This window comes from Enterobacter sp. KB-221C9 (assembly GCF_041320715.1).
In the GTDB taxonomy this organism is placed as follows: Bacteria; Pseudomonadota; Gammaproteobacteria; order Enterobacterales; family Enterobacteriaceae; genus Enterobacter; species Enterobacter asburiae_D.
In genome coordinates, this window is the sequence record NZ_JBGIWG010000009.1 from 115,344 (window position 1) to 172,613 (window position 57,270).

The 57,270-nt window shown below is 52.2% G+C and carries 58 protein-coding genes, 3 tRNA genes and 2 pseudogenes (2 of these 63 running past the window's edge); 28 read left to right on the top strand and 35 right to left on the bottom strand.

Annotation, left to right across the window (positions count from 1 at the left end; translation table 11 throughout):
• A protein-coding gene (locus AB8846_RS14985; protein WP_063143683.1) for a dicarboxylate/amino acid:cation symporter crosses the window boundary here: on the top strand, positions 1–705 show its 3' portion. It extends 555 nt beyond the left edge of the window; only the last 705 of its 1,260 coding nucleotides appear in the window; its start codon lies beyond the left edge, outside the window; it ends in the stop codon at positions 703–705.
• Positions 706–811: 106 nt separating this feature from the next.
• Here AB8846_RS14985 and cheW read toward each other — a convergent pair whose 3' ends face one another.
• The 6 genes from cheW to flhD all read right to left on the bottom strand — a co-directional run bounded on the left by cheW (position 812) and on the right by flhD (position 6,244).
• A complete protein-coding gene (gene cheW, locus AB8846_RS14990) occupies positions 812–1,315 on the bottom strand; it encodes a chemotaxis protein CheW (protein ID WP_008500420.1) in 504 nt (167 codons plus the stop codon).
• A gap of 19 nt (positions 1,316–1,334) precedes the next feature.
• Positions 1,335–3,371 carry a chemotaxis protein CheA gene (gene cheA / locus AB8846_RS14995; RefSeq protein WP_370733044.1) on the bottom strand — a complete coding sequence of 679 codons (2,037 nt, stop codon included), beginning with the start codon at positions 3,369–3,371 and terminating at the stop codon, positions 1,335–1,337.
• Between the two features lie 4 nt (positions 3,372–3,375).
• The gene (gene motB / locus AB8846_RS15000) at positions 3,376–4,305 is read right to left on the bottom strand and encodes a flagellar motor protein MotB (protein ID WP_029741333.1); all 930 of its coding nucleotides are present in this window, start codon (positions 4,303–4,305) and stop codon (positions 3,376–3,378) included.
• The gene (motA, locus tag AB8846_RS15005; protein WP_008500417.1) at positions 4,302–5,189 is read right to left on the bottom strand and encodes a flagellar motor stator protein MotA; all 888 of its coding nucleotides are present in this window, start codon (positions 5,187–5,189) and stop codon (positions 4,302–4,304) included. Before motA ends, motB begins: the two co-directional genes overlap by 4 nt.
• 123 nt (positions 5,190–5,312) lie before the next feature.
• Positions 5,313–5,891, bottom strand: a complete 579-nt coding sequence (flhC, locus tag AB8846_RS15010; protein ID WP_013096051.1) for a flagellar transcriptional regulator FlhC — start codon at positions 5,889–5,891, stop codon at positions 5,313–5,315.
• 2 nt (positions 5,892–5,893) lie between these two features.
• Positions 5,894–6,244 carry a flagellar transcriptional regulator FlhD gene (gene flhD, locus AB8846_RS15015; protein WP_063143681.1) on the bottom strand — a complete coding sequence of 117 codons (351 nt, stop codon included), beginning with the start codon at positions 6,242–6,244 and terminating at the stop codon, positions 5,894–5,896.
• A gap of 797 nt (positions 6,245–7,041) precedes the next feature.
• Between flhD and uspC the strand changes: the two genes are divergently transcribed.
• Positions 7,042–7,470 carry a universal stress protein UspC gene (gene uspC, locus AB8846_RS15020; RefSeq protein WP_063143680.1) on the top strand — a complete coding sequence of 143 codons (429 nt, stop codon included), beginning with the start codon at positions 7,042–7,044 and terminating at the stop codon, positions 7,468–7,470.
• Positions 7,471–7,485: 15 nt separating this feature from the next.
• Here the strand turns inward: uspC and otsA are convergent, their stop codons facing one another.
• From otsA to araF, 5 genes are all read right to left on the bottom strand, one after another.
• Complete coding sequence (otsA, locus tag AB8846_RS15025; protein WP_370733046.1) at positions 7,486–8,910, bottom strand: alpha,alpha-trehalose-phosphate synthase; 1,425 nt, start codon at positions 8,908–8,910, stop codon at positions 7,486–7,488.
• On the bottom strand, positions 8,885–9,688 hold the full coding sequence (otsB, locus tag AB8846_RS15030) for a trehalose-phosphatase (protein WP_370733047.1): 804 nt from the start codon (positions 9,686–9,688) through the stop codon (positions 8,885–8,887). The genes otsA and otsB overlap by 26 nt, the downstream gene beginning before the upstream one ends.
• Before the next feature lie 176 nt (positions 9,689–9,864).
• Positions 9,865–10,854 (bottom strand): L-arabinose ABC transporter permease AraH, encoded by a 990-nt coding sequence (gene araH / locus AB8846_RS15035; RefSeq protein WP_173651692.1) that lies wholly within the window; start codon positions 10,852–10,854, stop codon positions 9,865–9,867.
• Between the two features lie 11 nt (positions 10,855–10,865).
• Positions 10,866–12,380: an L-arabinose ABC transporter ATP-binding protein AraG gene (gene araG, locus AB8846_RS15040; protein ID WP_370733048.1), complete on the bottom strand. Its 1,515-nt coding sequence runs from the start codon at positions 12,378–12,380 to the stop codon at positions 10,866–10,868.
• Between the two features lie 72 nt (positions 12,381–12,452).
• Entirely contained in the window at positions 12,453–13,442 is a 990-nt protein-coding gene (araF, locus tag AB8846_RS15045; protein WP_063143676.1) for an arabinose ABC transporter substrate-binding protein AraF, read from the bottom strand.
• Between the two features lie 788 nt (positions 13,443–14,230).
• Here araF and AB8846_RS15050 point away from each other — a divergent pair.
• Complete coding sequence (locus tag AB8846_RS15050; RefSeq protein ID WP_063143675.1) at positions 14,231–14,734, top strand: non-heme ferritin-like protein; 504 nt, start codon at positions 14,231–14,233, stop codon at positions 14,732–14,734.
• Positions 14,735–15,209: 475 nt separating this feature from the next.
• Positions 15,210–16,553 (top strand): anaerobic C4-dicarboxylate transporter, encoded by a 1,344-nt coding sequence (locus tag AB8846_RS15055; protein ID WP_370733049.1) that lies wholly within the window; start codon positions 15,210–15,212, stop codon positions 16,551–16,553.
• Between the two features lie 42 nt (positions 16,554–16,595).
• Here the strand turns inward: AB8846_RS15055 and AB8846_RS15060 are convergent, their stop codons facing one another.
• Positions 16,596–16,847, bottom strand: a complete 252-nt coding sequence (locus AB8846_RS15060; protein ID WP_008500405.1) for a DUF2766 family protein — start codon at positions 16,845–16,847, stop codon at positions 16,596–16,598.
• Between the two features lie 110 nt (positions 16,848–16,957).
• A complete protein-coding gene (azuC, locus tag AB8846_RS15065; RefSeq protein ID WP_014884364.1) occupies positions 16,958–17,041 on the bottom strand; it encodes a stress response protein AzuC in 84 nt (27 codons plus the stop codon).
• A gap of 235 nt (positions 17,042–17,276) precedes the next feature.
• Here azuC and yecR point away from each other — a divergent pair, with 235 nt between their 5' ends.
• From yecR to tyrP, 3 genes are all read left to right on the top strand, one after another.
• Positions 17,277–17,615 carry a YecR family lipoprotein gene (yecR, locus tag AB8846_RS15070; protein ID WP_331412013.1) on the top strand — a complete coding sequence of 113 codons (339 nt, stop codon included), beginning with the start codon at positions 17,277–17,279 and terminating at the stop codon, positions 17,613–17,615.
• Positions 17,616–17,819: 204 nt separating this feature from the next.
• Positions 17,820–18,317, top strand: coding sequence for a non-heme ferritin (ftnA, locus tag AB8846_RS15075; protein ID WP_370733050.1), 498 nt, complete (start codon positions 17,820–17,822; stop codon positions 18,315–18,317).
• Positions 18,318–18,624: 307 nt separating this feature from the next.
• A complete protein-coding gene (tyrP, locus tag AB8846_RS15080; RefSeq protein WP_370733051.1) occupies positions 18,625–19,776 on the top strand; it encodes a tyrosine transporter TyrP in 1,152 nt (383 codons plus the stop codon).
• A 33-nt stretch (positions 19,777–19,809) separates the two neighbouring features.
• Here tyrP and AB8846_RS15085 read toward each other — a convergent pair whose 3' ends face one another.
• On the bottom strand, positions 19,810–20,478 hold the full coding sequence (locus AB8846_RS15085) for a YecA family protein (RefSeq protein WP_370733052.1): 669 nt from the start codon (positions 20,476–20,478) through the stop codon (positions 19,810–19,812).
• A 425-nt stretch (positions 20,479–20,903) separates the two neighbouring features.
• On the opposite strand from AB8846_RS15085, the gene AB8846_RS15090 reads away from it, so the two are divergent.
• The 7 genes from AB8846_RS15090 (at position 20,904) to AB8846_RS15120 (ending at position 27,032) form a co-directional block, all read left to right on the top strand.
• On the top strand, positions 20,904–22,025 hold the full coding sequence (locus AB8846_RS15090) for a branched-chain amino acid ABC transporter substrate-binding protein (protein WP_259385817.1): 1,122 nt from the start codon (positions 20,904–20,906) through the stop codon (positions 22,023–22,025).
• A 99-nt stretch (positions 22,026–22,124) separates the two neighbouring features.
• Positions 22,125–23,039: a branched-chain amino acid ABC transporter permease LivH gene (locus AB8846_RS15095; RefSeq protein ID WP_370733053.1), complete on the top strand. Its 915-nt coding sequence runs from the start codon at positions 22,125–22,127 to the stop codon at positions 23,037–23,039.
• A gap of 11 nt (positions 23,040–23,050) precedes the next feature.
• Positions 23,051–24,325, top strand: a complete 1,275-nt coding sequence (livM, locus tag AB8846_RS15100; RefSeq protein WP_370733071.1) for a high-affinity branched-chain amino acid ABC transporter permease LivM — start codon at positions 23,051–23,053, stop codon at positions 24,323–24,325.
• Complete coding sequence (locus AB8846_RS15105) at positions 24,322–25,197, top strand: ATP-binding cassette domain-containing protein (RefSeq protein ID WP_370733054.1); 876 nt, start codon at positions 24,322–24,324, stop codon at positions 25,195–25,197. The genes livM and AB8846_RS15105 overlap by 4 nt, the downstream gene beginning before the upstream one ends.
• Positions 25,194–25,910, top strand: coding sequence for an ABC transporter ATP-binding protein (locus AB8846_RS15110; RefSeq protein WP_059312425.1), 717 nt, complete (start codon positions 25,194–25,196; stop codon positions 25,908–25,910). The genes AB8846_RS15105 and AB8846_RS15110 overlap by 4 nt, the downstream gene beginning before the upstream one ends.
• Before the next feature lie 154 nt (positions 25,911–26,064).
• Entirely contained in the window at positions 26,065–26,556 is a 492-nt protein-coding gene (locus tag AB8846_RS15115; protein ID WP_370733055.1) for an Hcp family type VI secretion system effector, read from the top strand.
• A complete protein-coding gene (locus AB8846_RS15120; protein ID WP_370733056.1) occupies positions 26,553–27,032 on the top strand; it encodes a DUF2778 domain-containing protein in 480 nt (159 codons plus the stop codon). Before AB8846_RS15115 ends, AB8846_RS15120 begins: the two co-directional genes overlap by 4 nt.
• Positions 27,033–27,425: 393 nt before the next feature.
• On the opposite strand, the gene AB8846_RS15125 is transcribed toward AB8846_RS15120, so the two are convergent.
• The 6 genes from AB8846_RS15125 to uvrY all read right to left on the bottom strand — a co-directional run bounded on the left by AB8846_RS15125 (position 27,426) and on the right by uvrY (position 30,962).
• Positions 27,426–27,512 (bottom strand) — tRNA-Leu (locus tag AB8846_RS15125).
• Positions 27,513–27,523: 11 nt separating this feature from the next.
• A tRNA-Cys gene (locus AB8846_RS15130) sits at positions 27,524–27,597 on the bottom strand.
• A gap of 46 nt (positions 27,598–27,643) precedes the next feature.
• Positions 27,644–27,719, bottom strand: a tRNA-Gly gene (locus AB8846_RS15135).
• A gap of 152 nt (positions 27,720–27,871) precedes the next feature.
• Complete coding sequence (gene pgsA / locus AB8846_RS15140; protein ID WP_023312285.1) at positions 27,872–28,420, bottom strand: CDP-diacylglycerol--glycerol-3-phosphate 3-phosphatidyltransferase; 549 nt, start codon at positions 28,418–28,420, stop codon at positions 27,872–27,874.
• Between the two features lie 56 nt (positions 28,421–28,476).
• Positions 28,477–30,309 carry an excinuclease ABC subunit UvrC gene (uvrC, locus tag AB8846_RS15145; protein WP_063143667.1) on the bottom strand — a complete coding sequence of 611 codons (1,833 nt, stop codon included), beginning with the start codon at positions 30,307–30,309 and terminating at the stop codon, positions 28,477–28,479.
• The gene (uvrY, locus tag AB8846_RS15150) at positions 30,306–30,962 is read right to left on the bottom strand and encodes a UvrY/SirA/GacA family response regulator transcription factor (RefSeq protein ID WP_028019574.1); all 657 of its coding nucleotides are present in this window, start codon (positions 30,960–30,962) and stop codon (positions 30,306–30,308) included. The genes uvrC and uvrY overlap by 4 nt, the downstream gene beginning before the upstream one ends.
• 466 nt (positions 30,963–31,428) lie before the next feature.
• On the opposite strand from uvrY, the gene AB8846_RS15155 reads away from it, so the two are divergent.
• Complete coding sequence (locus AB8846_RS15155; protein ID WP_008500345.1) at positions 31,429–31,653, top strand: DUF2594 family protein; 225 nt, start codon at positions 31,429–31,431, stop codon at positions 31,651–31,653.
• 66 nt (positions 31,654–31,719) lie between these two features.
• On the opposite strand, the gene sdiA is transcribed toward AB8846_RS15155, so the two are convergent.
• The 9 genes from sdiA to AB8846_RS15200 form a co-directional block, all read right to left on the bottom strand.
• The gene (gene sdiA, locus AB8846_RS15160; RefSeq protein WP_063143666.1) at positions 31,720–32,442 is read right to left on the bottom strand and encodes a transcriptional regulator SdiA; all 723 of its coding nucleotides are present in this window, start codon (positions 32,440–32,442) and stop codon (positions 31,720–31,722) included.
• 221 nt (positions 32,443–32,663) lie between these two features.
• Positions 32,664–33,416, bottom strand: coding sequence for an L-cystine ABC transporter ATP-binding protein TcyN (tcyN, locus tag AB8846_RS15165; RefSeq protein WP_032658641.1), 753 nt, complete (start codon positions 33,414–33,416; stop codon positions 32,664–32,666).
• Positions 33,413–34,081 (bottom strand): cystine ABC transporter permease, encoded by a 669-nt coding sequence (tcyL, locus tag AB8846_RS15170; protein ID WP_063143665.1) that lies wholly within the window; start codon positions 34,079–34,081, stop codon positions 33,413–33,415. Before tcyL ends, tcyN begins: the two co-directional genes overlap by 4 nt.
• 21 nt (positions 34,082–34,102) lie before the next feature.
• Positions 34,103–35,089 carry a D-cysteine desulfhydrase gene (dcyD, locus tag AB8846_RS15175; protein ID WP_063143664.1) on the bottom strand — a complete coding sequence of 329 codons (987 nt, stop codon included), beginning with the start codon at positions 35,087–35,089 and terminating at the stop codon, positions 34,103–34,105.
• Between the two features lie 106 nt (positions 35,090–35,195).
• Positions 35,196–35,996 (bottom strand): cystine ABC transporter substrate-binding protein, encoded by an 801-nt coding sequence (gene tcyJ, locus AB8846_RS15180; protein WP_023336163.1) that lies wholly within the window; start codon positions 35,994–35,996, stop codon positions 35,196–35,198.
• An 86-nt stretch (positions 35,997–36,082) separates the two neighbouring features.
• Positions 36,083–36,634 (bottom strand): flagella biosynthesis regulatory protein FliZ, encoded by a 552-nt coding sequence (gene fliZ / locus AB8846_RS15185; protein WP_008500339.1) that lies wholly within the window; start codon positions 36,632–36,634, stop codon positions 36,083–36,085.
• Between the two features lie 54 nt (positions 36,635–36,688).
• A complete protein-coding gene (locus tag AB8846_RS15190; protein WP_014170714.1) occupies positions 36,689–37,408 on the bottom strand; it encodes an RNA polymerase sigma factor FliA in 720 nt (239 codons plus the stop codon).
• A 129-nt stretch (positions 37,409–37,537) separates the two neighbouring features.
• Positions 37,538–38,743 carry a flagellin lysine-N-methylase gene (fliB, locus tag AB8846_RS15195; protein ID WP_370733057.1) on the bottom strand — a complete coding sequence of 402 codons (1,206 nt, stop codon included), beginning with the start codon at positions 38,741–38,743 and terminating at the stop codon, positions 37,538–37,540.
• Between the two features lie 62 nt (positions 38,744–38,805).
• A complete protein-coding gene (locus AB8846_RS15200; RefSeq protein WP_032658647.1) occupies positions 38,806–39,630 on the bottom strand; it encodes a flagellin in 825 nt (274 codons plus the stop codon).
• Between the two features lie 402 nt (positions 39,631–40,032).
• Here AB8846_RS15200 and fliD point away from each other — a divergent pair, with 402 nt between their 5' ends.
• Genes fliD through amyA form a run of 4 tightly spaced genes read left to right on the top strand, consistent with a single transcriptional unit; the run spans position 40,033 to position 43,803 of the window.
• Complete coding sequence (gene fliD / locus AB8846_RS15205; protein WP_063143660.1) at positions 40,033–41,457, top strand: flagellar filament capping protein FliD; 1,425 nt, start codon at positions 40,033–40,035, stop codon at positions 41,455–41,457.
• Between the two features lie 21 nt (positions 41,458–41,478).
• Positions 41,479–41,883 (top strand): flagellar export chaperone FliS, encoded by a 405-nt coding sequence (gene fliS / locus AB8846_RS15210; protein ID WP_023312296.1) that lies wholly within the window; start codon positions 41,479–41,481, stop codon positions 41,881–41,883.
• A gap of 6 nt (positions 41,884–41,889) precedes the next feature.
• On the top strand, positions 41,890–42,264 hold the full coding sequence (fliT, locus tag AB8846_RS15215; protein ID WP_045908165.1) for a flagella biosynthesis regulatory protein FliT: 375 nt from the start codon (positions 41,890–41,892) through the stop codon (positions 42,262–42,264).
• Between the two features lie 51 nt (positions 42,265–42,315).
• The gene (gene amyA / locus AB8846_RS15220) at positions 42,316–43,803 is read left to right on the top strand and encodes an alpha-amylase (protein WP_370733072.1); all 1,488 of its coding nucleotides are present in this window, start codon (positions 42,316–42,318) and stop codon (positions 43,801–43,803) included.
• A gap of 93 nt (positions 43,804–43,896) precedes the next feature.
• Here amyA and yedD read toward each other — a convergent pair whose 3' ends face one another.
• The 4 genes and pseudogenes from yedD to AB8846_RS15240 form a co-directional block, all read right to left on the bottom strand.
• The gene (gene yedD / locus AB8846_RS15225) at positions 43,897–44,310 is read right to left on the bottom strand and encodes a lipoprotein YedD (RefSeq protein ID WP_023336171.1); all 414 of its coding nucleotides are present in this window, start codon (positions 44,308–44,310) and stop codon (positions 43,897–43,899) included.
• Between the two features lie 91 nt (positions 44,311–44,401).
• Positions 44,402–44,627: pseudogene (locus tag AB8846_RS15230) on the bottom strand (hypothetical protein).
• Between the two features lie 95 nt (positions 44,628–44,722).
• Positions 44,723–45,913, bottom strand: coding sequence for an acyltransferase family protein (locus AB8846_RS15235; RefSeq protein WP_370733058.1), 1,191 nt, complete (start codon positions 45,911–45,913; stop codon positions 44,723–44,725).
• A 288-nt stretch (positions 45,914–46,201) separates the two neighbouring features.
• Positions 46,202–46,663, bottom strand: a complete 462-nt coding sequence (locus AB8846_RS15240; RefSeq protein WP_370733074.1) for a hypothetical protein — start codon at positions 46,661–46,663, stop codon at positions 46,202–46,204.
• 23 nt (positions 46,664–46,686) lie between these two features.
• Between AB8846_RS15240 and AB8846_RS15245 the strand changes: the two are divergent.
• The 5 genes and pseudogenes from AB8846_RS15245 to AB8846_RS15265 form a co-directional block, all read left to right on the top strand.
• Positions 46,687–46,882, top strand: a pseudogene (locus AB8846_RS15245) (SOS response-associated peptidase); the annotation flags it as partial.
• Between the two features lie 346 nt (positions 46,883–47,228).
• A complete protein-coding gene (locus AB8846_RS15250) occupies positions 47,229–47,408 on the top strand; it encodes a hypothetical protein (protein WP_370733059.1) in 180 nt (59 codons plus the stop codon).
• Between the two features lie 63 nt (positions 47,409–47,471).
• Positions 47,472–47,834, top strand: a complete 363-nt coding sequence (locus AB8846_RS15255) for a GtrA family protein (protein ID WP_370733073.1) — start codon at positions 47,472–47,474, stop codon at positions 47,832–47,834.
• Positions 47,831–48,742, top strand: a complete 912-nt coding sequence (locus AB8846_RS15260) for a glycosyltransferase family 2 protein (protein ID WP_370733060.1) — start codon at positions 47,831–47,833, stop codon at positions 48,740–48,742. The genes AB8846_RS15255 and AB8846_RS15260 overlap by 4 nt, the downstream gene beginning before the upstream one ends.
• 14 nt (positions 48,743–48,756) lie before the next feature.
• Entirely contained in the window at positions 48,757–50,229 is a 1,473-nt protein-coding gene (locus tag AB8846_RS15265) for a hypothetical protein (RefSeq protein ID WP_370733061.1), read from the top strand.
• 137 nt (positions 50,230–50,366) lie between these two features.
• On the opposite strand, the gene AB8846_RS15270 is transcribed toward AB8846_RS15265, so the two are convergent.
• Both AB8846_RS15270 and fliE read right to left on the bottom strand, forming a co-directional pair.
• Positions 50,367–51,338, bottom strand: coding sequence for an acyltransferase (locus AB8846_RS15270; RefSeq protein WP_370733062.1), 972 nt, complete (start codon positions 51,336–51,338; stop codon positions 50,367–50,369).
• A 792-nt stretch (positions 51,339–52,130) separates the two neighbouring features.
• Positions 52,131–52,445, bottom strand: coding sequence for a flagellar hook-basal body complex protein FliE (gene fliE, locus AB8846_RS15275; protein ID WP_008500329.1), 315 nt, complete (start codon positions 52,443–52,445; stop codon positions 52,131–52,133).
• Positions 52,446–52,673: 228 nt separating this feature from the next.
• On the opposite strand from fliE, the gene fliF reads away from it, so the two are divergent.
• The 4 genes in view from fliF to fliI are tightly spaced (each overlapping or abutting the next) and all read left to right on the top strand, a layout consistent with a single transcriptional unit that may run on beyond the window.
• Positions 52,674–54,350, top strand: a complete 1,677-nt coding sequence (gene fliF, locus AB8846_RS15280; protein WP_063143658.1) for a flagellar basal-body MS-ring/collar protein FliF — start codon at positions 52,674–52,676, stop codon at positions 54,348–54,350.
• A complete protein-coding gene (fliG, locus tag AB8846_RS15285) occupies positions 54,343–55,341 on the top strand; it encodes a flagellar motor switch protein FliG (RefSeq protein WP_063143657.1) in 999 nt (332 codons plus the stop codon). The genes fliF and fliG overlap by 8 nt, the downstream gene beginning before the upstream one ends.
• Positions 55,334–56,041, top strand: a complete 708-nt coding sequence (fliH, locus tag AB8846_RS15290) for a flagellar assembly protein FliH (RefSeq protein ID WP_331412001.1) — start codon at positions 55,334–55,336, stop codon at positions 56,039–56,041. The genes fliG and fliH overlap by 8 nt, the downstream gene beginning before the upstream one ends.
• A protein-coding gene (fliI, locus tag AB8846_RS15295; protein WP_370733063.1) for a flagellar protein export ATPase FliI crosses the window boundary here: on the top strand, positions 56,041–57,270 show its 5' portion. It continues 141 nt past the right edge of the window; 1,230 of the gene's 1,371 nt are visible here — the first part of the coding sequence; its start codon is at positions 56,041–56,043; the stop codon falls past the right edge of the window. The genes fliH and fliI overlap by 1 nt, the downstream gene beginning before the upstream one ends.

Consider the following 57,270-nt stretch of genomic DNA (forward strand, 5'->3'; position numbering starts at 1 on the left):
TCCCATATCATGCTGAAGGTCACGGGTTACGTGATGTACGTTGCGCCGCTGGCCATTTTTGCGGCGATCTCCTCCGTCATTGCCACGCAGGGTCTGGGCATTCTGCTGAACTACGCCTCCTTTATTGGCGGCTACTATGTTGCCATTCTTCTCACCTGCATGGTGCTGCTGGCCGTGGGTTACATGGTGCTGAAAAAAGAGGTGTTTCGCCTGGTCAGCATGCTGAAAGATCCGGTCCTGGTGGCGTTTACCACCAGCAGCTCTGAAGCCGCCTATCCTAAAACGCTGGAGCAGCTGGAGCGTTTTGGCTGTTCGCGCAACATCGCCTCTTTCGTTCTGCCGATTGGCTACTCCTTCAACCTGGTAGGTTCGATGGTGTACTGCTCTTTCGCCTCGATGTTTATCGCTCAGGCGTACAACATTCACCTGAGTTTCTCTGAGGTGACGGTGCTGATGCTGACCCTGATGCTGGCCTCCAAAGGGATTGCAGGCGTACCGCGTTCATCCCTGGTGGTGCTGGCAGCGACGATCCCAAGCTTTAACATTCCGGTGGCGGGTATTCTGCTGCTGATGGGGATCGACCACTTCCTGGATATGGGCCGTTCCGCAATTAACGTGCTGGGGAATGGTATTGCGACCGCGATGCTGTCGCAGAATGAAGGTGCGCGGGAAGCTGAAGCTGAGCTGGTCAAGCAGGAAGCGTAACGGTATGAAAAAAGGGTGAGGCCTGATGCCCTCACCCCAGCCCTCTCCCACAGGGAGAGGGAGCAAACACAAAAAACGGCAACCCGGGTTGCCGTTTTGCATTTACCTACGCTACATGACTCGCGGCGATATCCAGTAGCGCCATCTCATCGCTGTTCAGCAGCTTCTCAATGTTCACCAGAATCAGCATACGCTCGCCGAGCGCGCCCAGACCGGTCAGGTATTCGGTCGACAGCGTGACCGCAAACTCCGGCGCAGGACGAATTTGGTCAGAGGTCAGAGAAAGCACATCAGATACGCCGTCCACCACGATGCCGACCACGCGCTGCCCAAGATTCAGGACGATCACCACGGTGTTGTCGTTGTAGTCAACGTCGCCCTGGCTGAACTTCACGCGCAGGTCCACGATTGGCACAATAACGCCACGCAGGTTGGTGACACCTTTAATAAAAGCAGGCGTGTTAGCGATGCGGGTAACCTGGTCGTAACCACGGATTTCCTGCACTTTCAGGATATCGATGCCGTACTCCTCATCGCCTAAAGTGAATACCAGGAATTCCTGCCCTGATGGCTCGCCCGCCAGCTTCGTTACATTACTCATACCGGTCATGTTTTTACCTTCTACTTAATCAGGCGGCTGTGTACGCCACACGTTGTTCACGATTTAATCCCTGAAGCGCCGACACGTCGACGATCAGCGCCACGCTACCATCACCCAGAATGGTGGCTGCAGAAATACCCGGCACTTTGCGGTAGTTGCTTTCGAGGTTCTTCACCACCACCTGGTGCTGACCAATCAGCTGATCGACCAGCAGCGCATAGCGGCGGCCCGCGCTTTGCAGGATCACAACGATACCCTGCGTGGCCTCTGTCTTCGCCCCGTCCACTTCGAACACTTTCCACAGTTCTACCAGCGGCAGGTACTCGCCGCGCACTTCGAGGACGCGCTCGCCGCCCGCCAGCGGATGCAGATCTTCTTCACGCGGCTGCAGGGATTCCATCACGGCGTTCAGCGGCAGGATAAAGACTTCGCCCGCCACTTTGACTGACATGCCGTCGAGGATCGCCAGCGTCAGCGGCAGCAGAATGCGAATGGTGGTGCCGGAACCCTGTTTAGACTGGATCTCAACGTGGCCGCCCATCTCCTGGATGTTACGTTTCACCACGTCCATACCTACGCCGCGCCCGGAGACGTCGGTCACCTGCTCTGCGGTAGAGAAGCCCGGCGCGAAGATCAGCATGCCCACTTCTTCGTCGGTCATGTTTTCATTGACCGCCATCCCCTGCGAAATCGCTTTTGCCAGGATGCGCTCGCGGTTAAGACCGGCGCCGTCGTCGGTCACTTCGATGCAGATGTTCCCGCCCTGATGTTCCGCAGACAGGATCAGGTTCCCCACCGGGGATTTTCCGGCGGCAATGCGGTTTTCCGGCAGTTCGATACCGTGGTCGAGACTGTTACGCACCAGGTGCGTTAACGGGTCAATGATGCGCTCGATCAGGCTCTTATCCAGCTCCGTTGAGCTGCCCATCAGGGTCAGTTCAATCTGTTTATTCAGCTTGCTGGCAAGGTCGCGGACCAGGCGCGGGAAGCGGCTGAAGACATATTCCATCGGCATCATACGGATGGACATGACCGATTCCTGCAGGTCGCGGGCGTTACGCTGCAGCTGGCCCATGCTGGTAATCAGATCGCCGTGCGTGACCGGGTCCAGTTCGTTTGAACGCTGTGCCAGCATCGACTGGGTGATCACCAGTTCGCCAACCAGGTTAATCAGCTGGTCAACCTTCTCAACCGCAACGCGGATGCTGGTTGACTCGCTGGAGCGCGCGGCAGGTTTTTCACCACGGCCAGGTGCCGCGGCCTCTTTTGGCACCGCCTTCAGCGCCGGAGCCGCAGGAGCCACAGCCGGTGCGGCGGCCTGAGCGACAACGGCTACCTCTTCCGTAGCGGCAGGGGCGTCAACCGCAGCCGTTTCGGTCTCGAAGGCGATCTGGTCAGCTTCAATCACAAAGCACAGCACCGCGACGATATCGTCCTGGCCAATACCGTCATCAAGCGTCGCGGCAAGGCTGTCTTTGCCTTTTACCACGTTGCTTAATTTCGCCAGGTTACCCAGCTCTTCTTCCAGCAGGTTAACTTCATTCTCTTTCAGGCGTGACAGCACAACGCGCAGTTTGCTCGCCTGTGCGTCGGCTGAGGCAGAAGCCTGCCCGGCAACCGCATCAACAACGCTCAGTTTTGCGGCCGGAACAACCGCTGCGGCAACCTCACCTTTTGCTTCCAGCGCGAGCTGGCGCAGTGCATTGCAGATGTATTCAAAGCTGGCGGCATCAGGCTCTGCCGAACTTTTATAGGCGTCGAGCTGTTCCTGCATAATATCTTTGGTTTCCAAAAACAGGTTGATAATGTCGGTATTGAGCTGCATCTCACCGCGTCGCGCTTCATCAAGCAGGTTTTCCATTAAATGGGTCGTTTCCTGCAGGATGGTAAATCCAAACGTTCCGGCTCCGCCTTTAATAGAGTGCGCCGCACGGAAGATGGCATTGAGCTGCTCGGAGTCCGGTGCTTCGGGCACCAAATCGAGCAAGTGTTGCTCCATATCGGCCAACAATTCGTCGGCTTCATCAAAGAATGTCTGGTAAAAATCGCTAATATCCATGCTCACGCTATCACCTCGGATTGGCTGGTGGCGATGTTGGAACGGCAGCCGAAGGAACGGCCCCAGGCTGTTTTAAATCGTCCAGTGACTCATTCTGACTTTCGGCGTTTTCATGCAGGATGGCCTGCTCCGCCTGCTGGTTCAGCACTAAAAGACTGATACGACGGTTGATGGCATCATCCGGCCCGCGGTCGGAAACGCGCATGGTTGCGGCCATGCCGACTACGCGCAGTACCTTGCCATCATCAAGCCCACCTACCACCAGCTCGCGACGCGAGGCGTTGGCACGATCGGCAGAAAGCTCCCAGTTGCTGTATCCCTTCTCCCCACTGGCGTACGGGAAATCATCCGTGTGTCCTGACAGGCTGATTCGGTTAGGAATGCCGTTCAGCACCGGTGCAATACCGCGCAGAATGTCGCGCATGTACGGTTCGACTTCCGCACTCCCGGTTTTAAACATTGGGCGGTTCTGGCTGTCGATAATCTGAATACGCAGCCCTTCCTGCACCAGGTCGATCTTCAGATGCGGGCGCAGCGCGCGCAGCTTCGGATCCGCTTCAATCAGCTGATCGAGATCGCCACGCAGTTTCTTCAGACGCGCCTGCTCCATCTTTCTTTTCAGCTCGTCGATGTTCGGCTCTTTTTTCACCTCACCCTTCTGCTGGGTGTAATCATCGCCGCCGCCCGGAATCGGGCTTTCGCTGTTAGAGATACGCGGCCCACCGGCCACCGCCGTTGCCAGCGGCGTTCGGAAATATTCGGCAATCTGGATCAGTTCTTTTGGGCTGGAGATGGAGATCAGCCACATCACCAGAAAGAACGCCATCATTGCAGTCATAAAGTCGGCGTACGCAATTTTCCACGAACCGTGTGCGCCATGTCCGCCGCCCTTGTGCTTGCGTTTTTTTACGATGACGATCGGATGGGACTGGTTTTTCATGCGTCCTCAGTTGTCGTCTGTTGGTTTGGGTTTTTCACCGCACGCACGTGTTCTTCAAGCTCGATAAACGACGGGCGCTCGCTGGAGTAAAGCGTTTTACGGCCAAACTCAACCGCGATCGGTGGCGCGTAACCGTTGAGGTTAGAGAGCAGCGTAATCTTCACGCACTGCATCATTTTGGTGGTTTCCGCGCTTTTCTGGCGCAGAACGCTTGCCAGCGGAGAGATGAAGCCGTACGCCAGCAAAATACCGAGGAAGGTTCCCACCATCGCATGGGCAATCAGCGCACCGAGCTCGGCTGCCGGACGGTCTGCCGAGGCTAGGGCGTGAACCACCCCCATTACCGCAGCAACGATACCGAATGCCGGAAGCGAGTCACCGACCAGCGCCAGGCTGTTGGCCGGCACTTCAGATTCGCTTTCGTGGGTTTCGATCTCTTCGTCCATCAGCGCTTCGATCTCGAAGGTATTCATGTTGCCGCTGATGATGAGTCGCAGATAGTCGACGATGAAATCCAGCATCATGGCGTCAGCAAGGATTCGCGGATAGCTGGCAAAAATTTCGCTCTCTTTCGGGTTTTCAATGTCCCGTTCAAGCGAGAACATGCCCTGCTGACGCGACTTCGCCATCAGGCGATAGAGCAGTGCCAGCAGATCCATATACATACTTTTGGTGTATTTCGAGCGACGGAACAGCAACGGAATCGCTTTCAGCGTGCCCTTGATCGATTTACCGTTGTTGCCAACGATAAAAGCCCCTACCCCTGCACCGCCGATGATAATAAGTTCAGCCGGTTGATAGAGTGCTCCAAGGTGCCCGCCGGTCATCATGTAACCGCCGAAAACTGTACCGAGAACTACCAGGTAACCTAATAAGATAAGCACGACATCATCCTTCCGCTAGTGACTATGGCAAGGACGTCCAGCTCGCAGCGTTTACCGTTTGCGGGGTAAAAAAAAGCAGCGGTAATTGCTTACCGCTGCTGGAATCTTTCCCACACGTTCGGGTTAAACAGCTTGTTCGATCTGTTCATCCAGCAGTTGTGGAATAATATCGGCAGCATCCCGGGAAAGTTTACGTCTTTTTACTGCGCGGGATGGAGGCTGACATAAACTGCAGGCGAAGCTGCCTGCAGGCTGATGAGCATGGGTAATAAAATTGCCGTCGCAGCAGTTGCAGCGCGACAGTTCAAGCATTCCGCTCTCAACAAAACGCACCAGCGTCCATGCGCGGGTCAGCGCCAGCAGAGGGCCTTCTTCCTGCTGTGGGCATTGTTCAAGGTAAAGTTTGTACGCTTTGATCACGGCGTCAACGCCGCTACACAAACCGGTTTTGAGAAGATACTGCCAGGCATTACAGAACATGGAAGCGTGAATATTCTGCTCCCACGTCATAAACCAGTCGGTAGAAAACGGCAGCATGCCTTTCGGCGGGGGACTACCACGTAACTCTTTGTACAGTTTAATGAGACGGCCACGGCTCAACTGAGTCTCGCTTTCCAGCATTTGTAAACGAGCACCCAGTGTAATCAGCTCCATGGCCAGCTGTATGTCACGCGCTTCCTGAACAATGCTTTTTTCGCTCATTGCTAGGCCCTTTTCTTACGGGCTGCGTCATCAGGCTGGCTGATTTCGGTAAGCAAGCGAGTGGAGAGAAGAATGCCGGTATGGATCTGTTGAAGATCGTCCACACGGGAATCCTGCGTCAGACGCGTTATTGTCTGCGAATCATCGAAACGGAACTGGCAAACCAGTTGATTCGTTTCAGCCAGTTTAACCATCTGCGGGAGGGTTAAACCGCCCAGCATGGTTGCCATCTCTTCGTTAATACCCAGACGAAACATCGCGGACGCCTTGTCCTGACTAATCAAACGCTGCGCGAGCAGTAAATACGACAAATTGATGTCATAGATATGTTTTAGCAACTCGGATGTATGCATTGTTCCCATCCCGAATAACCAACTATTATTTTTATGCGGAAAGACCGCACCCCGTGATGTCGCCGGGAAATCACCCGGTATAAAAAAAAAGAAAAGGCTAAATGCATAGTTGAATTTAGGTTTGTATTCACTGAAACCGTAAGAGAGAAACCGCGAATGCGTCTCTTACAAGATTTATCATTTCTTACAAATAACTAAGATTTTTCCTAATTCGACGCAAACTCTACTCGTCAGTTTTGCCACATACAATCCAGCCACCCTCAAATTTAAAAAAAATGTGATCCACGTCACACAATTTAAGTGAATATGACCCATAAATCCATCAGTATGACTTGTAATTTGTTCGCTTTTTAACCAATCAGTACTGTTTTGTATTCTTAATTGACGAATACTCATGCAGGCGGGTGATCCGAACTGGCATGCAACGTGCTTTTGCCGCCGTAAGCGCCGCGCGGAAACATTTACAACAACCCCCTCTCCGGGAAACATTTTTCTTACCGTGAAAAAACATATAGTTATGCAGGTAGCACAAAAAAGATGTTTCAGGGCGTGATCATTCGAAATGAGTTTGTAACGCGTCAGAACGATTTAACAGTGAAAGCGTGAATTTGTGTGATTTACGTTAAGTTGTTAATTTTTTTCATTTAGGGGGATTTTTCAGTTATTCTTCTTATAAGAATAATTAATGAATAATTATGATAAGCTTCACACTAATGTCGTAATCTGCTCTTGCAGATCCAGGGGATTCGCGGTAAAGGTGATCAAACGCTGTCTTTCAGACACCTAAGGAGTGCGCCATGAGTTACTCCCATCTGCTTGTTTCTGTTGCAGTTTCCCCCGAAAGTCATCAGCTCGTTGCCCGGGCAGTTTCCATTGCCAGACCCCACAATGCCCGCATCAGCCTCATCACGCTGGCCGCAGAGCCAGAGATGTATAATCAGCTGGCCGCCCCCATGCTGGAGGATATTCGTGAGGTCCTTCAGGAAGAAACGCAGCAATTTCTGCGTGAATTGGTGGAAAAGGCGCAATATCCGGTTTATGAGACAATTATTGCGACCGGGGAGCTTAACGCCCATATTCTCGACGTGTGTCGTAAACAACATATTGATTTAGTCATTTGCGGGAATCATAACCACAGCTTTATATCGCGCGCAGCCTGCGCCGCGAAATCCATTGTCGCGTCGAGCCAGGTCGATGTGCTGTTAGTGCCTCTTGGGGGGAATTAACCCCCCAGCGGAAAATCAGGCGAGTTTAGGGAAGGTCGCGATCTTTTTTTGCAGATCGCCTTCATGACTTTGCGGGGCGATATCCCGGAGATCCTGAATAAAACGCGCCTGCCAGTGGTTAATGTCGTTCTTACGGATCGTCTCCATCATGTCAGCATGGCGGGAAAGACGTTCCGTGAGCGGCATTGTCAGGGCGCGATTCAGCGCGTTTGCCACGTCATCCCTGTCATAAGGGTTAACGATAAGCGCCGACGTGAGCTCATTTGCGGCGCCGGCAAACTGGGAAAGCACCAGAACACCCGGGTCGGCTGGATCCTGAGCTGCGACATACTCTTTCGCGACGAGGTTCATCCCGTCGCGCAGCGGCGTGACCAGGCCAACGTCCGCGTAGCGGAAGACCTTCATCAGGATTTTACGGTCAAAGTGCTGATTCAGGTAAAAGAGCGGCGTCCAGCCCAGCTGCCCGTAGCGGCCATTAATGCGCCCTGCTTCTGTCTCCAGCTGGTGGCGAATATCCTGATAGGCCTGAACCTCACCGCGCGACGTCGGCGCGATCTGGGTATAGCGGATTTTGCCGTGATGCTGCGGATATTTGTCCAGCAGCGTTTCATACGCCAGGAAGCGTTCCGGCAGCCCTTTGGAATAATCAAGACGCTCTACCGAGAAGATATTTTTCACGTGCTTGAGTTCATTCTTAAGCTGCGCCAGCTTCGGCGGCAGCGGGCCGGAAGCCTGCTCCGCGATTTCGTCAGGTTCAATCCCTATTGGATACACTTCGGTGTGGAAGGTTTTCCCCCACGCCGTATGGGTTTTCCCGCCCTTGGTCACCAGCCGCGCTTTACCCGACACGGAGTCAAGGAACGCGAGGCGGTCATTTTCGGTCTGGAAGCCCAGCAAATCGTAATCACACAGCGCCTCCAGCAGCGCTTCATGCGGCGGCAGCGCGGTAAAAATTTCCGGCGTCGGGAACGGGATGTGCAGGAAGAAGCCAATGCGGTTATTTACCCCTCTTTTTCGCAGCTCGCGCGCGAAGGGCAACAGGTGATAATCGTGGATCCATAAAATATCGTCTTCTTCTATTAATGGCAGCAGTTTATCCGCCAGCAGCGCATTCACGCGCGAGTAGCCTTCGAAGGATTCACGCTGGAATTTGACCAGGTCAAGACGATAGTGAAACGCGGGCCACAGGACGGCATTCGAGAACTGCGAGTAATACTCGTCATAGTCTTTCTCTTTTAATGCAAATGAAGCCCACGTAATGTTTCCGCGCGTCACCTTGTTGAGCGGTTTCTCTTCTTCACTGATTTCTCCACTCCAGCCAAACCACAGCCCGCCAGCGGCTTTTAAGGCACCTAACACCCCTACCGCCAGGCCACCTGCACTGGCTTTTTTATCGTCAGGCGGTGCGATTCGGTTAGAGACGACGACTAAGCGACCCATAATGGTTTCCCCCTTTGCTTTGCGCTATTTGTTGTTGTTGCTGGTTAGCGATGTCAGATATCCACTGCCAGACGCTGGCGACATCCGCCAGGCGCCATTCGGCAACGGTGTCACCAGGCCCCACCTTGACGGCGATCCCTCCGGCCTGATTCACCACGCGAAACCCGGCCTCGTCGGTCATGTCATCGCCAAAAAATACCGGTGTACGTCCCTTAAATGGCGGTTCCGCCATAAACGCCGCAATAGCAGCACCTTTATTAATCCCTTCCGGTTTTATCTCAACGACGCACTTCCCCGGCTGCAGCGCGAGCTGCGGGTGTGCATCGGCCACGCTGCGGGCAATCGCAAAGATTTCCGCCTCGTGATGCGGTGCCTGCCGATAGTGCAAAGCGAAAGCCATGCCCTTCGCTTCCAGTTCAGTGCCCGGAAGCGACGCCAGCGCCGAGGAGAGTTGAGTGTGTAACGCCTGAATTAAGGTCTCAGGAAGTGATACAACGTGCAGTTGATCATGGATATCGCGGCGCTCCGCTCCGTGTACACCGGCTAGCGGAAAGTGGTAAGGACTGGCGAGCACGTCCAGCTCGGCCATTGAGCGCCCTGAAATCAATGCCAATGCGCCCTCATTCAGTCTGGAGAGCTGCTGCAAATTCTCTAGCACCGTATCCGGTACGACCACGTCGTCAGGATGCGGCTGGATCCCGGCGAGCGTGCCGTCGAGATCAAAAAAGAAAGCATAGTGTCCGGGCAGTACAGGCGGTGCGGTTAACATGTCAGCCACCCTTTTCCTCCTTACGGTTTACGAGAGGTAAACGCCTTTACCTCTTTCATAGCCATGTAAGTATAGACAGTGTGACGTGGCTCGCCATTTGACAACCGCCCCGCCAGCAAAACTGGCGAGGCGGTTCAGGGGTCAACTAAGGTTATAAGTTGAGCAATAAAAGACGGGAAAAAGAGCTACACGGTACGCTTCGCTTTTTGCTTGTAACGGTCGAAAATCACGGCTGCGAGCAGGATCAGACCACGCACGACGTACTGCGAGAACGGCGAAATATTCAGCAGGTTCATGGCGTTCTCTACGGTGCCCAAAATCAGGATACCGGCCACCACATATGAGATTTTTCCGATGCCGCCCTTGAGGGAAACGCCCCCTAAAACGCAGGCTGAAATGACGATCAGCTCGTAACCGATAGAGGTCATCGGCTGGCCGCTAGTCATACGCGAAGCCAGAATAATCCCCGCGGCAGCAGAAACCAGCCCTGAGAGCACAAAGATAATAATCTTGGTTCGCACCACCGGCACCCCGGCCAGGCGAGCGGCCTCTTCGTTACCGCCAATCGCCAGCGTATTGCGGCCAAAAGTGGTTCGGTTAAGCAGGAAGCCGAACAGGATCAGGCAGGCCACGGTCAGCCAGATAGGCGCAGGCAGACCCAGCCAGTTGGCATAACCCAGCGTAAAGAAGCGCTCGTCTTCAATCCCCACCGCTTTACCGTCGGAGATGATATAGGCCAGCCCGCGGACAATTTGCATCGTCGCGAGCGTCGTGATCAGGGCGTTAATCTTCAGGCGGGCGATAACAAAACCGTTCACCAGACCGCTGATGACGCCGAGCAACAGACCGGCCAGAACGCCTATCCACAGGCTTTCCGTCATGTTGATCACCACGGCCGTCGTAACGCCCGCACAGGCAATCACCGACGCCACCGACAGGTCAAAATCGCCGGAGGCCAGACAGAACAGCATCCCGCAGGCCACCATCCCGGACATGGAAATGGCCAGCCCCAGGCCCTTCATATTAATGAAGGTGGCAAAATTAGGGACAAAGATCGCGCAGGCAAGGAACAGTGCGGCAAAAACCACCAGCATGCCGTACTGATCCCAGATACGTCCAACACTCAACGCCGACTTCGACTTCGGCACTCCGGATGTAGTAACAGAGGACATCATTAACTCCTTACTCAGGCGACAGCCTGGCTGACTTTAGGCATGGCGAGGTTCAACGCCTGTTGTTCATTCGCCTGTTCATGAAGTAATTCGCCGGCAATTTCGCCTTCACGCATCACCACAATGCGGTCGGCCACGCCAAGCACCTCCGGCAGATCGCTGGAGGCGAAAAGCACCGCCACGCCGCGTTTTGCCAGCTCATAGATCACGTTATAAATCTCGTGTTTTGCCCCTACATCGATTCCGCGCGTCGGCTCATCCAGTAAAATGACCTTCATATCTTCTGACAGCCAGCGGCCTAAAATCGCCTTCTGCTGGTTTCCGCCTGACAGATTCATGATCAGCTGTTCCGGACCCGGCGTTTTGATATTCAGCGAGCGAATATGATGGTCAGCGTTGCTCGATTCCCAGCTATCGTTTATCAGGCAGCCTGCGCGAATAAACTTGCGGCGGGCGGAAATATTGATGTTGTCGCGTACCGAATGCACCGGAATAATCCCGTCGGCTTTACGGTCTTCCGGGCAGAGCATCATGCCCGCCCCAATCGCGTGGGCCGGTTTCTGGATATCTACCCGCTCGCCGTCAATAGAGACCTGCCCATCGGTAATGCGGGTACCGCCGAACAGGCCTTTCATCAGCTCGCTGCGCCCCGCCCCTACCAGGCCAAATAGCCCAACGATTTCACCGCTGCGTACGGATAACGAAACGGGCGTGCGCACGCCCGGCGCTTTGACGTTATCCAGGCGCAGGCGTTCAGGGCCGTACTCCCGGGGTTTCCAGTGATAGACATCGCCCAGGTCGCGGCCGACCATCGCCTGAACGAGCTGGTCATGGTTAACCTGCTGCATATCGGTAAAGGTGCGCACATAGCGCCCATCTTTAAAGACGGTGATGGCATCGCTCAGAGCAAATATCTCCTCCATGCGGTGCGAGACATACAAAATCGTACGGCCTTCCTGCCGCAACTCGCGGATCACGCGGAACAGGTTTTCGATTTCGCGCGCGGAGAGCGAACTGGTAGGTTCATCGAAAGCAATAACCCTGGCGTTACGCGCCAGCGCCTTGGCAATTTCAACCATTTGCCACTGGCCGATGGAGAGGTATTTCAGCGGCGTCTGCGGATCGACGTCCAGACCCAGATGCTTAAGCTGCAGCCCCGCTTCATAATTAAGTAGCGAACGATTCACCACGCCGCTTTTATGCGGAAGCTGGCCTAAATAGATATTTTCCGCCACGGTCATCTCAGGGATGAGGTGTAACTCCTGATAGATAATCGCCACCCCGGCGTTGAGCGCCGCCGTGGTATCGGCAAAGGCTACCTCTTCGCCCCGCAGAGCCAGCGTACCGGTTGTCGGCGTGTAGTTGCCGCTGAGGATTTTCAACAGCGTGGATTTTCCCGCACCGTTTTCCCCCATCAGGGCATGAACCTGGCCGGCATAGCAGTCGAAGCTGATATCGGTCAGCGCGTTAACACCGGGGAAGGTTTTCCCGATGCCGCGAAAAGAGAGATACGGATTAGACTGTTGCATAACGACTCCGTGATTCCTGTAGTGTGTACGTCTGGCCCCTCACGATGCGTGAGGGGCACAATCACAGCGTATTTACTTACCGCCCAGTCCTTTTTTCGCCAGCTCCTCTTTGAAGTTGTCGCGGGTAATCAGCACCACGTCGGTCACTTCGGTAAATTTCGGCGGTTCAGCCCCTTTGGTTACCCAGTTGTAGAGCATCTCACTGGATTTGTAGCCGTGGACGTCCGGGCTTGGCAGCAGAGAGCCGTAGAAGCCGGTAGCCTGCGCTTTGGACAGCTCGCTGACGGCGTCAACGCCGTTGATGCCAATCCCGATCACGTCAGGCGCTTTGAAGCCCTGGCCTTCCGTCGCGCGTACCCCACCCAGCACGGTGTTGTCGTTCATGCCGACCACCAGCCAGTGTTTGACCTCCGGATGCTGGACCAGCATAGAGTTCGCGGCGTCGAAAGCGCCCGGGATATCGTTGGATTTAGTTGGAACTTTGTAGATCTGCTTTTCCGGGAAGCCGGCCGCTTTCAGCGCGTCCATTGAACCGGAAGTACGGCGACGCGCGGTGTCCAGCTCGTCAGCCGTGATGGCCATCACCGCGGTCTCTTTGACATCCCAGCCGCGCTTTTGCATCTCTTTATAGAGTTCCTGGCCCTGGCGTTCGCCGATTTTTGTCGCCGCCATCATGACCAGCGGGACGGTGTCCATCGGCTTGCCTTTAGCGTTAACGAACTGATCGTCAACCGCGATGACCTTCATGTCGTAACCGCGCGCTTTCGCCGCGATTGCCGATCCCAGCTTTGGATCCGGGGTACAGATAACGAAACCTTTTGCGCCGCTGGCCGCCAGGCTGTCGATGGCGTTCAGGGTTTTTTCACCGTCAGGCACGGCGATTTTAATGACTTCAAAACCTAAATCTTTCCCGGCTTTATCGGCGAATTTCCACTCAGTCTGGAACCAGGGTTCTTCGGGCTGTTTCACCAAAAAACCGAGTTTTAAATTCTCAGCGATAGCGGATTGTGACATAACGGCAGCCAGGCCGATGGCCGCCAGCGCTTTAGTAAATTTGTGCATGGTAAACTCCAGCTTTAGCATTCTTTTCTGTAGGGAATATGTGCGTGCTTCTTATTTAATCGGACTTAAAACAAGACATTAGCGCTTACCTCGTCATAAGCGTTATTGCTGGTGATAGTTTTAGCGGGAAATTAATCATCCATAAGAGAGCCCCATCACACCGCAGAATTAAAGTAATTGCGTACATAAATTCAGCGAAAAATGACATAAAAAAGGCAGGATTTGTCAGACAAATGAAAGTGGGTTAAGCAGAATTATCCATAAGATTAGCTAAGATATCCCTGATACCCCTCAGCGAGCAAAACGGCACCTGGCGTTAAAGGGGTTCAATATGTTTTTCATCAAAAATGCCCCAGGCGCCTTAAAAACCGTTATTCCGCAGAACTTGATTTAACGCAATTTTATTAGCACATCATATATTCGAAACGATTAATCCGTATTTCTCTTTTTTACGGAGCATTATTCCAACTTAATATTTCCGAAAGAGTAACAATGTATCGCAGCAACAAAAACCATTAAGTATCAGAGGATTAAACAATATTTAATTCATGGCGAGCTAATTGCATTTCTGTACTATATTAAAGTTTGTAATGTATGGTAAACACAGCCTAATTAAGAGTTTTCTTAGACCAAAGACAAGGGTATGCTTATTTACATCGAACACAGGAAGTGAATTTCGGTCGACTTCGGTCACGGCAGAATCTGTATTTCTGCTCTTTTCTTCGTATTTGCCTGACGCTCAGGTTAAGCAACGGACATCACGTCCCACAGTCAATAAGGATATGAGTATGGCTACCCAAACGATGATGCAAAAACTTAACGCGCAGATGAACCTTGAGTTCTACGCCTCGAATCTGCACCTTCACTTAAGCGCGTGGTGTGCCGAGAATAGCCTCACGGGATCTGCCACATTCTTTCGCTCTCAGGCGCAAAGTAACGTCACCCATATGATGCGTGTCTTTAACTTCCTGAAAGCCGCAGGGGCAAATCCTGTCGTTAAAGCCCTTGATGGGATCAACGAAAACTACTCTTGCCTGGAAGAGCTGTTCCAGAAAACGCTTGAAGAGTATGAACAACGCTGCAGCACCCTCAGCAAGCTGGCCGATGAAGCCAAAGCGCAGCAGGACATTACGACGCTTACATTCTTACGTGATATGGACAAAGAGCAGCAGCAGGATGGCATGCTGCTGAAGACGCTGGCGGATGAGATCCATAATGCCCAGCAGGCGGGTTTATGTCCTGAGCAAACCGACCGTCACCTGCTCGACATTGTGGCGGTGCAGCACCACTGAGTTTTTTAATCTGCTCCAGCCGGGCTGAGGGTTTCCCAGGAATTTATTAACCTGAAGCGATGAATTTTGTATCAGGCAAGTGAATAACTTACAGCGATGTCCTGGTCCGGCTGTAAATCGCCGAAGCGTTTCCGTAAGGCCGGGAGCCCGGGTCGCCAGGGCGGCGGCGATTGAGCCGCCCTGGCACGTGCACCGGTCATGCCGTTACAGAGTAGCAATGAACATGAAGTGAACGGAATGACCACCACAGCCGTATGTTCCCCCTCACCCCAGCCCTCTCCCTCCAGGGAGAGCGAGTCGTCCGTGCAGGCATTGTTTTGTAGGGATCCCTCCTCCCACCTGAGGCAGGATTCCTTTTCCTATCTCCAACCTGCTGCTTTTGCTGAAATTTAACAAATCAGATCTGGCTCCCAATGATTAACCACACAACGTGTGATGATTTATTTAGTTACATAATCATTGACGAGGGAGCATCATGATCACCATTGAGTTTGTTGTCATTCTCCTCTGCCTGCTGACGGGTACGCGTTTCGGCGGAATGGGGCTTGGGTTAATCAGCGGTATTGGTCTTTTTATTTTATGTTTTGTCTTTGGTCTGCAGCCGGGTAAGCCGCCGGTAGACGTTATGCTGACCATCCTCGCGGTGATTGGTTGTGCCGCTACGCTGCAGACTGCCGGCGGTCTCAACGTCATGATGCAGTTTGCCGAACGTCTGCTGCGCAAACACCCGCAGCACATCACCCTGCTCGCGCCTTTCACCACCTGGATGCTGACCTTTCTGTGCGGCACCGGGCACGTGGTCTACACCATGTTCCCCATTATTGCGGATATCGCCCTGAAAAAAGGGATCCGCCCCGAGCGCCCCATGGCCGTGGCATCGGTTGCGTCGCAGATGGCGATCACGGCCTCCCCCGTTTCCGTTGCCGTGGTATCGCTGGTGTCCATCCTTGCGGCTCAGCATGGTATAGGCCACGCGTGGGGGATCCTGGAAATTCTCGCCGTGTCGGTTCCCGCTTCGCTTTTCGGCGTGACCATTGCGGCCCTGTGGAGTTTACGCCGTGGTAAAGATTTGGCTGACGACATGGAGTTTCAGGAAAAGCTGAAAGATCCTAAGCAGCGCGAGTTTATCTACGGCGGAACGGAGACGTTAATGAATCAGCGTTTCCCTAAACAGGCCTACTGGTCCACGTGGATTTTCTTTGCCGGTATTGCCGTGGTCGTTTTGCTGGGGGCGTTCCCTGACCTGCGCCCCGCCTTTGAGCTGAAAGGCAAAATGACGGCGCTGTCGATGAACCTTGTCATCCAGATGATGATGCTGATTGCGGGCGCCGTGATGCTGATGGCCTGTAAGGTCAATGCGTCGGCGATTTCTAACGGCGCGGTGTTCAAGGCCGGTATGGTGGCGATTTTCTCGGTGTTCGGCGTGGCGTGGATGAGCGATACCTTTTTCCAGGCGCATCTTGACGAGCTAAAGCTGGCGCTGGAAGGCGTGGTGAAAAGCCACCCGTGGACGTATGCCATTGTGCTGTTTCTGGTGTCAAAACTGGTGAACAGCCAGGCGGCTGCGCTGACGGCCGTTGCGCCTATGGGCCTGATGCTCGGCATCGATCCGAAAATGCTGATCGCCTTTTTCCCGGCGTCATACGGCTATTTTGTCCTGCCGACCTATCCAAGTGATTTGGCGTGCATCGGCTTTGACCGTTCAGGCACCACCCGCATCGGCAAATTTATCATCAACCACAGCTTTATTCTGCCAGGGCTGATTGGGGTAAGCTGCGCGTGTGCGGCAAGCTACCTGCTGGTCCAGACGTTCTTCTGACCGCATCAAAGGGCGACACATGCCGTCGCCCGTTTCCCTGCTTTAGTGGGACTCACCCTGCGGCGTGAATCGCAGCTCAATCAGCGCGATGGCTTTCTGGATCGCACGAAGCGTAACCGGGTCAGCGGCAGCAGGATGGCTGGCGAAATCGATGTTTTTCAGCTGCGTAGACATCTTCTCGCGCACTTCAACCGGCGCAATCACGTCCAGAACATCAAGGATTTGTTTGATAACCAGCTGACAGGCAACAACGTCAGAGACCAGTTCCTGATCGGCGCTCAGGTTTTGTGACATGGGGGCTTTCTCCTTATTTAAAGGCCGCCATAGTATCAAAACACGCACCCTGACATCTCTCCTTCATCGTCAGCAGGTACAAAAAAACCCGCCGAAGCAGGTTTTTTTTATCAGAACATGGCGCCCGGCGGCACGTCTTTGAACGTGCGGCAGTAATTGGCCCACATACTTTTCAGGATTTTGCGCAGTTTCACGATGATGCTCCATTAACTTGTTATACAACTTTATTATCAACGTGCCTATAATATGACCACCATCACAAAAATCAACACTTTTGTGATGCAAATCACATTTTTTATTAGGGTATGGACTGAAAGCGCTCACCGCTGACCCGTTGCGAAGAGTGAGGGCAGATTGTCCGGCTATTCCAGGCATTGCAGCGGGCATCTGCGGGTACGATAACGTATTTCCATCCACTCAGAGCGAACCATGAAAAGAGTCATTGTAGCCGGCACAATCCTGCTGCTCGCGGGGTGTAGTATTAATCGCCAGGCTGAAGTCAGCAGCCTCGACGCGCCGAACGGCATCGTTCGTCTCGACTACGGCCAGGCAGCGCTGCAAAATGCGTATTCCGATGCGTATGTGAATAACGGCACGGCGTCAAAAGCGTGTCAGAGCATGGGGTATGCCACTGCCTCAGCCTATGGTCAGCCCATTAAAACCTGCACCCTGACGAGCGGATCTTTGTGCCTGAACGAGAGCGTGACTATCCAGTATAAATGTATGGGTTACGCCGTTAATCCTAAATCAAATAATCCGTGGTATTAATCGACGCTGCCAGCGCGTGCTGGCAGTTTATTTCATTACGAACAAAAATAGTTCTCATTAATAATTTATGAAAATCGCCAATGCGTTTTATTCCCATTCGTATTTTAAATAAATAAAATAAAAATTTTACGTTTTGCAAATAATTAAATAACAAATTATAGTGTCGCTCATTGTGAACCAGAAATAATAATCCGGAGCGTCACCATGCTGAAAACTGAAATGATCGACAAGCTCAACGCACAAATGAACCTCGAGCTTTTTTCATCCCTGCTCTACCAGCAGATGAGCGCCTGGTGCAGCTACCACAGCTTCGAGGGCGCTGCCGCGTTTCTGCGTCGTCACGCTCAGGAAGAGATGACCCACATGCAGCGTCTGTTTGATTATCTGACGGATACGGGCAGCCTGCCGCGCATTGAAACCGTGTCATCCCCTTTTGCCGAGTATAATTCTCTCGATGAACTGTTCCGCGCTACCTACGAGCACGAGCAGCTGATTACGCAGAAAATTAACGAACTGGTTCATGCGGCGATGACCAGCCAGGATTATCCAACCTTCAATTTCCTGCAGTGGTACGTCGCGGAGCAACACGAAGAAGAGAAGCTGTTTAAATCCGTGCTGGATAAATTATCTCTGGTGGGGAAATCCGGCGAGGGTCTTTACTTTATTGATAAAGAACTTTCCACTCTTGATACGCAGAATTAATTTCAGCGCGGTGCCGGTTTCCGGCACCGCGTTAATTTACCTTCCCTCCCCGCATAAAAACACCCATTTTATTCCCTGTACGCCTTGTTTACGTCACGCCTGACCGTCGCCCCACGCCGGACTGGCGGCAGCGCAACGCGTAAACCTTTCATTACACCTCTTGTAACGGTGGTTTGACGAATTCCCCCTTTTGCCTTACTCTGCGCCGCAGATTTATTCGCGATTAAGCATCGTTGTAGAGGAAAGCGTGAAAAACAGAACCCTGGGAAGTATTTTTATCGTCGCCGGAACGACGATTGGCGCAGGAATGCTGGCAATGCCCCTGGCAGCCGCGGGCGTGGGATTTGGCATGACCCTGCTGCTGCTGGGTACGCTCTGGGCGCTGATGTGTTACACCGCCCTGCTGCTGCTTGAGGTTTACCAGCACGTGCCTGCCGACACCGGTCTGGGTTCGCTTGCTGCGCGCTATCTGGGACGCTATGGCCAGTGGGTAACCGGCTTTAGCATGATGTTCCTGATGTACGCCCTGACCGCCGCCTATATCAGCGGCGCCGGGGAGCTCATCGCCTCCAGCGTCAACGACTGGTTTGGCTCTGACATTACCCCTGCGACGGGGGCTATCTTCTTTGCGCTTATTGGCGGCGGTGTGGTCTGCGTGGGGACATCGCTGGTCGATCTGTTTAACCGCTTTCTCTTCAGCGCCAAAATTCTCTTCCTGATTATCATGCTGGTGCTGCTGGCGCCGCACGTGCACAAGGTCAACCTGCTGACGCTGCCGCTGGAAAAAGGGCTGGCGCTCTCCGCGATCCCGGTCATTTTCACCTCGTTTGGCTTCCATGGCAGCGTGCCGAGCATCGTCAGCTATATGAACGGCGATATTCGCAAGCTGCGCCGCGTTTTTGTTATCGGCAGCGCGATCCCGCTGATCGCCTATATTTTCTGGCAGCTGGTGACGCTGGGCAGCATTGACTCTTCAACCTTTATTGGGCTGATGGCGCAACACGCTGGCCTGAACGGTTTTCTGCTGGCACTGCGCGAGGTCGTTACCTCCCCGCACGTGGAGCTGGCGGTGCACCTGTTTGCCGACCTGGCGCTGGCAACCTCCTTCCTGGGCGTGGCGCTCGGCCTGTTTGATTACCTGGCCGACCTGTTCCAGCGTCGCAATACCGCGGCTGGACGGTTGCAGACGGGGGCCATCACCTTCCTGCCGCCGCTCGCTTTTGCGCTGTTTTACCCACGCGGGTTTGTCATGGCGCTGGGCTATGCGGGGGTGGCGCTCTCAATCCTGGCCCTGCTGCTCCCTTCCCTGCTGGCGTGGAAAAGCCGCCAGCAGCATCCTCAGCAAGGATATCGCGTGGCGGGCGGAAAACCGCTGCTGTGCATTGTGTTTGGTTGTGGGGTGGTGATTATTCTGGTGCAGGTGTTGATTGCAGCCGGGATGCTGCCGGAAGTGGGCTAAATAAAAAAGGGGCTGTCATCAGCCCCTTTTTTGTCAGTGCAAACAGCAGCTCTTAAACTTCTTCCCGCTGCCGCAAGGACACGGATCGTTACGCCCGACCTTCGTGCCGTTCACCGTCGGCTTCTTCACTTCCGGCTGCTGCGGGTTGTTGACCCAGTATTGATATAAACGCAGTGCCGCAGGCTGGATGCTCTCGATGCTGGCGATATACTCCTCTTCGGACAGTTCATCCAGCTTTTCGCTGTTCTCTTCCGTCCCGTGCAGCGCAATCACGTCAAGATCGGCCTTGAGCTCTTCCGGCAAGGCTGACCAGTCCGTCAGCGCCACGCCGCGCATATAGCCATAGCACCACTCTTCCACCACGGTATAGCTCTCACCGTCAACGTCGTTATAACCGAACATCGGTTCAAACTGATCCGGGTACTCACTCAGGCGCTCGGCGATATCGTTCATATGCTTAAAGCAGAGATCGATAAAACGGTTCATCTCACGATCGTTTTTCCAGCGCGGAATGTGCTTCTCGCCACCCCACACCGCCACCAGCCAGGCATCTGGCTCAACGACAACAGGACCGGAAAGCACTGCGGTAAGCATGCCGTCCAGTTCGGACACGTCAATCACGGACGCGTCATCATGACCGTAAGACATTAACGTCTCTTCAAGCCACGCCATTTCGCTTTCATTCAATGGGCCTTCAGTCATCGCTGATACTCCTGCAAAAAAGGAAACGATCCTAACACATATCTCCCCCCTCTCCGGGCTGAAGTTTAGGTCTTTATTGCTGCAAAAACGTGCAAATCGTGACCTTTGCACAACTTATGGGCTTTATTGTTAACGATATGTGATCTCCGCTGTAATTTCTTCTCCTCCCGCAGGGCGGCAGAACGCGGCGCTCTATACTCAAACAGGTCACAAGCCCGTCAATGGGTTAACCATTCTGGCAACGTTTTTGCTTACTGTTCTTCGCGCGATGCTGCGCAGGGAAACCTCGCCGTAATATGCAGGATGCCGTCTGTATCTTGTTCGTTTAGTGCATTTTGTTCTTGTTCATGTTTTGGATTGGCTGCGCCGTCGGGCATTCGGGTTTACGCCGTGGTGCAAAAACCTCTTTGCTAAGGAACATAATAATGTCGCTGAAATTTATCAGAACTCCTCTTTCTCTCGTGTTGGCCGGCTGCCTGGTGACGGCGTTTTCCGCCAGGGCAGATATTGTGATTGGCGTGGCCGGTCCGTTTACGGGTCCGAATGCCACCTATGGCGATCAGTACTGGCACGGTGCAACGCAGGCCGCTGAAGACATTAATGCCGCAGGCGGCATTAACGGCGAGAAGATCAAACTGGTTCAGGGGGATGATGCCTGCGAGCCTAAGCAGGCCGTGGCCGTCGCCAACCGTTTAGTTGACCAGGATAAAGTCAACGCCGTGGTCGGCCATTTCTGCTCTTCTTCCACCATGCCCGCCTCCGAGGTGTATAGCGACGCGGGCATTATTGCGATTACCCCCGGCTCAACTAACCCGCTGATCACCGAACGCGGCATGAGCGATATGTTCCGCATGTGCGGACGCGACGATCAGCAGGGTCAGGTTGCCAGCGATTTCATCATCGACAAGCTGAAAGCCAGGCGCGTGGTGATTATTCACGATAAAGACACCTATGGTCAGGGTCTGGCTGACGCCACCAAAGCGGCGCTGGCGAAACGCGGGGTTCAGGATGTGATGTATGAGGGGTTATCCCGCGGTGAAAAAGACTTTAACGCGCTGGTGACCAAGATCGGCGCGCAAAAACCGGACGTCGTGTTCTTCGGCGGCTGTCACCCGGAAGCCGGTCCGCTGGTTCGCCAGATGCGTGAACAGGGCGTGCAGGCGAAATTCTTCTCCGGCGACTGCATTGTCAACGAAGAGATGGTGACCGCCGCGGGTGGCCCGCAATACACCAACGGTATTTACATGACCTTCGGTAAAGATCCGCGCCTTATCCCGGATGGTAAAGCGGTTATCGAGAAATTCCGCGCCGGTAAATTCGAGCCGGAAGGTTACACCCTTTATTCCTATGCCTCCGTCCAGGCCATTGCCGCGGCCTTCAAGGCCACCGGCGGCAAGGACTCCGCCAAAGCCAGCGAGTGGCTAAAAGCCAATTCCGTCGACACGGTGATGGGCAAAAAAGCCTGGGACAGCAAAGGCGATCTGAAAGTGTCTGACTACGTGGTTTATCAGTGGGACGACAAAGGAAAATATAAGGAAGTGCAGTAACGGGACGGAGTCACGCTCAACGTCGGCGGGCTTGCCCGTCGGCGCGTAATAAACATCAGGCTGCGCGGCTCGCGCGGCCTATAAAACGAGCGCGCTAAGATGAGTACATTCTTCCTGCAACAGTTAATTAATGGCTTAACGCTGGGCTCCGTCTACGGCCTGATCGCCATCGGCTACACCATGGTGTACGGCATTATCGGCATGATCAACTTCGCCCACGGCGAAGTGTATATGATTTCCGCCTATCTCTGCGCCATTGGCCTGGCGCTGCTCTCTTTCTTCGGTCTGCAGTCGTTCCCGCTGCTGATCCTCGGGACGCTGGTGTTCACCATTGTGGTAACCGGGGTGTACGGCTGGACCATCGAGCGTATCGCCTACAAGCCGCTGCGCAACTCCACGCGCCTGGCGCCGCTGATCTCCGCCATCGGCATGTCGCTTATCCTGCAAAACTACGCGCAGCTGAGCCAGGGTCCTCGCCAGCAGGGGGTGCCGACCATGCTGGACGGCGTTCTACGCCTGCATCTGGGCGACGGGTTCGTGCAGATAACCTACACCAAGGTGTTTATTCTGGTTGCCTCGTTTGTCGGCATGCTGGTGCTTACCTGGATAATCAACCATACCCGGCTGGGGCGGATGTGCCGCGCGGTACAGCAGGATCGTAAGATGGCCTCCATTCTGGGCATTAACACCGATCGGATTATTTCGATGGTCTTTGTCATCGGCGCGGCGATGGCCGGTCTGGCGGGGGTGTTGATCACCATGAATTACGGCACCTTTGATTTCTACGTCGGGTTCGTGATCGGCATTAAAGCCTTTACTGCCGCGGTACTCGGCGGCATCGGCTCCCTCCCCGGCGCCATGCTCGGTGGCCTTATCCTCGGCGTGGCGGAAGCCCAGTTCTCGGGCATGGTGAATTCGGACTATAAAGACGTCTTCTCGTTCGGCCTGCTGGTCATGATCCTTATTTTCCGTCCCCAGGGCCTGCTTGGGCGGCCGATTGTGGCCAAGGTGTGAGGGAGAGCATGATGACATCACACGGTTTTTCACTTAAACGCTGCATTCTGGACGCGATTTTTTCCGGGCTGATAGCGCTGATTATCTTCGGCCCCATAGCGGGCGTGGTGCTGGACGGGTACAGCTTTAACTTCGCCGGGCAGCGACTGGCCTGGATGGTTGGCATCGTCATGCTCGGGCGTTTTCTGTTGAGCGCCTTTTTAGGTACCGCCGCGGGCGCCCGTTTCCAGGCGCGCTTCGAAGCCGATAGCGCGGGCGTATATGTCCGGCCACCGCAATACAAAAGCCGCATGCGCTGGATTATTCCTCTGGTGATTACCCTTGCGATTTGCTTTCCGTTTGTCGCCACTAAATATGTGCTGACCGTCGCCATTCTCGGGCTGATCTACGTGCTTCTCGGTCTGGGGCTGAATATCGTCGTGGGTCTGGCCGGCCTGCTGGACCTGGGGTATGTCGCATTCTACGCGATTGGAGCGTACGGACTGGCGCTGGGATACCAGTATCTCGGCTTAGGCTTCTGGAGCATGCTGCCGCTGGCGGCAATCATGGCCGCCGCCGCAGGTGCCCTGCTCGGTTTCCCGGTACTGCGCATGCACGGTGACTATCTGGCCATCGTCACCCTCGGGTTCGGGGAGATCATTCGCCTGATACTGAACAACTGGCTGACCTTCACCGGCGGCCCGAACGGCGTGTCGGCCCCTCCCCCCACCTTTTTCGGTCTGGAATTTGGGCGACGCGCGAAAGAAGGCGGCGTGCCCTTCCACGAATTTTTCCACCTGACCTACAACCCGAACATGAAGTTTATTTTTATCTACGCGGTGCTGTTCCTGGTGGTGATGCTGGTGCTCTATATCAAGCACCGCCTGACGCGGATGCCGATTGGTCGGGCGTGGGAAGCCCTGCGTGAAGACGAAATAGCGTGCCGCTCAATGGGGTTAAATCATGTTCTGGTTAAGCTGTCGGCCTTTACGCTGGGCGCGTCGACCGCGGGCATTGCCGGGGTGTTCTTCGCCACCTATCAGGGGTTCGTGAATCCAACCTCCTTTACCTTCTTTGAATCGGCGCTGATCCTCGCCATTGTGGTACTGGGCGGTATGGGCTCTACGCTTGGCGTGGTGCTGGCCGCCTTTGTGCTCACGGTAACGCCGGAACTGCTGCGCAGTTTTGCCGAGTACCGCGTCCTGCTGTTCGGCATGCTCATGGTGATGATGATGATCTGGCGTCCACGCGGTTTGATCCGCATTAACCGCAGCGGGTTTGCCGTGCGTAAGGGCGTCGCGCCATGAACGGAACGATATTACGCGTTGAACATCTGATGATGCATTTCGGCGGGATTAAGGCGCTAAACGACGTCAACCTGGACGTGCAGCGTGGCTCAATTACCGCCCTGATTGGGCCAAACGGGGCGGGAAAAACAACCGTGTTTAACTGCCTGACGGGCTTCTACAGAGCCTCCGGCGGCAACATTTTATTTAATACCCGCACTAAAACGACCAACGTTATTCAGGTCCTCGGACAAAAATTCCAGCCGGGTGACTGGATTAACCCCGCGCAGTTCGGGCAGCGTCTGTTCTACAAAATGTTTGGCGGAACGCATCTGGTCAACCGCGCAGGGCTGGCGCGCACGTTTCAAAATATCCGTCTTTTTCGCGAGATGTCGGTCGTGGAAAACCTGCTTGTCGCGCAGCATATGCGCGTAAACCGCAATCTGCTCGCCGGGATCTTAAATACGCCGGCATACCGGCGGGCGGAAAGCGATGCCCTGGACAGGGCCTTCTACTGGCTGGAAGTGGTGGATCTGGTGGACTGCGCCAATCGCCTCGCGGGAGAGATGTCGTACGGCCAGCAGCGGCGTCTGGAAATCGCGCGGGCAATGTGCACAGGTCCGGAAATGATCTGTCTGGATGAACCCGCCGCCGGGCTGAACCCGGTTGAAACGCACAAGCTGAGCAGCATTATTCGCTTTCTGCGGGATCACCATGACATCACGGTATTACTGATTGAGCATGATATGGGGATGGTGATGGAGATTTCGGACGACATTATCGTACTCGACCACGGCGATGTTATTGCCAGAGGAAAACCCGAACAGATCCAGCATGATGAAAAGGTCATTGCCGCCTATCTGGGCACGGATGAAAGCGAGGTCACCCTATGAGCGAACCGCTGCTGGCATTTCGCGAGGTGGACGTGTTTTACGGCGTCATTCAGGCGCTGAAGCAGGTCTCCCTCGAGGTCAATAAGGGTGAAACCGTGGCGCTGATTGGCGCAAACGGCGCCGGAAAATCGACATTGCTGATGTCCATCTTTGGCCAGCCCCGCATCCGCAACGGGCAGATCCTTTTCGGTGGTGAAGATATCAGCCATAAATCCACCCACTACGTCGCGTCCGGCGGCATAGCGCAGGCGCCGGAAGGCCGACGAATCTTCCCGGATATGACCGTTGAAGAGAACCTGCTGATGGGGACCATCCCCATCGGCAGCCAGTTTGCCGCTGACGATATGCAAACCATGTTTGACCTGTTCCCTCGCCTCAAGGAGCGGCGCAAGCAGCGCGCGATGACCATGTCCGGCGGGGAACAGCAGATGCTGGCGATCGCCCGGGCGCTGATGAGCCGTCCGAAGCTGCTGTTGCTGGATGAACCGAGCCTGGGCTTAGCCCCGATCGTGGTGAAACAGATCTTCCAGACGCTGCGCGAGCTGGCCCGTAACGGCATGACTATCTTTCTGGTGGAGCAGAATGCGCATCACGCGTTGAAGCTTTCCGATCGCGGGTATGTGATGGTTAACGGGCAGATCCGGCTGAGCGGCAGCGGCGAGGAGCTGCTGGGGAATCAGGAGGTGAGGAAGGCTTATTTGGGTGGGGTGTGATGTAATATGAAAGAAACCATTAAAAATATTTTCATATAAATAACAAAGAGATATTTACGAAAGGTATAGCACGCAATGCCTTGAGATGGCCTGAGTTTGTTGGTTTATTAGTCTCTGACAATCACGTCAAACTCACTGAAAAGGAGCTTTCAGAATGGCTATACCCGCGTATTTATGGCTCAAAGACGACGGCGGTGCAAATATTACAGGTTCTGTAGATGTTCAGCACCGTGAAGGTAGTATTGAGGTTTTATCGTTCGGTCATGGTTTGCACATTCCAACCGATGGCAATACGGGGAAACTAACCGGCACCCGCATCCACTCTCCACTAACAATCGAAAAAGAGTTTGATTCATCCTCTCCCTACCTTTACCGGGCTGTAGCAACTGGCCAAACCCTAAAATCAGCTGAAATCAAATGGTACCGTGTCAACGATGCAGGGCAGGAAGTTGAGTATTTCAACATGCTTTTAGAAAATGTGAAAATCGTAGGGATAACGCCTGTTATGCATAATGTAAAAAATCCCTCAATGGAAAAACACAACCATCTCGAGGCCATAGAACTGCGTTACGAGAAAATCACCTGGAAGCACTGCGACGGGAACATCCAGTTTACTGACGGCTGGAATATTCGGGTTACAGCATGATTATTGCCCGCTACGCATTGAATGGCTTACCGTCATCTATCCTTACCGTCCCAGGTGTAGGAAACTTTCCGGCATTCTCTGGTCAACTCTACGGCAGAAACAATCCGACTATGGCAAGCAAGCCAGAAATCGGTCCGATACCGCCCGGACGGTACTTCATTGTGAACCGACAGAGTGGGGGTAGGTTAGGAAGCTTAAATGATTTTGCCCTTAAAAATGTTTATGGCACCGATCGCTCAACCTGGTTTGCCTTGTATAAAGATGACTGGCAAATAGATGATCAAGTGTTTGTTGAAGGAGTGAGACGCGGGCATTTTCGACTTCATCCTATTGGTCCGAGGGGGTTAAGCGAAGGATGTATAACCCTGCTCAATCTGAGTGACTTTGACTATCTCCGTGACGCCCTCATGAAAACAACCATGATGCCGGTACCTTGCACGAGCTTTAAAGCTTACGGGACAATAACTGTAACATGAGGACTTTTATAGAAATCATTTTTAGTCTCGCAATAGGCCTTATCAGCTTTCTTTTATATACGCGATGGCTTTTTATTTTGATACCTGCCGAATGGGCTTATGCAGTGATGGATCATTTCGGCACATACGGGATAGAAGAATTGGAGGATACGTTAGTAGATATCGCCTCTTTGTTTGGATTGCTTCCGGCGATTCTTACTGGTTTGTTAGTAAGGAAAGTAGTAAAACGAATGTGATTTATGAGCCTTCAGGCGTAGAGCCTCGAAGGCTTTTTGACTCGGAAACGGAAAATGGCACAGTGAAAATGCTGAAGTAGAGCAAATGAAATAAAAAAACCACCTTTCGGTGGTTTATACGACACTGCTTATCATTGATATTATTCTTTGTTTCCCATGGTAGCCGGAGTGGGACTTGAACCCACACAGCGCGAACGCCGAGGGATTTTAAATCCCTTGTGTCTACCGATTCCACCATCCGGCCAGGGAAGAAAGTGGAGGCGCGTTCCGGAGTCGAACCGGACTAGACGGATTTGCAATCCGCTACATAACCGCTTTGCTAACGCGCCGTAAAACTTTTCAAAATGACACCCGCAACTGCGAATGTCTTTAATCTGGAGCGGGAAACGAGACTCGAACTCGCGACCCCGACCTTGGCAAGGTCGTGCTCTACCAACTGAGCTATTCCCGCATGTCATCAAGTAAACGTCTAACCACTTGATTTCACTATCGTCCGGCTTGCTGTGCCGCCGTTCGATGCGTTGCATTCTACTGATATGACGTTATGAGTCAACGTTATTTTTTGCATCCCCGGATCGTTTGCTGAAAATTACGGCGAAACGATCACTGATCAAGCAAATCCCCGCGCGCCGCGTTCAAATATTGCAGCATAGACCACAGCGTCAGCACTGCCGCGACCCACAGCAGGCCAATTCCCGCCCATTCAACCCAGGCGTTCGGACGCCAGAGCATCCAGACCAGCGCTGCCATCTGCGCCGTCGTTTTGACTTTACCAATCCACGAGACCGCCACGCTGCTGCGTTTCCCCAGCTCCGCCATCCACTCGCGCAGTGCAGAGATGATGATCTCACGGCCGATCATAGTTGCCGCAGGCAGCGTCACCCACCAGGTATGATAGTGCTCGGCCACCAGCACCATCGCAATAGCAACCATCACTTTGTCTGCCACCGGATCGAGGAAGGCACCGAAACGGGTACTTTGATTCCAGCGGCGGGCCAGATAGCCATCAAACCAGTCGGTGACCGCCGCGATCAGAAAGAGCAATGCGCAGGCGAAAGGTGCCCAGACGACCGGCAGGTAAAACGCCAGTACAAAGAACGGGATGAGTACAACACGAAAAAGAGTGAGCAACGTAGGGATATTAAATTGCATAATGACGGTAACTGTTTGTTGTCAGTAAAATTTAGCTCTATGTTGCTACAGAGCCCTCAATGTTTCAACGAGTAGTAGATCTTTTCTGCCAGCCCTTGCGAAATACCCGGCACTTTTGCAATTTCCTCCATGCTGGCGTTGAGTAATCCTTGCAATCCGCCCATATATTTCAGCAGCATCTGGCGACGCTTTGGTCCCACGCCTTCGATCGTTTCCAGGCTACTGGTATTTTTCACCTTCGCCCGTTTTTTGCGGTGACCGCTAATGGCGTGATCGTGCGATTCATCGCGAATATGCTGGATGACGTGTAGCGCCGGGGAATCCGGCGGCAGGCTGAAGCCCTCACCTTCCGGCTCGAAGAACAATGTCTCCAGACCAGCCTTACGATCGGCCCCTTTTGCGACGCCCAGCAGCAGCGGATGGTTTTTATCCCAGCTGACATCAAGCGATTCAAATACCGCTTTCGCCTGGCCGAGCTGCCCTTTCCCACCGTCAATCAGGATCACATCCGGGATCTTGCTCTCTTCTATGGCTTTACCATAGCGACGACGCAGCACCTGATTCATGGCCGCATAGTCATCGCCCGGCGTGATCCCGGTGATATTATAGCGGCGATACTCGGCGCGCAGAGGACCATTTGCATCAAACACCACGCAGGACGCCACCGTCTGTTCCCCCATCGTATGACTGATGTCGAAACACTCCATCCGTTTCACTTCCGGCAGCTTCAGCAGCGTCGCCAGGGCCGTTAAACGCTGGTGCACCGTCGACTGCTGCGACAGCTTAGTGGTGAGTGCCGTCGCCGCGTTGGTTCGCGCCAGCTTCAGATAACGCGCACGATCGCCGCGCGGTTTGGTTTGTACATTGACCCGACGGCCCGCCAGTTCTGAGAGCGAATCGGCCAGCAGGGTTTTATCGTCAAGATTAAAATCGAGCAGGATCTCAGAAGGCAGCGTGCGCATCTGGCTCCCCTGCAGATAGAACTGGCCGACAAAGGTTTCCACCACTTCACCCAGTTCGGTACCGCCGGGCACTTTCGGGAAATAGCTGCGGCTGCCGAGCACTTTGCCCTGGCGAATAAACAGCACGTGCACGCAGGCCATCCCGGCGTCAAAGGCCACGCCGATGACGTCGAGATCGTCACCGGTATTCGAAACAAACTGTTTCTCAGTGACTCTTCGCACCGCCTGGATTTGGTCACGGATCCGCGCGGCCTCTTCAAACTCGAGTGCGGCGCTGGCTTTTTCCATCCGCGCGATCAGCTGCGTTAAGACCTGATCGTCTTTTCCGGCTAAGAACAGGCGCACATAATCCACCTGCTGGGCATACTCTTCTTCACTCACCAGCCCGGCCACGCAGGGGCCCAGGCAGCGTCCGATCTGGTACTGAAGGCACGGGCGCGAGCGGTTACGGTAAACGCTGTTCTCACACTGGCGGATCGGGAAGATTTTTTGCAGCAGCGCCAGCGTTTCACGCACGGCATAGCCGTTAGGGAACGGCCCGAAATATTCGCCCTTCGCATGTTTTGCACCACGGTGCATGGCGAGGCGCGGATGGGTATCGCCGCTCAGAAAAATAAACGGGTAGGATTTATCATCACGCAACAGGACGTTATAGCGCGGCTGGTAGAGCTTTATATAGTTATGCTCAAGCAGCAGCGCTTCTGTCTCAGTGTGCGTGACGGTGACATCAATATTCTGAATGAGTGAGACCAGCGCTTCGGTCTTCCGGGAGGCCAGGTTGCTGCGAAAATAGCTGGAGAGGCGTTTTTTAAGATCTTTTGCCTTCCCTACGTAGATAACCGTACCGCCAGCGTCATACATGCGATAGACGCCAGGCTGGCTGGTTACGGTTTTCAGAAATGCTTTTGAATCGAACACATCACTCACTGACTTAACAACGTCTCCGCATTACACAAACCATGCCGGATGGCCAGATGCGTCAGTTCGACGTCACCATGAATGTTTAGTTTACTGAACATACGGTAACGATAGCTGTTCACCGTTTTCGGGCTGAGATTCAGCTGTTCCGAAATCTCATTCACCTTCTGACCTTTGGTGATCATCAGCATAATCTGCAATTCACGCTCAGACAAACTCGCAAACGGTGATTCGTTTTTCTCGGGCTCAATCTGACTCAGCGCCATTTGCTGAGCGATGTCGGAAGCAATGTAGCGCTGTCCGGCAAACACGGAACGGATTGCATTAACGACTTCCTGCGGTGCAGCACCTTTACTCAGGTAGCCCGCTGCGCCCGCCTGCATCACTTTCGCGGGCAGTGGGTTTTCGGTATGCACGGTCAGCATGATGACTTTTGTATCGACAAAGGTACGCGCGATTTTGCGTGTCGCTTCAAGACCACCGATACCGGGCATGTTCATATCCATCAGTACCACATCGGCCGAGTTTGTGCGGCACCATTTTACCGCATCCTCCCCACAGCACGCCTCACCGGCAACTTTAATACCTTTAATATCTTCAAGAATGCGTCGTATCCCTGCGCGCACCAGTTCGTGGTCATCAACAAGAAGGACGTTGATCAAAGGAAATGTCTCCAGAATAGGGATAACGCTACTGAGTGATAATTTGGTTTATATTAACGGTTTTCCTCACAAGATTAAAACGTTAAAAAACCGGCTATTCGATTTCGCTCTCGTTTTTGGAAATTAGGCTGTACAGTCCGTGGAAAGAGAGCCCGTGCACACAGGGCTTTTGCAGCTTTTTTTAAGCATCTGTATTCAAAAAGTTACAAAAAACGTGCAGGCATTCCCTGCAAAAAAACAGTTCTCAACTTTTTGTAACAATAATTAACGGCAAGCGAACCGGGCATAAACAATTAATAGCCTATAACAGCGGTTCAGTTTACCGGTTCGTTCTGTTTACGCTATTAAACATCCGTGTAAAAGTACGAAAAACAACCGCTGCATTTTTTGTGACAGCTTGTGGTATACTCCGCCGCCTTGACTTTCGTCGTCGCGTTTTAGCGCCGTTAAATAATGAGGAAAATAAATGAGCACACCTGAATTTGCCACTGCGGAGAATAACCAGGAACTGGCACAGGAAGTAAACTGCCTGAAAGCGCTGCTGACGCTGATGCTGCAGGCGATGGGCCAGGCGGATGCCGGTCGTGTGATCATTAAAATGGAAAAACAAATCGCGGAGATGGAAGACCAGGCCGAATCTGCTGTATTTGCTAACACCGTTAAGCAAATCAAACAAGCCTACCGCCAGTAACAAAAAACGGCTGGATGCGGTGCATTCAGCCGTTCGCTCGTCTGTCACGCAGAACGTATTATCCCGTCAGATCAGTCCCGTTGCCGCCGCGTAGCATGCGATCTGGGTTTTGTTGGGCGCATTGAATTTCTTCTGCATATTTTTCTGATGGAAGTTAACGGTATTCTCGGAGATGGAGAGAATGATCGCTATTTCCGCAGACGTCTTCCCTTCCGCAGTCCATTTCAGAATTTCGCGTTCGCGTTTGCTGAATTTCATTTCGGGTGGCATGACCATCTGATCTTCAAAACGCATCAGAGAAGTTAAGGCCATTTGTACCAGCATTTGCAGCCGCAATTCTATTTCCTCACGGGCAAACGGTCCTTCCAGTACACTAGTACGAGAAACCGACAGGAAGCCGAGCGCATGATTAGGCAGCATCAGACACTGCGTTATTCCCGCGCGTAAACCGTGGTCCTGTGCGCTATGCCATAATTCCTGCGCGTCAGCGAATAATGCATCGGTCCAGGGTAAATGACCCTGAATGAAATTCTCCGGTTTTAAGACGGGATCAATAGCGAAATAGTTCGCGGATTGATATTGCGCCATCCACTGCTTTGGATAAGTGGTATGCACAGCGATCTTAGGCCGGGTAAATGGCACGGGATGGCGCACGCAGAGCGCGTAATAATCAAATTCAAGCGTCTGAGTTTGTCGCTGTAGTTCCTGATATACCTCGTCGGCACAGGTCAATTCCTGAAACCGGAGGGAGCAATCCCGTCGCCAGGTGAAAAAGTCTGAATCCTTCATACTTACTAAATGAAGCCTCTGAAAAGATAATCATTATTATGGTGAATATAACCTAACACATAAAACTTTTTTCTAACTACAAAATATCGGCAATAGCACAATTAACTTTACTATCGATAAGGTTTATCCGAGCTGGATGGAATAAAAAAACACAGGACGGCGCGCAGGGGGAGAATAATTTGCTCCAGGCTAAATTTCTGGAGCAAATTAGTGCAAAAATTCTACTGCATCAGGAATTTTTCAAGGAACTGACGGGTTCGCGGCTGTTGAGGATTCGCGAACAGGCTTTTCGCCGGTCCCTGCTCCACAATCCGCCCCTGATCCATGAAGATGGCTCGGTCAGCAACATCGCGTGCAAAGCTCATCTCATGGGTCACGATCACCATCGTCCGTTTTTCCTGCGCCAGCTGGCGAATGGTGTTCAGCACCTCGCCCACCAGTTCCGGATCGAGCGCAGAGGTCGGTTCATCAAAAAGGATCACGTCCGGGCGCATAGCCAGCGCGCGCGCTATCGCCACGCGCTGCTGTTGCCCTCCCGACAGGCGGCGCGGATAGCTGGTCTCTTTCCCCGCCAGCCCGACTTTAGCAAGCAGTTCGCGCGCGCGCGCCGTTGCGTCCTCTTTCGATTCACCTTTTACAATGACCGGCCCTTCAATAATGTTCTCCAGCACCGTACGGTGCGGGAAGAGATTGAAGTTCTGGAAAACAAAGCCAACATGCTGGCGCAGGCGGCGAATCAACCCTTTCTGCTGGCTGATGGATTTTCCGGTATCAATCGTTATATCCCCTACCCGGATGGTGCCGCCTTCCGGCTGTTCAAGCAGGTTAATACTGCGCAGCAGCGTCGTCTTTCCCGAACCGCTCGGTCCGATAATCGCCACGACTTCACCCTGCTCGACTTCAAGATCGATCCCGTGGAGCACCGTTTGACCGTGGAATTTTTTCACCAGGTTTTTGACGTCGATAGCACTCATTTTGGATCACGCTCCTGGCGGTTAAGCTGGTTTTCGAAGTAGTTTTGCAGGGCAGACAGCACCGTCGCCATCACCCAGTAAATCAGCGAGGCGGCCAGATACATGGTAAAGACTTCAAGCGTGCGCGAAGTAATGAGCTGCGCCTGACGGAACAGCTCCGGCACCTGAATCGTTGCCGCCAGGGAAGTATCTTTCACCAGGCTGATGAAGCTGTTGCTCAGCGGTGGAAGCGCCACGCGCGCCGCCTGCGGCAGAATGGCCCGGCGCAGCGTCTGCCACGGGGTCATCCCGATACTGGCCGCCGCCTCCCACTGCCCTTTGTCAATGGAGGAGATGGCCGCGCGCAGGGTTTCGGAGGTGTACGCCGCGGTATTGAGCGACAGACCAATCATCGCTGCGGGGATCGGATCCAGCTCGATACCAAACTGCGGTAAGCCGTAGTAGATCATAAAGAGCTGGGCGATAAGCGGCGTGCCGCGAAAGACGGAGATATAAAAGCGTGCCAGCCAACGTACCGGCAGGACGGGTGACATGCGCATCAAGGCCAGCACAAATCCCAGCACCAGCCCGAAGAACATCCCGCCAATACTGAGCTGTAACGTAAATACCGCACCTTTCAGCAGAAACGGCAGAGAATCAATAACCAGTTGAATACTTTCTTGCATTATTATTTTTCGACCTGATTTTTAGACATGAGGATGGTAGGCAAACAGCGCAGGCGCCCCGCCGGTATGGACAAATAAAATCGGCCCTTCATCCTTAAAGCGTTTCTGCGCAATGCCGTCAATCAGTCCGGCCATCGCTTTACCCGTATACACCGGATCGAGCAGTATGCCCTCGAGGCGCGCCAGCAGCTTCACCGCTTCCATGCCCTCTTCATTAGGCGTGCCGTAACCCGGCGCAAAATAGTCATCCCAGAGCAGAATATCGGCCTTTGCCTTCAGCTCAAGCTGCTCGGCTACCGCCTGCTGTAAAGTGACCACTTTCGGCTTCTGATCCTCGACGCTGCGGGACACCGTCACGCCAATCAGCTCGACGTCCGGCAGCAGTTGCTCCAGCCCTACCGCCAGCCCGGCATGCGTGCCTGCACTGCCGGATGCGACAACCACGGAGGAGAGGCTCACCGCGCCCTCGCACTGCTGCGCGATTTCCAGCGCACTTTCCACATACCCCAGCGCGCCCAGCGCGTTCGAACCGCCGACGGGGATAACATAGGGGCGGAACCCCTGCGCTTCCAGACGCGTCGCCAGCTCGTCGAGCTGGGCGGTCGGATCGGTCAACGCATCCACCATTTCGACCTGTACATTAAACAGGTCCAGCAGCAGGCGGTTACCGTTGGTGAGATAGTTTTCTGCCCGCGTGCCAATCGGGTTTTCCAGCAATGCCACGCAATGGAGCCCGAGCTTTGCCGCCACCGCCGCTGTCTGACGAACGTGGTTGGACTGGATTGCACCGGCAGTAATAAGCGTATCCGCGCCTTCGCGCAGTGCGTCAGCCGCCAGGAACTCCAGCTTGCGCAGCTTATTGCCCCCCATCGCCATCGGCGTCACGTCATCACGCTTAATAAAAATATCGCGCCCTAAATAATCAGAAAATCGCGGCAGGTACTCCAGCGGCGTCGGCGCGCCGATAAACTCCAGGCGGGGAAAGCGCGTTAAATTCTGTAGTGACATGGGTTCTCCGGTAACTCTGACAAAATGTGATATTTTTCATTATGCACGCAGACGCGAAAGAAATAAAAAAGGCGCTTTTAAAAGCGCCTTTTTTTACGTCAGAAACTTATTTCGTGACGTCTGCACCGAACCACTTCTCGGAGAGCGCTTTCAGGCTTCCGTCTTTTTGCATGTCAGCAATCGCGGAATCAATCGCTTTGACCAGGTCTTCGTTGCCTTTACGAACGGCCACGCCTGATTCCTGACGAGAGAACGCATCACCCGCTACGGCCAGGGTATTGTTGGTTTTCTTCACCAGATCCAGCGCTGCCAGGCGGTCAACCAGAATGGCGTCGATACGGCCCACGCGCAGATCCTGGTATTTCGTCGGGTCATCATCGTAGGTGCGGATATCCACGCCCTGCACGTTCTGGCGCAGCCACTCTTCGTAGTTGGTACCCAGACCGACACCGACTTTCTTCCCTTTCAGGTCGGCGGCAGTTTTAATCCCGCCTTCGTTGCCTTTCTTCACCAGCGCCTGAATACCGGACACGGTGTACGGCGTAGAGAAGTCATATTTCTTCTTACGCTCGTCAGAAATGGTCACCTGATTAATCACCACATCAATACGTTTGGAATCCAGCGACGCCAGCATACCGTCCCATTTGGTCGGTTTCAGTGACGCTTTCACGCCGAGGTGCTTCGCCAGCTCTTCAGCAAACTCCACTTCAAAACCGGTCAGCTTACCGTCATCGCCCTGGAAGCTGAACGGAGGATACGTTCCTTCCAGCCCGACCAGCAGCGTACCGCGCTCTTTTACTTTATTCAGCAGGTTTTCTGCGGCGAACGTTTTCACGCTCATGCCCGCAACCAGCGCAACGGCCATAACACCCATCAGCGCCTGACGACCCAGAAGTGCAAATTTCATAAATACCCCGATATAGTGGAATTTTTACGTAGTGTAGAGAAATCGCCTGCAACGTCAAAGGCGACTGCGCTACATCTTATTCTTTTTTAATATATATCAGAAGTTGTTCCGGCGTGGGCTTTCTGCTTTATGGCACCCGGCATTTGTACCTTGTATTGCGCATACTTTCGCAGCGCAATCCGGTAGTTGTTGGTGCTGGTCGCAGGCAGCCACGGCTCCAGATTTTCATCCAGATAACCGGTCTTGAGCAGATCGCGGGAAATATTGTTTACGGTCAGATGTTGCCCAAGGCGACGCAGGCGAACCACATATTCGCGAACGGTGCCGTGGCTCATCTCCGTTTGTTCAAACAGGAATTGCTTGAAGCCGATAATGTCGAAGAAGTCGCTTTGCTCTTTGCAGTGGAGATCGCCACAGAAACGGCAAAGCGCCACCCACTCTTTTTGCTCTTCGAGCCATGCTGCTTCGTCCATCAACGTGTCGAGACGCGAAATCGCAATCTTATTGACGATTTCGCCCCGGCGAACCAGCGTGATACGATCGAGTAACTTGTTACAGTGGGCGCAATGCGTCTGGCTGTGTTTAAAGTCTTTCAGGTAGCGGCTTAAAGGCCGTCTTTTAGATTGCTGCACCGTCATGATAACTCCTGGTTGTCAATACGTTGTGCGGCATTTTTCAGGTGAATCAATCACCTATAACTTACCCAGCTTGGTTCGTAAGCGTTTAATGGCTTGGCTGTGCAGCTGGCTCACCCGCGACTCTCCCACCTCCAGAACAGCGCCAATCTCTTTGAGGTTAAGCTCTTCCTGGTAATAAAGGGTCAATACCAGCTGTTCGCGTTCAGGCAGAGCTTCGATAGCCTCCATGACGCGCTGGCGTAAATTCCCTTCCATTAAATGGTGTAACGGGTTTTCCTGCTGGTGCTCATCCGTCACCAGCTCGATGCTATCGCCATGCTCTTCTCGCCACTCGTCATAAGAGAAGAGTTGGCTATTATTGGTATCGAGCAACATCTGACGATACTCTTCAACAGCAATGCCAAGACGTTCCGCCACTTCGGTTTCCGTTGCGTTACGTCCCAGTTCCTGTTCCAGCTGCCCCATCGCATGCGCCACTTCGCGCGCGTTGCGGCGAACACTGCGCGGCACCCAGTCGCGGCTGCGCAGCTCGTCCAGCATCGCACCACGAATACGCTGAACTGCGTAAGTCGTAAATGCCGTTCCTTGCAGAGCGTCGTATCGGTCAACTGCATTCAATAACCCGATACCGCCCGCCTGTAGCAGATCGTCGAGTTCCACGCTCGCCGGCAAGCGCACCTGGAGGCGCAATGCTTCGTGACGCACCAGCGGGACATAACGCTGCCACAGCGAGTGTTTATCCATTACACCTTCAGCGGTATAGAGTGAATTCACGATAAACAGCCCTGCGTTAGTTGAGTTATCGGCATGATTATCCGATTCTGCAGGGCGTTCAATTGGATGAAAAAGGGGGATAAAGTGAGGTTATTCTGAGGTTGCCCACATCAGGGGCAACTTTTCTGCCTAAATTAACAGTTGTAACAATGAAAGATCGTCGCCGAGTTTGACGCTATCTATATGTTGATGAAAGAGCTTTCCCGCTTCCTGATTATGCTGGCTAAGGGAGTGGAAGCTGTAAATAACATCAATGATATTATCTTGTTCAATTTTTCCCGCCACGAGAGCCTGACCGGCAAGTAGCGTTTTAAGGAAATAGAACTCCGCGACGATTAAATAAAGGTTATTCAACATGCTGCGGCCATTGTTCTGCGGGAAGCCCTGCTCCCACAGTTTGTATTTAAAAAAGTTCTTAAATAAATGATCGTTGGTCGCCAGGTAACTGCCCGCCACATCGCGCCAGACGGACTCGATGTTCTCCATGACCTTCTCTGCCGGCACGGTGTCGCCAGCAGACTCAAACTGTTGATAAAGCTGAGTGAAATAACGGTTTAATACCGCACCGCCGCGGGCTGTCGCTTTCTTCGTAAAGTAGCTCTGAATGAGCGAAATTAACGCGAATTTCAGGCTGTAGTTCTGATTAAACCCGCCTAATTCCGTTTTGATTTTACCGCTCACCAGTTCGTTAACCAGCGAGAAATAGACCGTTTCGAGCGTGCCGATATTCTCTTCAAGATTATCGAGCTTTTCAGCCACCATGAGGAATTTCACCACGGCGTAAACCTGTTCTTCAACGCTAACCGCCTCAACGCTGAAAATATTCTGGCAGAAGAGATTGATGACCTTTGCCTTCAAATCAATCATCGGCGCATTATTGACGTCCTGCTGGACGCTGATGGATTCCATCATCGACATAGACTCCCGATCGTTCAACAGAAGTCGGGTCACTTCCGGACACGAGAGGTTCAGCGATTTTTCGATTTCATTTTTATAGACCCGGTTTGTCCGTGGAAACGACGAACAGGTTGGGCTTAAGGCCTGGGCGCCCATGGCGCTATGAATAGAACAGAGTTTTTCCGTATCCATAAACGGGCAGTTTTTACTTTCCGTATGGAAAATCACTTCGCCCCAGTGGCCATACTGTTTTTTAGTAACTTTTATCGCCGTTTTCGCCGTGTGACGAATCGCAGCATTTTTACTGTTCAGATAGCGATTAACGGAGGATTTATCAAACGCGATGGTCCAGCCCTGACAACAATGTTCACGGCATTCCCCACCGACACATGAAAAATCTGCGACCAGCTTTGGTTGAGTGACACTGATTTGTTTCACAGGCGGATTCTCAAATAGCAGAGATAAAAAAACCCCGCCGAAGCGGGGTTTCACGCGTAAAATTAACGCAGCAGAGACAGAACGGTCTGTGGAACCTGGTTTGCCTGAGACAGAACAGAAGTACCAGCCTGCTGCAGGATCTGCGCGCGGGACATGTTGGAAACTTCAGTTGCGTAGTCAGCGTCCTGGATACGGGACTGAGCAGCAGACAGGTTGTTAGAGGTGTTGTTCAGGTTGTTGATTGCAGAAGTGAAGCGGTTCTGCACAGCACCCAGGCCTGAACGTGCTTTATCAACGATTGCAATTGCATCGTCAATTGTTTTCAACTCGGTACCAGTCTGAGCTGTCAGGTCTACCGCTGCAACACCCAGAGTAGCGGTGTCAGCTTTAGCGCCGCTCAGGTCCAGGTTGATGGTGTCGCCGTCGTTTACGCCAACCTGAATTTTAACCACACCTGCAGCACCCGCAGAGCCGTCCAGCAGTTTGATGCCGTTGAAGTCAGTTTTGCTTGCAACACGGTTGATCTCAGCCAGACGAGCTTTAACTTCATCCTGCAGAGATGACAGGTCAGAGGTACTGTTAGTACCAGTACTTGCCTGAACAGCCAGTTCACGAACGCGCTGCAAGTTGTTGTTGATTTCGTTCAGGGAGCCTTCAGCAGTCTGCGCCATGGAGATACCATCGTTGGCGTTACGTGCGGCCTGGTTCATACCCTTGATCTGAGCGGTCATGCGGTTTGCAATTGCCTGGCCAGCAGCATCGTCTTTCGCGCTGTTAATACGCAGACCTGAAGACAGACGCTCAATAGCAGTGCCCAGAGAAGACTGAGATTTGTTCAGGTTGTTCTGAGTAGTCAGGGACATCAGGTTAGTATTGATAACTGCCATAATTTTCTTTCCTTCAAAAATTGGGTTTTAGGTCCGGTGCCTAACACTCACAGCGTCTCTCACCGTCAACAAGGTTATCGACGGGTCCCCAAAAGACTTTAGAATCAATTTTGAAAAAATTACAACTTACTGATTATTAATGGTTTTATTTTTAAAAAATCAATTAAGGTTCACGAGAGGTTTATTATTTACGCTTTTTTAACGCACAAAGAGATGACAAAAAAAGGCACACACTTATTCGTGTTTTCAAGGCACTGATAATGACACTAAAGTGCAATCCTTTCATTTACCCCGCCAGGACGCGTCTATTCTTTGGATTATTTTTTTCTCACCATCGTAAACTTTTACGCTGAGAGGCCGATAAGAGTCCTGAACTACTTTCGTATTTTAAGGAAAATATGCATGGCTACTATCAGTAACCTCGGGATAGGTTCTGCAGGACTCGGGGATTTATATAATCAGTTGGAAGCAGCAGAGAAAACCAAGCTGACGACGATTACTTCCCAGCAATCAACGTATAACGCACAGTTAAGCGCTTACGGCAAGCTGCAGAGCGCCATGACATCGCTGCAGACTGCGACCGCTGCACTGGGTAAAGCAACCACCTGGAACTCAACGTCCGTTAGCAGCACCAACACGGCCTTTACTGCTACAACAACGGCTGACGCGTCAGTAGGTTCCTTTGTTGTCAACGTCAACCAGGTTGCAAAGGCACAGGCGCTCACCACCGGCTCCTATGCTAACAACACGGATCTGCTGGGCGATACGACAGGTACAACGCGTAAAATCACCATCACCCAGCCGGGTACCAAAACGCCTTTAGAGGTGAACCTGGCAGATGGCGATACGTCGCTGGCCGGGATCGCGAGCGCGATTAATAAAGCCAACGGCAACGTCACCGCCAGCGTCATTAAAGCGAAAGACGGTGATTACCGCCTGATGCTGTCGTCAAAAACCACCGGTACGGATGGTGCGATGACGGTAAGCGTTACCGGCGACGCCAAGCTGCAAAGCGCCATTGGCTACGACTCAAGCACCAAAACGGGCGCGCTGACGGTGAACACCGACGCGCAGAACGCGATTGTGGTGGTGAACAACATCTCCATCGAGCGCCAGTCGAATACCATTACCGATGCGCTGCCTGGAGTCACCTTCTCGGTGAAAGCCGAAAGTAAAGCCGATGAAACCCTTGAGGTTTCACGCGCAACGGATGCGAACCAGAAGGCGATCACGGACTGGGTCACTGCATACAACTCGCTGCAGTCCACCATTAACAGCCTGACGAAGTATGTTGCGGTCGATGCAGGCGCTGGCGGCCAGTCCACCAGCAACGGCGCGCTGGTCGGTGATGCGAACGTGCGCGGGGTCCAGTCTCAACTGCGCGGCCTGCTAACCGAAGCACAAACCGGCTCGGTTCAGATCATGGCCCAGTTGGGGATTACCCAGGACCCGGTGAAAGGCGCGGACGGTACCGTCGGTAACCTGAAAGTCGATACCGATAAGCTGAAAAAAGTTCTTACTGACAACCCTGGCGCCGTACAGCAGTATTTTGTTGGTGACGGGAAAACCACCGGTCTGGCTACCCAGATGAACAATACGCTGACCAACATGCTCAGCACCAGTACCGGTAACGCCGGGGTGATCCAGAACGCGAAAGACGGGATCAACAAAACGCTGAAAACCCTGGGTGAACGTTACGATGCCATGGATGCCCAAATTGAAGCCACCATGGCGCGTTACAAAACCCAGTTTACCAGTCTGGACGTATTAGTCACCAAAATGACCAGTACAGCCAACTACCTGACCCAACAGTTCTCACAAAAGTAGTCGTAGCCTTCAGGAGTGGATATGTATAAGACCTCTGGTGTTCAATCCTATCAGCAGATAGGAGTAGAAAGCGCAGTCATGAATGCCAGTCCACACCAGCTGATTGTCATGTTGTTCGACGGGGCGCATAGCGCCCTTGTTCGCGCGCGTTTGTTCATGGAAGCCGGACAAATTCGTGAGAAAGGCGAAGCCTTATCCAAAGCCATTAACATCATCGACAACGGTTTAAAAGCAGGACTGAACATGGAGGTTGAGAGCGAATTGTCCGGTAATCTTGCCTCCTTGTACGAATATATGGTTCGACGTTTGTTGCTGGCGAATGTCAGTAACGACGTAGACGCAATTGTTGAAGTCGAGGGTTTATTAAACAACATTGCGGATGCGTGGAAGCAAATCGGCCCCAATGCGTCCTCTATTTCAGGATAATTTTTGATGAATAATCCCAGCGCAGCGCTTAGCCACTGGCAGGCGTTACATGCTCAGAGCATTGCTATGCTAAATCTCGCTCATTCTGGTCAATGGGATGCGCTTATCGAGCAGGAAATGCATTACGTACAACTGGTGGAAAGGATTTCTCAAACGCCCATCATGTCATGCCCTCCGGCTCAGGTTGAGCAAGCGCGTGCGCTGCTGGAAATGATCCTTGAAAATGAGAATGCGCTAAAGGCGCTGCTGAAGGTCCGCATGGACGAACTGCGCAGCCTGATTGATCAAACCGGTAAACAGCAATCCATCACGTCTACCTATGGAAAGCTGTCAGGGAATATTCTTTATCCAGAAAGTTTTACCCGCGACACACAACTATGATTTCTTCATCCATACTCCAGAAGTCTGTCAATGGCTTCTGGAGCAAGGATGATGAAAAACCCCACCCTGTTACAATGTTTTCACTGGTATTACCCTGCTGGCGGTGAATTGTGGCGAGAGGTCACGGCGTTAGCTCCCAATCTTAATGAAATCGGCATCAACATGATCTGGCTGCCGCCCGCCTATAAAGGTGCTTCCGGCGGGTATTCTGTTGGCTATGACTCCTATGACCTGTTCGATCTCGGCGAGTTTGACCAGAAAGGCAGTATTGCCACGAAATACGGCGACAAAGCGCAGCTGCTGGAGGCCATCGACGCCCTCAAAAGTAACGAAATTGCCGTGCTGCTGGACGTGGTGGTCAACCACAAAATGGGCGCCGATGAGAAGGAGTCTGTCCGCGTTCAGCGCGTGAACGAACAGGACCGCACGCAAATTGATGACGAGGTCATCGAGTGCGAAGCCTGGACTCGCTACACCTTCCCCGTCCGGGCCGGGCAGTATTCGCAGTTCATTTGGGATTACAAATGCTTCAGCGGCGTCGACCATATTGAAAACCCCGATGAAGACGGCATCTTTAAAATCGTCAACGACTACACCGGCGAAGGCTGGAACGATCAGGTTGATGATGAGATGGGTAACTTCGATTACCTGATGGGCGAAAATATCGACTTTCGCAATCACGCCGTGACCGAGGAGATAAAATACTGGGCCCGCTGGGTCATGGAACAGACGCGCTGCGACGGTTTTCGTCTGGACGCGGTGAAACACATTCCCGCCTGGTTTTACAAAGAGTGGATTGAGCACGTCCAGGAAGTCGCCGACCAGCCGCTGTTTATCGTGGCGGAATACTGGTCCCACGAGGTGGATAAACTTCAGGCCTATATTGACCAGGTTGAAGGCAAAACCATGCTGTTTGATGCCCCCCTGCAGATGAAATTCCACGAGGCGTCACGTCAGGGCCGGGATTACGACATGAGCCAAATCTTCACCGGTACCCTGGTGGAAGCCGATCCGTTTCATGCGGTCACCCTCGTCGCGAACCATGACACCCAGCCTTTGCAGGCGCTCGAAGCGCCGGTCGAAGCCTGGTTCAAGCCGCTGGCCTACGCGCTGATCCTGCTGCGGGAGAATGGCGTACCGAGCGTCTTTTATCCGGATCTCTTCGGCGCCAGCTATGACGACACGGGAGGAGACGGTGAAACGTACCATATTGATATGCCGGTCATTGAGCAGCTTCACGAGCTGATCCTCGCACGCCAGCGTTTTGCCCACGGCGTGCAGACGCTGTTTTTCGACCATCCTAACTGCATCGCCTTCAGCCGCAGCGGCACGGAAGACGATCCCGGCTGCGTGGTGGTGCTGTCGAACGGCGACGACGGTGAAAAGGTGATTTGCCTGGGGGAAAACTACGGCAACAAAACGTGGCGCGATTTTCTCGGCAATCGCGAAGAAACCATCACCACGGCGGCGGATGGCGAAGGGACGTTTACCTGTAACGGGGGGAGCGTCAGCGTTTGGGTAATAGAGGATGCGCTCTAGAAACAATGCCGGGTGGCGCTGACGCTTACCCGGCCTACAGGACGGTACTTTTGTAGGCCGGGTCAGGCGAAGCCGCCACCCGGCAACAAACGGCTACGGAAGCTTACTCTCCAGCGGATTCTTGCTCAGGTAATCCGCGCACTCAACCGTTGGGCGGTCGACCTTCTGCAGCTCCAGCCCGTCGTACTCAAGCACGGATCCATCGCGCTCCAGCGGATAGATATCGAGTTTACGCGTTACGTTGTAATAACTGTCTGAACGCAGCATGATTTTACCCGGCACGGCAATCACGCGCTGCCACTGACGGCAGTCCAGCGTATCGCCCTCCTCCGTCACCACCAGCGTGGCAATCGCCTTCGGGCTGACCATGTTGCTCTGCGGCCCTTTCGACTGCCAGTATCCCGCCAGATGCGCCGGGACAGGATGCTTGATCACGTCGTTATAGTTATCGACCTGAACGCACCCGGTCAGTGCCAGCAGCGCGCCAGCAATTGCTATTTTTTTCATCATCTTTCCTGCATTCGAAGAAAAAAATATTGTGGCATTAAAGCGCTGCGGCTGCCAGCGAAGATCGACAGGTCTTAAACCTGCATCCACATCAAACAATTTCCCTGTCATCGCTTGTCCTGTTCAGAGTGTGCGTGAGAACGCCGTGCACTTTCACATCGTCCAGAGCATCCCCCTCTATCGCCTCACTCTCTTCCGTTATCAGCGCCTGGCCATGGCGTTTCAATCACCCGGCAGTTGCCGTCGATGCCACACAGAGAATCGATGGTCAGTACCTCTTCAATGTAGTCTGTAGCTGGCGATGGAAATTCTCTGATACACTTCAAATAAATACTGCATGTATATACAGTTCAAATGTGTGCATGAAGAGATCAACTGACATCAACAATAAACCCGCCGAGGCGGGTTTATGTCACAGGGCGCTTGCTGGTGCTTTTCCAGTAACCATCTGTCCTTTAGATATAAACTTTCTCTCGATAAAGAGATAGGAAATAGTACTTAACGCTATTATCACTGGTATGGTAATCGCGATCGCGACATGAAATGAAAATCCAGACTTAATCATAGTTGAAAACAGAACTGTATAAGTAATACCATGCAGCAAGTACACGCTGAAGCTTATTGCCCCTAGCATTTTCATAGTTTTAAGCCTTAAAACACCAAATATGCAATTCCCACATGATACGATAAAGAATGTAATTCCAATTAAGATCGTTGGTATGTGTGAATAAGGTGCATCAAAACCATAAACACAAACACCAAGAGACGCAACAGCAATAACAGAGAATGCCGGTGATTTGAGCCTGATAATTAAGGCTGGATAGAATTTATACATGTGAGCACATGCTGCACCTATGATGAAGCAGAGAACATGAGCCTGTGCCCATCTGTTAATTCCAATACCAAACCAGTAGATAAATGCCATTACGCCAAACATCAACCATAACAGTAGAGAAGATGACTTTTTGGAAACCGCAAAGACTGACAGCACCGGGAGCATGAAATAAAACATCCACTCATATGATAGAGTCCAAAAAACCCCAGCAACTATGCTTTTACTTAATGGATATCCGTTGATATTCGGCGTACCAAAGAAATCAAACGTAAGCCAGTAAAAGGAGTCTCTGATGTAGGGGAACAATGTGAATGGTGTTTTTATTGTGGCTATAACGTAGGCAATAGAGAGGCATACCGTAACGAGATACAGAGGAACTATCCTAAAGAACCTCTTAATGTAAAACCCCCGCCAATTAACAGCATCAGAATTACCTAGTATCTTACCCCAGAACAAAAATGCCGTAATCATGAAGAAAACTGAGACGCTTCCCTTCCCCAGATAGTCGATGATTATTTGAGGATACCCTCCACCTATATAATCAATTGTCCATTTCCCATACTTTGCGTAGCCGAAAAAGAAAAAAGAATGGTGGATAGCGACTGACAAAGCCGCAAGCCCTCTTAACCCGTCAAGCGATTCATAGCGCCCATTATCAGCTACCTCTTCAGAGAAGCATTTCCCGGTGATTCTATACGCCACAGTCACGAAGAGGATGGCTACACCCGCAACCATTAAAAGGTTAAGTAAAACGTCCTGTTGCTCCATTCATTTAGCTCGTTGTGGGTCGTGATATTCCACGCAGTGTAGCATCCCGCAACTCTTCATTAAACGGTATACACCTGTTTTGCTTATATTCCTGTTGATGCAGAACCAATTTTTTGCACAGAAAGAATGTAGTTGTAGAAGGAGGCTGGCGTTGTGCCAAAGTTAATCCGAATCAGCCCTGAATCAGATGGAGATGCCTGAAACCCATCCAACGGCGGATTTACATATCCTGTAATTTCATCATACGGAGTATAGGCAAAGGTCACAGATACAGGCTGCAATGCGTCATTATTGCTGCTGCCCGGTGCTGCTTACCTGATCTACCCCACATGGTTTGATATGCAAAAGCTGTAAAGCCGGATTTTGACTTGTATCCACAGCGGTAAAGGAGACGGTCCTCCATCCGCGACCAACAAGACGGCCTATGTAAGTAAGCTCACCAGACGAAGCTTGAGCCCTTCCTGTTGCCACCGGGTATGGTGGAGTCTCAATGATATTTTTGGCTGTGTTTGACTTCACAACAGATTTGTTCAAGGACTGATTATTTCTTATGTCATTTTCATTAGACGGTGCAAGTGGCTCGCAGAGACTAATCTTTAAGCCAACAAACATACCTACGATACTGACTTTCGCGTATTCGCAATCCATGAAGAATGAGAATGTCTTCTTTTGCCCGTTGGCCGTGAATTTGCCTTTAATACGGTTAAGAATGCCAGATGTACTGGATGAGCTACTGTTTAATGCAGACACGCTATCAACGTAACCGATTTCAGCTGCACCTCGATCCTGTTTCAGAGGTTACGCGCCTGCGCCTGGGTGTTGGGATAAATCGCCACTGATTAATGCGCGCGACGAAACCGCAGCCACCAGCCGAATGCTCAAGCCTCTCTGGCAGCATGGCCGGTCTGACGGCCAATATTCATGGCAGCGATGGGCAGCATGCCGTTCGAACGAGGCGATGAAGCTGAAGAGCTCGAGAGAACGACAACCGGTTACCCTCTCAATTCTGGCTTGAACACCGTCTCGCATGATACGTAGAACGAATTCACATCACAGAGAGCAATAGTTTCACGTAATTCAGCTGGCCTGAAGAACTCCATGATGCATGCCTCGAACACTGTTTTTATATACAAAATTTTAACTGAGGTACTGATCAAGATTGTCAATTTATCTGTCGCGGCTAAATTGTCGCCGCTTCTAAGCTTCTATCGCTGTTGGGTTTGTTTGGTTTGTAAATTTTGAATGGAAACGATGTGATTGCTCAATTTGAAAACTACATGAAAGGGTTTTCGTCCGTAGAAACCGGGTGAATGCTATGCGTAACTACACCAACCAGGCGAATGTTACCAAGCGCATCTCCTTCAATGGCCTCACCATCATCAGTGATGAGCGCTTCCCCCTCCAGGCACGCACGCTGCTGACGACCGCAAAACCAGATGAGCAATGTTTCACCCCGCCAATTTACTGTATACGTACACAGCATCGTCAATATTGAGGGTCGATCAAGTGATCATCTAATGCTAAACTTCCGTCCTTTCAGAATTGACTGATTTTAATGATGTTAAAATTATTTAGTCGCTACATTTCAATAGGCGTGATTAACACTGCTCTGCACTGGGTATGCTTCGGCGCGCTTCTTCATTTCTTTGAAGCTACGCAGGCTGTTGCAAACGTGATCGCATTCTTCATTGCGGTTACGTTTAGTTTCTTCGCTAACGCAAGATGGACGTTCAAATCACAGGTAACATCAGGGCGCTATATTGCGTTCGTCACGTTCATGGGAATAATGGCTGGAATGACTGGATACATCGCTGATGCGATTAGCGCGCCGCCTCTTGTTACATTGGTAACGTTCTCAGGATTCAGTCTGATTGCCGGTTTTATATACTCAAAATTCATTGTCTTTAGGGATGCGAAATGAAAATTTCTCTGGTCGTACCTGTCTTTAATGAAGAGGAAGCTATTCCAATCTTCTACAAAACCGTGCGGGAATTCGAAGCGCTGCAGCAATATGATGTGGAAATAGTCTTCATAAATGATGGCAGTAAAGATGCGACAGAATCAATTATAAAAGCGCTTTCAATTGCTGACCCGCTTGTCGTGCCATTGTCATTCACAAGAAACTTTGGCAAAGAGCCTGCATTGTTCGCCGGGCTTGATCATGCGTCTGGCGAAGCAATTATCCCGATTGACGTCGACCTTCAGGATCCGATTGAAGTTATTCCTCACCTGATAGATAAGTGGCAGGCTGGGGCTGATATGGTTCTGGCAAAGCGCTCAGATCGTTCTACTGATGGCAGATTGAAGCGCAAGACTGCCGAGTGGTTCTATAAACTGCATAATAAAATCAGTACACCACAAATTGAAGAGAACGTCGGTGATTTCCGTCTGATGTCTCGAGAAGTTGTTGAGAACATCAAAAAGCTTCCTGAGCGGAATTTATTTATGAAAGGCGTACTGAGCTGGGTCGGTGGTAAAACTGACGTAATAGAATATTTCAGAGCGGAACGTGTTGCTGGTAGTTCAAAATTTAATGGTTGGAAACTTTGGAATCTGGCTCTAGAAGGGATTACAAGTTTCTCTACTTTCCCGCTACGCATGTGGTCTTACATAGGATTATTCGTTGCTGGAATAGCATTTGTCTATGGTTCATGGATGATTATCGACACCCTAGCGTTTGGTAATCCTGTTCGTGGTTACCCGTCTATATTAGTTTCAATACTTTTCCTTGGCGGAGTGCAGTTGATTGGGATCGGCGTTCTTGGGGAATACATTGGCAGGATTTATATTGAGGTCAAAAATCGCCCTCGGTATGTTTTGAAAAAGTGATTTTAGGAGGCGTTATGGCTGAAGAGAAAGGATTTATTCGAGAAAAAGCTGATGTAATATTCTATCTGTTTGTTTTTGCATCTGTTTTTGTGTTTTTCGGTTTCATTCATCCAACTACCATTTTTACTGGAGATGAGTGGTATAACCTTTCATTGGGGCGCAAAGCATGGCCTGAATGGCATGGTTTTAACCCAATTAAAGTTGTTCCTGAGGTATCTTTCCCACTGCTGATCAACGCCGCGTCCTTTACGCTGATGCCGCTTGGCCTAACATTTCTTGAGTCTGTTACATTTTTCACTGCTGCGTTAGTTGCGGTTATGGTTGTTGTCTATTTAAGGCAGTTCTATCTTTTTGCTATTGAAGTAATGGGCTGTTCACTGCATTCTGGGATAGTCGTATCCATCTTTCACTATTTGTGCTTGTTTGGGCTATTCAGGACTCTGAACGACAGCAAAAGCACATTTATGCTTTGGGAGCAAAACATAACATGCTATTACCATTACCTGCTTCCGGCGCTGATCAATGGAGCAGTCACGCTATATTTTCTTAGAAAAGGCAAAGAGTTAAAATCAATTCTGATGACAAGCCCTGTCATTTCTGGTTTTATCATTTTTTCAATTTATCTTGCTATCTTTTCAAATATTTTTTCGAGTGTCATTCTGGCTGTAACATGCGGATCAGTCATTCTTATTGAATTAATTAAGTCCAGATTCAAAATTGTTAGCACAGTTAAATCATATCCACTGCATGTAATTGTTTTAGTTCTGTGGTTTATCTCTACTGTCTTTGAAGCAAACGGCGGCCGCGCTGAAAGAATGGGCAAATCATCTCTTGATATTGCAGGTTCTATACTCAATGCAGCTGACCTTCTTTCTCAAATGAGTGGAGTGTTTATAGTTGTTATTGCTGTGGGGATGATAGCTTGTGCTATTTCCTGCACCTCTAGCATCAAGAATCAAACCAATAAATGCAAAGTCGTTGTAATATCATTGATCTCCTTGGTTATCATCTTCATTGCGTTAGTAATGATTAGTGCTAAAGCAAGCCCAGGATACATCGGAAAACCTGTCGTTATGTGGGGCGTTCTTATGTATATGATTGTGCTTTCTTCATTTGGCATTGCATCATTACTGGAACATAATTCTTCTGTTTACTTAACACCTATTGTATTATTGATACTTGTTAACGCCTGTACAAGTCAAAACCATTCATTAAAAGATCCGCAGAATAATGGCCTTACTTACAAGAAAGCTAATGCCGTTACTCAGGATATGATAACGCAGGTTGAAAATGCAGTAGCTGAAAACAAAAGAGAAATGATACTGTACGTTCCATTTAGTAAGGATGCAGATAACTGGCCTATTCCAGTAACAAGAGGCAGGGAGATATCATGGACATTAAAATCAAATGGTGTAATAGATAGAAACATAAGCATTAAAATTCAGCCAGACAGAGAAAAGAACAAACAGTTCGATATTAATTTTTAGGATTGCGCCCCGTATGGGGCGCAATTTACACTCTAATCGGCACTGATCAAGTTAACGCCCCAGTACTGCTCGATATGCTACCGCTTACGCTAAGCTTAAGCGGTAGAAAAACCTATCTGAACTGCCTTCGTTGTTATTTACTTCACACTGATTCCATTCAGTTTTCGGTATGTTATCGGTAAAGTTGTCTTAGCTACCATGAGTACAGCAATTGATAAAATAAAGCTAATTATTAACTTTAGCATAGAGTTGTTAGCAATATACTGACCAACATCATGCATGAGAATATAGAGTATCAAAGGGTGTAAGAGATACACACCGAGGGAATAATCCCTACCAATTTTTGAGAAAATATTTTCGTCAATTTTCGTATTTACGCATAGGCTGAGCAGTGCTATGCATACTGGGGTTGCAAACAAAGGGAATTGTCTTTCAATCATGTCAGCGTTATATATTTTGCCGAGCACATATACTTCACCAACCATCAATACAATACCCAAAATGATGATAGATACTGCAACGCTGTTTGAAATTCTATTTAGGACATTGTTCTTAGCAAAGTAATAACCAAGATAAACAAGTGAAAAGGCTATTAATGTTCTCAATGCGTAGAAAATATAGATATCATAATGGAGTGACTTTGCAAGATCTCCATACCAGCAAGCTAATAAAATTGCTACTGAGGAGAATAAAGAAAACTTTACGCTACAATTTTTAATAAAGTAGTTGGTCAATATTACACCAAGAATGAGTGCATTAATAAACCATAAATGGAAGAAAGTTCCGCCATGCAACGTATCATTGGATAGCACTTTCCCGGCTACCCGCCAAATGTCACCTTGAACCATTCTATAAAGGATCGGTATATAGAGAACTGATGACCAGAAAAGAATACTTACAAGCTTGTTGATCTTTTTGCCAAGATCCTCATGTGCAGAAGCTCCCATAAGGTAACCGGAGGCGAGAAAAAAGAAAGGAAGCGCCCATCTTGAAGATGCCCTGAAAAGTTCACCAAAAGGCTGAGGTAACTCCGGGTAGTTACCCACGTGAACGACTATGATGAAGAAACAGGCCAACAGTTTGGCCGCATCCAGTGCGTTATTGCGCATTTTTTGTCCGTAGTGCAGTTTATCTTGGGTTATGAATACGAAATGGTACAAAGAGAGTGTAAATTACGCAATAAAGTTGTGGGCTAAGTTTGAGTTGATAGACACGATAAAACAATTGCTTGGCATAAGTGATTAATGCAAATGGTAGAAAAACTGGCCAGAGTATACGCTGGAGAACAGGAGAAACATTGGTGATTAGCTCGGGCTTGGCGGTAAGTTGATGATATCTGAATTAAGTCCTTCAAATTTAAAACAGGAGATTTCACGTTCCGCTTCCTTTCGACTGTTAGCGATAATAATCTTGTGTAAAATCAGGCCAGACTAAATATTAAAAAACTGAAGATGGTTATATTTTCTCCGTAGCGGATCTCTAGCAGGATGTTAAAGGAGAGAGTGATATTGATTCACTCAAAGAAGTAATTGTTATAGCAAAAAGATTATCAGAAATATTTTGATTGGCGGAGACAGGCTGGTTTCTACGTTGACGCAGGTAGACCTGTTGAATGTCAGAAAGGAATTGCTCACCGGTTATCTTACTCTGAAGACAAGGCAAAAAAACACCGATTCGCCATGCTTAGGTGCAACTAACTCGCCTGGGGTAAGCAGTAACAGGTTGAGGTAAAACTGCGCGAGTATGACCGTACCGATGTGCATCCGTGCACATTCGTGTTCAACTCGCAGATCGCATCACGTAATGGCCGTGCCGGGATTCTCTAGTGAGTTTTCTCCATCCATGCCCCACACCGTGGGATCGAATGGTTATTAACTCCGAATATCATTAGGTTAAATAGCCTAAACCTGCATCCCCATCACTTCCTGATACGCCGACACCAGCTTGTTACGCACCTGGATCCCCATCTGCAGGGAAACCGAGGCTTTTTGCAAATCGGTCATCACATCATTCAGCGCCACGCCCGGCTCACCGAGGGTGAATTTCTCAGCCTGAGTGCGCGCTGCGGTCTGGGTATCACTGATACGGTCAAGAGCGGCATGCAGTTGCCCTGCGAAGCTGATGCTCGGCTGCTGATCTGCCACATTCTGATTACGGGCCGTCATCGCCGTTGCCTGCAACTGACTGATTACCCCTTCAATGCCCTGTATAGCCATGACTCTCCCCTGGATGGTTTTTTACGCGGTCAAGACTAACAGCTTGTCAATAAGATAATGGCGGTAAATAGCATGAAAAAACCAGGTTATTTGACGCATAGAAAATCACGAATCATCAAATAATGGCAGGGCCATCAATATGGAACTTTTGTCGTGTTTGCCGACCCGGGAGTCAGTTTTGTTTCTCTACACGAATAACGTAAACCACCAGGATTTAAGAGGTGCGCAATGAGTGCAACAGCATCGACAGCGCCGCAGAATAAATCACTCGAGTGGATGAACCGCCTTCGCGCGAATCCTAAAATCCCGTTGATCGTGGCAGGCGCTGCCGCAATTGCGATCCTTGTAGCGATGGTCCTGTGGGCGAAAAGCCCTGATTACCGGACGCTCTACAGTAACCTTTCCGATCAGGATGGCGGCGCCATCGTCACCCAGCTTACCCAGATGAACATCCCTTATCGCTTTGCCGATAATGGCGGTGCGCTTGAGGTACCGGCAGATAAGGTGCACGAACTGCGTCTGCGTCTGGCTCAGCAGGGGCTGCCAAAAGGCGGCGCGGTGGGCTTTGAGCTGCTGGATCAGGAAAAATTCGGTATCAGCCAGTTCAGCGAGCAGGTGAACTACCAGCGTGCGCTGGAAGGTGAACTGGCCCGCACCATTGAAACATTAGGCCCGGTGAAGAGTGCCCGCGTGCACCTGGCGATGCCTAAACCTTCTTTATTTGTCCGTGAACAGAAATCACCTTCGGCTTCCGTTACCGTGAACCTCCAACCTGGCCGCGCGCTGGACGAAGGGCAAATCAGCGCGGTGACGCACCTCGTCTCCAGCGCCGTCGCCGGCCTGCCGCCGGGTAATGTGACGCTGGTTGACCAAAGCGGTCACCTGCTGACGCAATCCAATACTGCCGGTCGCGATCTGAATGATGCGCAGCTGAAGTATGCCTCCGATGTCGAAAACCGCCTCCAGCGCCGTATTGAAGCCATCCTCGGCCCGGTCGTGGGTAACAGCAACGTGCACGCGCAGGTTACCGCGCAGATCGACTTCGCGAATAAAGAACAGACTGAAGAACAATACAGCCCGAACGGCGATGCGGCTCAGGCGGTGATGCGTTCACGCCAGATCAATTCGAACGAGCAGGTCGGCGGTGCGTACCCGGGCGGCGTGCCGGGCGCGCTGTCTAACCAACCGGCCCCGGCTAACGCGGCGCCGATTTCGACGCCTCCGGCCAATCAGCAGAACGGTCAGCAAAATCAGCAAACCACCTCGACGGCCAATAACACCGGTCCGCGCACCAGCAGTCGTAACGAAACCACGAACTACGAAGTGGATCGGACCATTCGCCACACTAAACTGAACGTGGGCGATATTCAGCGTCTGTCTGTTGCTGTGGTGGTGAACTACAAAACGCTGGCGGATGGCAAACCGCTGCCGCTGACCGCCGAGCAGATGAAGCAGATTGAAAACCTGACCCGTGAAGCGATGGGTTACTCCGAGAAGCGCGGCGATACCCTCAATGTGGTGAACTCACCGTTCAACTCGGTTGAAGAGACCGGCGGTGAACTGCCGTTCTGGCAACAGCAGGCGTTTATCGATCAGCTGATGTCCGCAGGACGCTGGCTGCTGGTGCTGATTGTCGCGTGGCTGCTGTGGCGTAAGGGCGTTCGTCCGCAGCTTCAGCGTCGTGCTGAAGCCGAAAAAGCGGCTCGCGAACAGATGTCTACGCGCCAGGAAACGGAAGAAGCGGTTGAAGTTCGCCTCAGTAAAGATGAACAGATGCAGCAGCGTCGTGCTAACCAGCGCATGGGCGCTGAGGTTATGAGCCAGCGCATTCGCGAAATGTCAGATAACGATCCGCGCGTCGTGGCGCTGGTCATCCGCCAGTGGATGGGTAACGAACATGAGTAATACGCTTACGGGCACCGATAAAAGCGTCATCCTGTTGATGACCATTGGCGAAGATCGCGCGGCAGAGGTGTTTAAACACCTCTCCCAGCGTGAAGTGCAAATTCTCAGTGCGGCCATGGCCAGCGTGCGTCAAATCTCCAATAAACAGCTGACCGAAGTGCTGTCGGAATTTGAACAGGAAGCCGAACAGTTTGCCGCACTCAACGTCAACGCCAACGACTACCTGCGTTCCGTGCTGGTCAAGGCGCTGGGCGAGGAGCGTGCTGCGAGCCTGCTGGAAGATATTCTGGAAACGCGCGATACCGCCAGCGGTATCGAAACGCTTAACTTTATGGAACCGCAGAGTGCCGCCGACCTTATTCGCGACGAGCACCCGCAGATTATCGCCACCATCCTTGTCCACCTCAAACGTGGCCAGGCGGCCGATATTCTGGCGCTGTTCGAAGAGCGCCTTCGCCACGATGTGATGCTGCGTATCGCCACCTTCGGCGGCGTCCAGCCGGCCGCGCTGGCGGAGCTGACCGAAGTGCTGAACAACCTGCTCGACGGTCAGAACCTCAAGCGCAGCAAAATGGGCGGCGTGAGAACGGCGGCGGAAATCATCAACCTGATGAAAACGCAGCAGGAAGAGGCCGTCATTACGGCGGTTCGCGAATTCGACGGCGAGCTGGCACAAAAAATCATCGACGAGATGTTCCTGTTCGAAAACCTCGTGGAAGTGGACGACCGCAGCATCCAGCGCCTGCTCCAGGAAGTGGATTCCGAGTCGCTGCTTATCGCCCTCAAAGGTGCCGAGCAGCCGCTGCGCGAGAAGTTCCTGCGCAACATGTCTCAGCGTGCGGCCGATATCCTGCGCGACGACCTTGCCAACCGCGGCCCGGTTCGTCTGTCTCAGGTGGAAAACGAACAGAAAGCCATTCTGCTTATCGTTCGTCGTCTGGCGGAAACCGGCGAGATGGTGATTGGCAGCGGAGACGACACCTATGTCTAATGAGCTGCCGTGGAAGCGCTGGACGCCGGACGATCTGGCCCCTCCCCTTTCCGAGTTCACGCCAGCCGTGATACCGACCGAGGAGCGCGATCCGGACGTCGAGCAGCCCGAGCTGAGCGAAGAGGAACAGCAGGCACAGATGCTGGCTCAGCTGCAAATGCAGGCGCACGAGCAGGGCTACAATGCCGGTCTGAACGAAGGTCGGCAGAAAGGCCATGAGCTGGGGTATCAGGAAGGTCTGTCAAAAGGGCTAGAGCACGGTATCGATCAGGCGCGCCAGCAGCAGGCGCCGATCCATGCCCGCATGCAGCAGCTGGTCAGCGAGTTTCAGCACACGCTGGACGCGCTGGACAGCGTGATTGCCTCGCGACTGATGCAGATGGCGCTGGAAGCCGCGCGTCAGGTTATCGGCCAGACGCCCGTGGTGGATAACACTGCGCTGATCAAACAAATTCAGGGTCTGCTTCAGCAGGAGCCGCTGTTCAGCGGGAAGCCTCAGCTGCGCGTCCACCCGGACGATCTGCAGCGCGTTGAAGAAAGCCTGGGGGCGACGCTAAACCTGCACGGCTGGCGTCTGCGCGGCGACCCGTCGCTACATCACGGCGGCTGCAAAGTCTCTGCCGATGAAGGTGACCTGGATGCCAGCGTTGCCACCCGCTGGCAGGAACTGTGCCGCCTGGCGGCACCGGGAGTCGTCTGATGACTGTGCGCCTCACCCGCTGGCTCACCACGCTCGACAACTTTGAGACGAAGATGGCGCAACTGCCGTCCGTTCGTCGTTATGGACGCCTGACGCGCGCCACCGGTCTGGTACTGGAGGCCACTGGCCTGCAGCTTCCGCTGGGCGCGACCTGCGTCATTGAGCGTCAGGATGGTCTGGAAACGCGTGAAGTTGAAAGCGAAGTGGTTGGATTTAACGGCCAGCGTCTGTTCCTGATGCCGCTTGAAGAGGTGGAAGGCATTCTGCCCGGCGCGCGCGTCTATGCCAAAAACATTTCTGGCGACGGGCTGCAAAGCGGGAAACAGCTGCCGCTTGGCCCTGCCCTGCTGGGCCGCGTGCTGGACGGCAGCGGGAAACCGCTCGACGGTCTGCCCTCCCCGGACACCACCGAAACCGGCGCGCTGATCACCCAACCGTTCAACCCCCTACAGCGTACCCCTATCGAACACGTGCTGGACACCGGCGTGCGCCCGATTAACGCCCTGCTGACCGTGGGACGTGGACAGCGTATGGGCCTGTTCGCCGGGTCAGGCGTGGGCAAGTCCGTCCTGCTCGGCATGATGGCGCGCTACACCCAGGCCGATGTGATCGTCGTGGGGCTGATTGGCGAACGTGGTCGTGAAGTAAAAGACTTTATTGAAAACATTCTGGGTGCGGAAGGCCGCGCCCGTTCGGTGGTTATCGCCGCGCCGGCGGACGTGTCGCCGCTGCTGCGTATGCAGGGTGCGGCGTATGCCACCCGTATTGCCGAAGATTTCCGGGACCGCGGCAAACACGTGCTGCTGATCATGGATTCCCTGACCCGCTACGCGATGGCGCAGCGTGAAATCGCGCTGGCCATCGGTGAGCCACCGGCGACCAAAGGCTACCCGCCTTCGGTCTTTGCCAAGCTCCCTGCCCTGGTTGAGCGCGCGGGGAACGGCATCAGCGGCGGCGGATCCATCACCGCGTTCTATACGGTACTGACGGAAGGCGATGACCAGCAGGACCCGATTGCCGACTCCGCGCGCGCGATCCTTGACGGTCATATCGTGCTGTCGCGTCGTCTGGCCGAAGCCGGGCACTATCCGGCCATTGATATTGAAGCCTCTATCAGCCGCGCAATGACGGCGCTGATAACCGAGAAGCACTACGCCCGCGTGCGTAACTTCAAACAACTCCTCTCCAGCTTCCAGCGCAACCGCGATCTGGTCAGCGTGGGGGCGTAT

Coding starts and splice junctions, on each gene's coding strand:
- sdiA (WP_063143666.1), bottom strand. CDS start 32,442: ATGAAGGATTCAGACTTTTTCACCTGGCGACGGGATTGCTCCCTCCGG.
- amyA (WP_370733072.1), top strand. CDS start 42,316: ATGAAAAACCCCACCCTGTTACAATGTTTTCACTGGTATTACCCTGCT.
- AB8846_RS15105 (WP_370733054.1), top strand. CDS start 24,322: ATGAACGGAACGATATTACGCGTTGAACATCTGATGATGCATTTCGGC.
- fliE (WP_008500329.1), bottom strand. CDS start 52,445: ATGGCTATACAGGGCATTGAAGGGGTAATCAGTCAGTTGCAGGCAACG.
- AB8846_RS15055 (WP_370733049.1), top strand. CDS start 15,210: ATGATCACCATTGAGTTTGTTGTCATTCTCCTCTGCCTGCTGACGGGT.
- tcyL (WP_063143665.1), bottom strand. CDS start 34,081: ATGCAAGAAAGTATTCAACTGGTTATTGATTCTCTGCCGTTTCTGCTG.
- fliZ (WP_008500339.1), bottom strand. CDS start 36,634: ATGACGGTGCAGCAATCTAAAAGACGGCCTTTAAGCCGCTACCTGAAA.
- fliD (WP_063143660.1), top strand. CDS start 40,033: ATGGCTACTATCAGTAACCTCGGGATAGGTTCTGCAGGACTCGGGGAT.
- AB8846_RS15255 (WP_370733073.1), top strand. CDS start 47,472: ATGTTAAAATTATTTAGTCGCTACATTTCAATAGGCGTGATTAACACT.
- flhD (WP_063143681.1), bottom strand. CDS start 6,244: ATGCATACATCCGAGTTGCTAAAACATATCTATGACATCAATTTGTCG.
- araG (WP_370733048.1), bottom strand. CDS start 12,380: ATGCAACAGTCTAATCCGTATCTCTCTTTTCGCGGCATCGGGAAAACC.
- AB8846_RS15200 (WP_032658647.1), bottom strand. CDS start 39,630: ATGGCAGTTATCAATACTAACCTGATGTCCCTGACTACTCAGAACAAC.
- motB (WP_029741333.1), bottom strand. CDS start 4,305: ATGAAAAACCAGTCCCATCCGATCGTCATCGTAAAAAAACGCAAGCAC.
- AB8846_RS15090 (WP_259385817.1), top strand. CDS start 20,904: ATGTCGCTGAAATTTATCAGAACTCCTCTTTCTCTCGTGTTGGCCGGC.
- AB8846_RS15120 (WP_370733056.1), top strand. CDS start 26,553: ATGATTATTGCCCGCTACGCATTGAATGGCTTACCGTCATCTATCCTT.
- AB8846_RS15110 (WP_059312425.1), top strand. CDS start 25,194: ATGAGCGAACCGCTGCTGGCATTTCGCGAGGTGGACGTGTTTTACGGC.
- otsA (WP_370733046.1), bottom strand. CDS start 8,910: ATGGGTCGCTTAGTCGTCGTCTCTAACCGAATCGCACCGCCTGACGAT.
- fliS (WP_023312296.1), top strand. CDS start 41,479: ATGTATAAGACCTCTGGTGTTCAATCCTATCAGCAGATAGGAGTAGAA.
- AB8846_RS15250 (WP_370733059.1), top strand. CDS start 47,229: ATGCGTAACTACACCAACCAGGCGAATGTTACCAAGCGCATCTCCTTC.
- AB8846_RS15155 (WP_008500345.1), top strand. CDS start 31,429: ATGAGCACACCTGAATTTGCCACTGCGGAGAATAACCAGGAACTGGCA.
- araF (WP_063143676.1), bottom strand. CDS start 13,442: ATGCACAAATTTACTAAAGCGCTGGCGGCCATCGGCCTGGCTGCCGTT.
- fliH (WP_331412001.1), top strand. CDS start 55,334: ATGTCTAATGAGCTGCCGTGGAAGCGCTGGACGCCGGACGATCTGGCC.
- uspC (WP_063143680.1), top strand. CDS start 7,042: ATGAGTTACTCCCATCTGCTTGTTTCTGTTGCAGTTTCCCCCGAAAGT.
- pgsA (WP_023312285.1), bottom strand. CDS start 28,420: ATGCAATTTAATATCCCTACGTTGCTCACTCTTTTTCGTGTTGTACTC.
- yecR (WP_331412013.1), top strand. CDS start 17,277: ATGAAAAGAGTCATTGTAGCCGGCACAATCCTGCTGCTCGCGGGGTGT.
- AB8846_RS15060 (WP_008500405.1), bottom strand. CDS start 16,847: ATGTCACAAAACCTGAGCGCCGATCAGGAACTGGTCTCTGACGTTGTT.
- tyrP (WP_370733051.1), top strand. CDS start 18,625: ATGCTGGCAATGCCCCTGGCAGCCGCGGGCGTGGGATTTGGCATGACC.
- AB8846_RS15095 (WP_370733053.1), top strand. CDS start 22,125: ATGAGTACATTCTTCCTGCAACAGTTAATTAATGGCTTAACGCTGGGC.
- yedD (WP_023336171.1), bottom strand. CDS start 44,310: ATGAAAAAAATAGCAATTGCTGGCGCGCTGCTGGCACTGACCGGGTGC.
- tcyJ (WP_023336163.1), bottom strand. CDS start 35,996: ATGAAATTTGCACTTCTGGGTCGTCAGGCGCTGATGGGTGTTATGGCC.
- ftnA (WP_370733050.1), top strand. CDS start 17,820: ATGCTGAAAACTGAAATGATCGACAAGCTCAACGCACAAATGAACCTC.
- AB8846_RS15260 (WP_370733060.1), top strand. CDS start 47,831: ATGAAAATTTCTCTGGTCGTACCTGTCTTTAATGAAGAGGAAGCTATT.
- AB8846_RS15270 (WP_370733062.1), bottom strand. CDS start 51,338: ATGCGCAATAACGCACTGGATGCGGCCAAACTGTTGGCCTGTTTCTTC.
- AB8846_RS15235 (WP_370733058.1), bottom strand. CDS start 45,913: ATGGAGCAACAGGACGTTTTACTTAACCTTTTAATGGTTGCGGGTGTA.
- livM (WP_370733071.1), top strand. CDS start 23,051: ATGACATCACACGGTTTTTCACTTAAACGCTGCATTCTGGACGCGATT.
- dcyD (WP_063143664.1), bottom strand. CDS start 35,089: ATGTCACTACAGAATTTAACGCGCTTTCCCCGCCTGGAGTTTATCGGC.
- flhC (WP_013096051.1), bottom strand. CDS start 5,891: ATGAGCGAAAAAAGCATTGTTCAGGAAGCGCGTGACATACAGCTGGCC.
- cheW (WP_008500420.1), bottom strand. CDS start 1,315: ATGACCGGTATGAGTAATGTAACGAAGCTGGCGGGCGAGCCATCAGGG.
- AB8846_RS15265 (WP_370733061.1), top strand. CDS start 48,757: ATGGCTGAAGAGAAAGGATTTATTCGAGAAAAAGCTGATGTAATATTC.
- AB8846_RS15050 (WP_063143675.1), top strand. CDS start 14,231: ATGGCTACCCAAACGATGATGCAAAAACTTAACGCGCAGATGAACCTT.
- tcyN (WP_032658641.1), bottom strand. CDS start 33,416: ATGAGTGCTATCGACGTCAAAAACCTGGTGAAAAAATTCCACGGTCAA.
- AB8846_RS15085 (WP_370733052.1), bottom strand. CDS start 20,478: ATGACTGAAGGCCCATTGAATGAAAGCGAAATGGCGTGGCTTGAAGAG.
- araH (WP_173651692.1), bottom strand. CDS start 10,854: ATGATGTCCTCTGTTACTACATCCGGAGTGCCGAAGTCGAAGTCGGCG.
- fliT (WP_045908165.1), top strand. CDS start 41,890: ATGAATAATCCCAGCGCAGCGCTTAGCCACTGGCAGGCGTTACATGCT.
- fliF (WP_063143658.1), top strand. CDS start 52,674: ATGAGTGCAACAGCATCGACAGCGCCGCAGAATAAATCACTCGAGTGG.
- AB8846_RS15115 (WP_370733055.1), top strand. CDS start 26,065: ATGGCTATACCCGCGTATTTATGGCTCAAAGACGACGGCGGTGCAAAT.
- fliG (WP_063143657.1), top strand. CDS start 54,343: ATGAGTAATACGCTTACGGGCACCGATAAAAGCGTCATCCTGTTGATG.